This window comes from Paenibacillus lentus, from assembly GCF_042714055.1.
Lineage (GTDB): Bacteria > Bacillota > Bacilli > Paenibacillales > Paenibacillaceae > Fontibacillus > Fontibacillus lentus_A.
The window spans coordinates 1-57,671 of sequence record NZ_JBHGVC010000006.1; the positions used below are offsets into that span (position 1 = coordinate 1).

The window sequence follows — 57,671 nt, forward strand, 5'->3', positions numbered from 1 at the left end:
TTCATGTATCTAGACCACGTTTTTTTGCCTGACCAGCCTTCATATTTCATTTTTAAGTGCAAGAATGCAGCTAGTTGCATTTTTAACGATAAACGGCAGCTTTTAAATACAACAAATCCAGTTAGTGTGAGATAACAAGTGAAACAGGTAGATCATGTACAAAGCATAGCTACGCAAGGTAAACTCCCAGGCGCCATGGGAACTTACTTCAGCAGTCTGCTGAGAATAGTACCGAGCGTCCCGATATCGATCGGATCGGTTGCTTTCCATTCCGGGCTGATCTCGGCATGCGAAATGAGCCATTCACGGCCGTTTTCTTTCCAGTTCTTCGTTTTCTCAGGATCGACCGACTCCTGCGATTTACTTCCCTTTGGCTTCAAGCTCAAAAATTGGGCGATACCGCTCACATGTCCTTTTACGATGGATTCTATAACCTTCTGCTGCTTTAGCTTGTTCGCATCGCCAGCTGCATCGATAAACAAATTCTCCGTCAGCACCGCGGGCATTTTGCTTTCTCTAACCATGTGGAGGTTCTTCGACTTCTTCCCCCTGTCGGTAACGCCATACGGCTTAAGCTCCGTCATAATTGCATTATGCAAAACGTCCTGCAGGGATTTGGAAGCCAGAGATGCTGAGGTGTAGCGGTAAGATTCGAATCCTCCCGCGCCGCCCCCGGCGTTGCAGTGAACAGAAATGAGGATATTAGCGCCCGCCTGATTGGCTTTGTCAGTGCGTTCTTTTAATGTCATATCTGCATCTGTACTGCGTGAGAGCAGCACCTTTGCATCCGTGTACTGAGATTCAAGACGTTGCTTCATGGCAAGAGATATTTGGAGGGTAATGTCCTTTTCCTTCAATCCATTGGCAGTTGCCCCTGGATCTTTCCCGCCGTGGCCTGCGTCAATCCATATCATTTTCATTAATCATCCGCTCCTTTCAACGCTTGCTTCACAAATTGATTGCCATACACCGCAAAAGCGCCCGTAAGAATGCCCTGAATCAGCGATTCCGGCCCCCAGCCGAGCAGCCATATCGTCAGCAGCATAGCAACTACGGTAACCACATAGATGATACTCCAGTCAGGCACCTTAGGCGTTTTTTTAAGAATATAGCCAATCACCCAACATGCCGCTACGACACCGAATAAAATGGGATGAATCAGCTCAAAAATGACGTTCCAGTCCATCTTGATCTTCCTTTCCTGGTTTGATATAGTTTATTCTTCCAAGCGGTCTATCCGTTTGTGTGCTTGCTTAGTAGATTCCTCTACTCGTGTCACTCGTTCTGATATTCCATCCACACGCTGGCTTTGGATTCGCATGTCCACCCTGATATCATCGACGCCGCGCTTGATGTATTCCACGTCTGTCTGCAGGGTAGCTCCCGCCTTCGCGTCTTTCGCTGTATCCTGGCGTATGGCCCGCGTGCGCCCCAACCAGCCAAGCAAAATCCCACTAACGGCTGTAGCAATGGAGATAATAATCGTAATTTCCATCCTGCTCCCTCCGTTTCAAAAAGATTAGCCCCCGGGGTCGGGGGCATGAAAGTATATTTTTCAATGTGATTACTGTTTTTTAACACCATGCCACCCTTGCATGAAACTTTTCAAGTTTAACAATGTAGTTGTATGTCGTGGTGCCGTAAGCGTAAAACTCCAAAGTTATGGGCCCATTTAAATTCATACTAGAAGGTACAGGAATTTCTAAATTTGATGTGTTTGTATTATGCGCCGTTCTCCTTAATATTCTACTAGGTTTATCTAGATAAAACGGCACTCCCCCTACTGAGGTGTCGCTTAAGGAAATATTAAAAATCGGTTCAGTCCTGACGCCATTATTGTCCCTAAATCTAATTGAAATAGGGGCAGCGAAAGATCCATGGCCAATTATACTAGAATTGCTCTTAGGAACGAACATTATCACTTGATTGAATGAAGGTATAGTAATTATATCTTGAGTATTCGATGTAGAGTTATTAACAGTAACACTCCCCGATGAAAAATCAACCCAAGCGGCAGAACCCGTCGCAATCTGCCCAATCTTCTGGACTAACACCGTATTTGTATCTGATGTGGTAGCAGCCACACCCTTCCCCGTTATTGCCGCAGCAATAGCCTGTTTCTCGGCTGTGGTCATACGCTCCAATGCGCCGACTATCCCGAAAAAACTCTTATCCTTCGGTAGATTACCCGCCACTAGATTAGGTTCGCCTTTAATTGTTATCGCGCTTGTATAGCGCCCAGCCGCTTTCGTCTGATCCACAGTGCCAGGAGTAACTATTCCCCCTGCGCCTCTATCCGGAATATTACCTGTGATTTTTGCACCCTTAATATAGGCGGTTTTCCCACTAATAATATCCCCTACTACTGCTGTTGCGTCACTAGTATCAATACCTACAGGTATGCTGCGTATACCCGTGTCCAGTTCAGCAAAGGTTGCAACCGTTCCTTGCTTGGAAACCGTGCCTTCCTTGGCGATGACGGCGGCTTCCAAGCGGTTTTTTCCGTCAACGCCAGATTGAAAAAGCTCCGTGATCGCGCCTGCCGCATCCTTAGCCTTCGTAGGAATAGAAGATATATCCCCCACTGCCGCATCAATCTTATCCCAATTCTCGTTCAGCATCGTCTCAATATTAAATGTCTCATTCCCATCCGCTACTGGATCCTTCTTCAGCAAATTCAAGTGTTCTGTGTTACTTGCCAACTGAACCACCTCCTGCAAATTTTGATAATGGCACCTGTTGCAGTTCGTCAAGCGTCATTACGGCATGGATGTCCTGAATCAGCAAATAGCTGAATTCATATTCGACTGCCAGATGTGCCGGTTTAAGCTCCTCGATGACTGCTTTCAGGTCATCCAGATTCGGTGGAACACCAATGGTATCGATAAACTTAATCGTAAAGCTCCATTCCGCCGGCTGAAAAGATACATCGACTGTGCCCCCGTCATACGCTTCGGCTACATTTTTGACCAAACGGCCCGTGAATTGCCCGGCACCCCTCAGCTTCGATTCCACCACAGCTCGCCGCTGTTCTAGCGGCTTGGCCAGGTCTGTTTCAATCCCCAGCTCATGCTCCCAGCGATCCAGTCCCCAAGTGGCCGTCTTTACGAAAAACTGCTCCAACGTTTCATCCAGCGTCTGATACAGCAAATCCAGTTCCGTGCCCTTTGCGTTCATGTCCCCTTGCATCACTCGGGAAGTTTCATAATACCCCGGTAGGTACGAAAAAAGCTCACGCCCTTTCGGACTCGTCATCATCTGAGTACTCATAGACAACCACCCATTTCAGCACTTATCATCGCATTAAAATTCATGGGCTCTCACCATCCTCAACAACAATCGTCGCCTCCTGCTTATGTCATCCCAAAAAGCTTCCATAACTACACTACTCATACACTTCCACCGTCCCCAGTACAGCAACCTGACCAGGCTGAATTTGGATGTTCGTATCCGTGCTGCCATTCACGGTTAGCATCGAGTAATCGATGATTGGGGGAATATCAAGCAAGACCGAAGCAATGCGGGTTACTCGAACGAGCGGATCAACAAAAGCAAGCTGTTTCAAATAAGCCCGTACCCCCTTGTCGATCAACGATCTCACCTCGGTTATAGTAGCGCCGTCCGCCAGTGTCAGCTTAACGCTGATGTTGATCGGTACTTCCTCGGCCGCCATCACCGTCACGATGGGCCCGGCCGGGGCCGTGCCTTCTCCTTGCCCATCCTGGGTCGGGTCGATATACTGCTGGGCAGCAGCGACGATATCATCATTAGCCGCACGTTTGTCCGTATCGAGCAAATAAATGCCGACCGTTCCCGCTCCGTTCCATAACGGACGAACCTGCACGCCGCCAACGCCCGGCACCTCTCCGGCCCACTTCATATACTGAGCCTTATTGCCGCTCGTCCCCTGGCTCCGTACCTGATTCAAAAACCTCTCCAGCAGTGATTCATCCGACTCCACGTCCGTACCGCCCCGGGTCTCCTCGAGGTTCGTTACTGCCGCTATCCCATTTACTGAAGCCGACATCACCGTAATCACACCCGCAGGCACCGTCCCATTTCGGCCCGGCTCTACGGCACGAATGCCCGCTAATGCCACACCTTTGTCATCCAGTGTTACAGCAGCCGTCGTCGCATATCCAATCGAAGCTTCTCCTGTAATTTCGTCTGCCGGAGTAGCTACAAGTGTTCCCGCAGGCACCGTCGTACCGGGCGTCCCGGTAAACTGAACCTGTCCGGTTGCCGCCGTCGCCGCACGCCGCACAACGCCATGCTCTCCCGCCCGCATATCCAGGTATGGCCCGTAAGACGAGCTGGCAAAGCCCCATTCCAGCACCTGCCTGGCCCAAAGCGCCGCTTCCGACAGCATAAATGCCACCGGAGCCTGCGCATCCCAAATAAAAGAGCCCTCCGATTTATCAATATCGTCAGGCACCCGGTTCAGCATCCGCTGCATAATCTGTTCTTCCGTCTGTTCTTGCAAATATATTGGCATTCCTGCCATTACACGCTCACGCTCCCTTCCAAAACCGCCGTCTCTTCCCTTGCATTCATCACACGGCAGGAGAACAAGCAGGCATCCCCCGACCAGCTAAAAGAAAACTGATCCACCCGCTCCGTACGCGGATCTGCCATCAATGCCTCCGTCGTCATGCGCTGAATCTCCGATTCAAGCGCCCCGCGGCTCATCCCCCTGCCGATCAAGCCGTCATATTCCTGACCGTAATTACGGGAATAAATGACATGATGATATCTTGCGGTTCGCACCGCCTTCTCGCACCACATAATCCATGCTGCAGTCTCGTCGGCAAGCACTATTTTTCGCGTAGGGGTCATGAGGAACTCTCCTGCTTCAAAATCAAACATCCAGCTGCGCCCAAACGCTCTCCCATCTCCCGCGTTCTGCCTCTCCAGCACGTCGTCCAGCTCATCCAGCCCAGCCGCGCCCGCACCAGAGCCCCATTCTTTTTCCTCCGGAAATAAATTAGCCACCTTGGCTCACCACCCTGCACATGACAACCACTTCATGGCCGCCATTCATATTCACCGCTACGACGCGATCTCCCGGCTGAAGGCCGTCCGCCAAATTAGCACGAACCTCTTTGATCTCGGCAGCCTCAAACTCAAAGCGCGTACGCGGGCCCGGCACTCCGAGCGGATACCCTTCCTGATCGACGGGCGACATCATCGTTCCAACCATATGAAAAGCCGGCACCTCCAAGGTTACCGGGAAGTCGGCGACAAGGTAACTTTTGATTTCATGCTTGAAGTTGTCGAGCTTTAGCCCCGAAGCCGTTATCGTCCCGAGCTCTGTGGACATGCCGGACAGCATATCTTTGGCATACCCCGTCATCTGCTCCCGGAACGCAGCTGCCAACGATTTATAAGGATCAGCCATGGTTGAGATAATACCTCCTTTTCACGTGTTCATACGTCCCCAGTTCCAGCGACATGCGCCCTGGCTCCCCCAGCTCATGGGAAATCGACATGACGATTAGCTCCATACCATTTAGCTCTACCTTATCCCCGGCTCGGAGGGTGTTAATGTCGAGTCCATTCACGGTGAAGGTTTCCTGGAGACCGGTCAGCATGCTTTTCGCCAATTTTTTGGCATCCGCCGGGGTCTTTACATCCTCATCCTGTACGATGCGCTGCAAAGTTCCAAATTTACTCACTTCCCCCGTCTCAACCGCCAGGAATTGCGAAGGAGGATCGGCTTTGTTTTTATCGTTGCTAGTTCTCGAATTTGACGGCTTGCTGCTATCCGTGCTGCCAATCACTTTGACTTTGGTTACCGTCCCCTCCAGCGTCCTGTGCTGATCGATGCCCTCCAGGGCTTCAAGCTTCCATACGGTTTTGTTGCTGCCGATTTTGAACAACTCGAGGCCTGTGGGCGTCATCCGCGGCATGTATGCATCCCCGCCAAGCTTCACCGTCTCCCTTAAGTCTGTCACGATCATGTTATAAATCGCTTGGGAGCGGTAGGTCGCCTTGCTCAACGCCTTCCCTGTGTCCGGGATAGAAGCGAGCTTGATTTGCCAATCCTGCGCATACTTTTTGAGCCGCTGACTGGCCGTTCCTCCCGAAGAGAACAAATACTCATCCTCGGATTTCGCAAGATAAATCGTCCGATCGTACACGACGAGGCTGAGGCTCTTGCTGCCACGATTGCTGCTAATACACTCCCACACCACGCCGGGGTTCAAAAGATAAACCATTTCCTTCCCTCCATGGGGCACCCCGCTTACGCGAATCGTCTGCCCCGGCGCAATGGCCAGTCCGGATGGAGGCACACGCAGCTTTATGCGAGCCTCATACGAGATTTGATCGAGCGAATCCGTTAAGGAAACACTCTCAATCAGCTCCCGTAAATAATGCTTATCCTCTAAAACCACCTCGTAACTCATGACGGCATCACCAGCTTTTGCCCGGGCTTGATTAAATTGGAGTTAGGGCCTATCGTTTTCTTGTTCAGATTATAAATAGCCGACCATTTGGAGCTGTCGCCAAGCTCCAGCTTGGCGATTTTGGAGAGGCTATCGCCGGATTTAACGGTGTAGGTTTTCGGCGTTTTTTTCAAATCAGGACGACTTGTGCTCCCGCCAGCATTCCCACCGCCTGCAGCACTTCCCGCTTTCGTATGAATCTTAGGCTGTCTCCACGCCCGGGCCGTCAGATCGAAATAAATATCGTCGGGCTCACCGCCCTTAAACGTAGTGTCATGCACCGTGATAAAGACGAGCAAATTCACCAGATTCTCGATCATCAACCGAACTGGCCGCTTGCTGTTCATGATTTCCGTCAGCCGATGCATGGCTTCCTTTGGAGCGGGCTTTGCCTCAGTATCTCCCCACCATGTGGGGAAAAAAGAAGAGAAGGTGATCTCTCTCACCCTCTCTGCCGTCGCGATATCAAATTCCCCGTAGGATAGAATATTAACGGTCTCGTAGCCTTTGCCCCGAGTAATCCTCACCTCTTCCGGGTTGACGGGGAACACGAAATCGGTGCCTGCGGCTTCATCTCTTAACCTGATTTCCACTTTTGCAGCCCCCTATATCATATTTCTCATACTTCTGCCTAATTGTTCCGCTACTGCTGTACTTACCTGAATAGTCAAGGATTCAATATCAATTTCCTGATGCTGATGTATTTGAATCATGCCTGGAGGCATATTTATTGTAATCTCAGTGGTTGGCTGAGGTGCAGCTACTTCGGGACAGGGGGAAATAGAAACAGGGAGCGGCTTTAATGAGTTGAAATATTCGATCTTACTCAAAATTTCCTCATCTGTTAACGGGGTTCCAGAAAGCTTATTACCAGTACCGAAAAAGATCTCGTGCTTTCGTTGTTCTATATCGATAGTCTGACCAAATTTACCGCGACTACTCGAATAGGCATGACCTTTAGGCGTTCTCATAGGATAATTTGAATCAAATGGGTGTGATTCTTTTTTATAGAACCAATCGAAGATGGCTCCGCCAATATTCCCGCCATAATGATCACCAGTCATTCCTCCAGCAACTGAACCAAGAAAACCTATTCCTGGACCACCAATAAGAGTGCCAACATATCCGCCAACCCCTCCTAATACCGTACTGCCTACAAGAGAACCGAAGGCTTCGGCTCTTGCTCTGCCTGGTTCGGCTCTAATAACATCAATAGCACCAAGAATTGTTCCAATAATAGGCGCTTTCTTCCAAGCATTCTTAGCTAGCCAGCCGATAGGAGCATTCTTTACCTTCTTTACCCATGGTTTATTTGATAAATCCCACTTTTTATTCTCTTCAAAAGTACTATGAAGTTCACCAACGTTTTTCTTAATGAATTCGTCACCTTTATCAAAAACGTACTCTTTAAGAGCTTCTGAACGAAACTCATTTAAAAGCTCCGGGTCGAATAGATCTAATCCTGGGTCACCTACGCCATAAAAACCCATTCCCGTATTCCCACTATCACACTTCAAATTACATAACTTCCCTGAAATTTGCTCTAAATCAAAGGCGCCTAGAAACGCTTGAAAAAACTCATCACCAGCCTTCCGTCCAGCTTCCGCATAAAGCGATTCTTCTACAACCGGATTATTTTCCAAGTAGTCTACGACGCGCTCATACCTTACCTCTTTGGATTCACCAAGCCCAAGCGCATCTAATATAAATCCCCTTAATCCACTTCCAAGCGCCTCCCCTAACGTCGCCGAAATGCGCTGCAGTGTACTCTGCCCTTCCGCACCCACCCATTCATCAAATGAGTCGCCAATTACCGCCCCCCAGGCCGTTCCTTCCACCTCAACCCGCCACCGGGTACGGCTCAGCTCCTGCAACGCCCCTCTGATCTCGGCGATCTTCGGTGTCGCCAGATCGATCAGCTCGGCCACCGGACGAGCCGCGGCCTGATTAAGCCGTTTCATCGTTGCGCTCAGCCGGATGGCCGTTTCCGTGAAACGATCCTCCAGCGTGATGCTCGGCCTCATTCTCGTCTTGCCGAGAGCGATGGCGCGCCGCTGGGTTTGTTCCAGTATCCGATCCAGGCTCCGTATCTTCTTTTCCGCGGCATCAATATCCCGGGAATCTATTGCTAAATCCAATGAACGCAGTTCATGATTCGCCACGTCTTACCTCCTTTCTGCCATAATCCATCCGTCTTCATCCAGAATGCTTCCGTCCGGAGCCGGGCGGCGAGGCTGAAGATGATACCATCTCCAGCTCCATCTCCGTAAAAGCCCGCAGCAGCATGCGCTCTCCCTTCGGGAGAGACCAGAACACCCCGGGGCGAAGACTATGCCTGCTCCACATATGGAACAGCAAAGTCGTCATGCCGCCGGAGTTCGTTAGTTTTTTAGGTCGGCAATATCCACCCCAAAGCCAGACAGCTCCAGCACCTTGTCGCCTACGGCGTCAAGTTCCCCGGCGAGCAGCATGCGGCGCACCGCTTCGTCTCCGCCGGACAGCTTGAGACGGCTCGTAATGCGCTCATCTCCCCAGCCGCTCAGCTTCACGGTGTGCTCCTGGCCGTCGTCCTGCTTTCGCACGACCTCCAATGAAGAGGTCGCTTCCTTAATCAATGTCGCATTGAACAGCTCGCTGTCGATCTTTTCCGTGACTTGGCCTTTCGTCGTTTTACGGATCGTGCAGCGCTCGCGGATCGAATCGACCTTGCTGGAAGTCAAACCGCGCAGCGTAATTCGCAGGCTCAGCCGCGAAATAAAAACGGTCTCTTCCGGCAGATTGGCTGCCGTCTCGAAGAGACCGTCAAGGATATCCTGTTCATTCCACTCTTTTACATTACTCATGCTAGTGTTCTCCCTTCCATTCAAAATTCAATTATGGTGCGTGAATCGGGTCAAGCAGGGTATAGCCTTCAAAAGTAAACGGCGTCTCCTCCACCACTTCTTCGCCGGCCGTCCAGTTGGCCAACTGGATTCTGTCGACCATGCAGTTCAAAAGCTCGATCGACTCAAAACCGTACGCCTCCGGATCATCCAGCTTCTGAATGATGTTGAACTTCTGAAAGCCTCTCTCGATCATATCGGAGGTGACCTTGTAGCCGCTCATTGTACCGGTGCCTTTTTTGCGCCCTAGCTTAAATACGGTATATTCCGTGCCCACCAGGTTGAGCTCTCTTTTATCGGCCTCGACATTGGCCTCTAAATGATTCAAGTTCGACTGCCATACTCCATTGATAAAAATCTGTCCGAACGTCCCCATAATGACGCGGCTAGGATCCAAATATTGTGCCATCGTATTTATTCCCCCTCTAAATTATTGCACGTAGAACGTGCCGAAAATTTGCTCCATCACATCGGTGTCATCCGCTCTCCAGGTTAGGAAGACTTGATCATTCTCTGGCTGCATAATCGCGCTGTCCCCATAAAACCTCGCATCCAGCGTCACATCGTAACCGGTCGCTTCGATAACGCTCTCTGCCGCCAAAGTCTGAAGGTACTGCTTCCCTGCGCTAATTAAAGCCTGACGCCCTTCCGCTGTGTTGTTAACTTTGCCGATATAATGATCCTCTGCCTGACGCTGCAGATCGGCATTAATTTGATCGATCACGCGAATTTTACGGATTTTTTTCCAGCCCTTGTTCTGGCCCTGCTGCAAAGTAATCAAGCTGTTCACCCCGCGAAGCACCTTAACCCGGCGACCATCGTGTACAAGCAGGAATACGCCGTTTTGCACCGCCTGCTCCTGCTCCGAGCGCGTCCAGCGGCGAGTCACATCATCAAAAGGTGACGCGGCATACGTTGTAGATTCTTTCAACGCTTGTCCAGCAATCAGCCCGGCAACCCAGGAAGCCACCTGTGCAGAGGAATACGATTTGCCATTCAATACAGCCCCTGTACCCACGTTGATGATTCCTTCAAAATCGGCAGCTGCGCTTCGAGCAATCGCCTTATTCACCGCATCCGCACCTGTGTCCTCCGCCATCGACCCGCCGAGCGTAGCCATAATGCCTTTCCCCTCGCTGCGAACCCGCTTGACCCAGGCAACAAGACTCGTACGAAGCGCGGCATCCGTCACCCCATCGAGCGTCAGCACATGGAAATCCTGCGTCTCAAAAGCTTCCGTAGCCGCGATATAATCCGCGTTCGTAATCCCGGAAATACCGCTGGCTCCTCCTTCTAAAGCCACACCTGACACGTCGGCAAGCACGCCTTCGGCAAGCTTCTCTGCCACGATCCACTTGTTTCCCGAATCCTCATTGATCGCGGCGACAGCGGCATCCACATCGCCATTCCCAAGTGTAATCGTACGAAGCAGCGTATTGCCTTCATACAGCTTGAGCTCCTTCACGTCCGGCACAGCAAGGCTCGGCTGAATCGTCACCTTGAATGCATTGCCGCGTTCGCCCGCATATTTGGCACTCACCTTCAATGCGTCCGCCGGGCTCGCTTCGCTGTTCTTCAGCACAATCTCGGCCGCTGCCGCCGAACTGTCCGCCATCCGGTAAGCCAGCAGCTTCTTCGCTCCGCCCAGCAAGGACAAGAACAGCGTCGTATAAGCAGTAGCCCCGCCGGATTCATCATTCGAAAACAGCTCCTTAATGGCATTCTCGCTCGTCACCTCTACAAACTGCCCGATTGGCCCCCAGTGCGCCTTCACGGGTGCAACTACTACTCCGCGGGCACCCGGCACGATCGCCGCTCCCGCCGCACTTACAAAGTTCATGAACAGCCCTGGCAATACCGGCTGACTCGTCAAATTCCAATTTCCTGCTGCCATAATTACTTCACCTTCCTATTCAAAAATAGTTGTACCTGCTTTTTTGCTTCCTGTACCGTTAGACTGGCGCTGGACATGTCGCCGGGCAATTGATGGAATGCGCCAGCCAATACCTCCGGCTTCACGCTCATGAGCACCTCCGATTGCTGCATAATTTCACCAAGCGGATATACTGGCTCGGCAGCCTCAGATACTGCGGTTCTTTTGACAACTCTGGCTGCTTCACCCGTTGATTTGCCAGCCCCGGTTGCCTTGGCCGCACTAGCGTTGGCTGCGTTAACTACACTAGCTGCTTTAGCTGCTTTAGCTGCTTCAGTCGTTTGAACAGCTTTATCTGGCTGCTTTTTTTGTGCCATAGCTTTTCTCACCTCAAATTTAAATTCGTGTGTGTTGAATGAACTGCATTAGCGAACCTCCATCAAGAGAGCCCGTGATGCGCCGGCTAAACGTTACTGATAGTTGTCCTTCCGTTACTCCATTCGCGTTCATATTCACCTTCGGTTCAAGAATGGTTAAATACGACTTGTCCTCCGGCCGCAAAGGAATTTTAACGATTCGACCCAAGCTCTCTACCAGGGTAAGAATGGCCTGATGCTCCTGATCAGCATCCCTTCCGGCTATAAAAGCCGTGAATTGTTTTTGCAATTCATAGACCCCCCTGCCTTGCGGAGATACCTCCATATCGACAATCCTCAACATCACAGCAGGAGCCTCATAGCCTAACGGCCAGCTGCAGTTATAGACCCGCCAAGCCTCGCCCAGTATGCGTCGCGTCCAATCTTGGACGGCATTCAACCATGGATCGCTGCTGATTTGCACCGACGAACTCATCTGCTGTGGAACGATCAACGCGAACCGCAAGCCGCGCTTCACGGCATCCCGTGGCTCGTCCAGCGCATCCGCTCCTGTAGTTCCCTCATATAAACAGAGGAACCTCTCCCCCGTCTCTGCGGCCAGAAGCTCCTTGTCCAACGCATAAATCATCTGCTGGCTAAGCACATCTAGTTCAGCCGGGTTAGATCGGGAAACATGAGGCCAAAGCTCAAAGAGTTGCCTGAAGCCAGACCAGGTGCCGCTTGTTTCTTCCCCTCCCTGCACATATAAGGCATAAGGTTTTATCGCCTCGTCCCCGATTTCGAAAGTGGAGCTATATACATCCCGCAGCTCAGGCACGGTCTCCAGCAATTTGGCTATAACCGCGCTCTTCATAAAGCGCACCATTTCAGCAGCATACATTTAACTGTTCCGACGCAGTGCAATGGTAATCACCTCCCTTCCAAGCCTGCTCAGCTTCCATAGCATTTTCCGAGACGACAAAAAACCGCTGATTCACTCAGCGGCCTTCGGCCCTTTCTCGGATTCATTTCCACAATACAAATTTAACACGTCTAAAGTACAGTGCACGGACATACCCTGGTCATTAGCCGGACATCCGGCGGACAAACCCTCAGTAGGATAAGTTCAATCTGTAATACAACTATAATGGTAACCCTTTGATGACGAATCAGATTTTGCTTCATTATGGAATAAGCCGACTAAGAATCCCGCTTCGCCAGTGCGGAAATAATGGAGGCCTGTTTTTCAGAGAATGCAAGCGTCGCCATCATCGGCTGCTTAAGAAATACATACTTAAACCTGCGAATGTGGATTTGCAGCGATGCGCTGTAGGAAGCACGCAAACAAGGAAAAAACGCTAGCCTCCGGCCTTGATCCGGTTAGGCTAACGCTTTTTTGGGATGTAACAAAGCATGCTTTCCAAGAAGCCGCCTCTGATTACTTCAAAATGTTTTTAAAAGCTTCCGCTTGCTGCTTAATGCCAACCTCCGTCGCAAAACGTTCGATGCTGGATGCCCCGAAGAAACCCTCAACGTTTTTCGTTCTCGACAGCACATATTCCGCATCTTCCGGCTCGGCAATCGGTCCGCCATGGCACAGCACCATAATGTCGGAATTCACCGCTTTGCCCGCATCGCAAATCGCCTGGATTTTTTCTACGCAGTCATCGAGGGAAAGTGCCGTTTTCGCGCCGATGGTTCCTTTTGTCGTCAAGCCCATATGCGCGACCAATATGTCCGCGCCGGCTTCGGCCATCTTCTTCGCTTGCTCCGTATCAAATACGTAAGGCGTCGTCAACAGATCGAGTTCATGCGCTTTCCGGATCATATCGACTTCCAAATCATATCCCATGCCGGTTTCTTCAAGGTTCGCTCTAAACACGCCGTCAATCAGGCCTACCGTTGGGAAGTTCTGAACGCCGGCGAAGCCTTGATCCTTGAGCTGTTTCAGGAAAATATCCATGATGCGGAACGGATCGGTACCGCAGACACCAGCCATTACCGGGGTGTTCTTCACGACAGGCAGCACTTCATTGCCCATATCCACCACGATTTGGTTCGCGTCTCCATAAGCCATCAATCCGGCAAGCGAACCTCGTCCGGCCATGCGGTAACGGCCCGAGTTATAAATGATAATCAGATCAACTCCGCCCGCTTCCGCGCTTTTGGCTGATATGCCGGTTCCTGCCCCTGCGCCCAATAATACGTTGCCTGCAGCTACCTCCGCTTTTAATTGCGCCAAAATCTCTTGTCTTGTTTTCATCGTATGCTCCTCCTCTGAATGGATTCGTTCATGCTGTGTTCGGTCAAGGCTTCCGGTTCATCAGTTCAATCAATTTCTTGGCCGCCGCGACAGCAAATGTTTGGTCATTGATGTCGGTATCCATTTCAATCAGTTCAACCGTTTGGCGGTTAATGTTCTGTCTCAATGCCGCAAACAGCACCGCATCCTCTTCAGCCCCATAGAATGGCTGTCCCTCCACATCAAGCATGGAGACCCCTTTTAACGGAAGCATTAATGCAGTCGGGCCCTGCGCCTGATTCAATTTATCCGCAATGATTTCGCCCAGCTTCTGGTTCTCCGCGAGCGTCGTCCGCATAAGAGTCACCGAAGGATTATGCTTGTACAGATTCCGGCCCTTGAAGGCCTCCGGTACAGAATCATACGGTCCGAAATTGACCATGTCCAGCGCACCGGTTGAAACAACCTGCGGAACTTTGCAGCGTCCGGCTGCTTCAAGCCGGTGCGGCCCGGCAGCCAGCACTCCGCCGACCAACTCATCGCACCATTCGGTTGTCGTAAGATCCAGCACTCCGTCAATGAATCCGCCTTCAATCAGGCTTTCCATCGTTTTTCCGCCTGTGCCTGTTGCGTGGAATACCAGCACCTCGTATCCTTGTTCCTCCAAATATTCTCTGGCATAATTGACGCATGGTGTTGTCACGCCAAACATCGTTGCCGCGATTAGCGGTTTTTTGTCCTGAGGCGGCGCCGACTCGAATTGCACCATACCGGCTATGGCATGAGCGGCATTGGTAAATATTTTCGTCGAAAACGAATTTAGGCCCGATACGTCCACGATAGACGGAAACATGAGGATATCGCTTGTCCCCACGTACGGTTCGGTGTTGCCTGAAGCTACGGTGGAGACCATCAATTTGGGAACTCCGATCGGCAGCTTTCGCATACCGGCGGTAACAATCGATGTTCCGCCTGTTCCGCCGAAAGATATAATGCCGTCGAATTTCCCTTCGGCATACAATTTCGGAACGATCTTCTCCATCCCCCTGGCCAGTATTTCTGTTCCGGCGGATCGGTCTTTGCGGGCGGCAATCTCCCGGATATCGGCATTTGCGGCATTTGCGATCTCGATATTGGAGACATCCGGCGCAAACATGGGTTCGAATACGCCGCAGTGAATCGTAAAAGTTTGGAGCCCAAGACCTTCAATCACGGATTTTACATATAAAAACTCCGTACCTTTTGAATCAAATGTTCCTGCAATAGCAATCGTTTTCACCCGTACAACCTCCTTTGTTGTTATGGTTGTCTCGCCAACCCGAGAGGGCTAGTTTATGTTTTCTCTCTACACCTCATATGATACAGCGCTTCCATAAAAATAGGATCGTACCCTTGTACGATCTTTATGTATATTTGTCTTATGTTGTTTATATTTGTCGGCGAAAGGATTGCGGTGTCATTCCCGTATACTTTTTAAAGTTTTTGCTGAAATGGACGTAATCCGGATACCCGACCATTTCCGCGATGCGCGCCAATGGCAGCCTAGTATGCTTTATGACGTCCTGCGCTTTATGAATACGGTATTTCGCAATATATTCCGGGAAGCTGCAGCCTACTTCTTTGTTAAATAAAGCGCTCAGATGCGTACGGGAGACATGAATCCGCTCCGCGAGCTCGGTTAACGAAATGTTGTTCATATAATTTTCCGCAATGTATTCTTTGACAAAAGCCACATAATCATAGGGTTCATCCGCTAGGGCCAATTTGTCCATCAGCAGCTTGTCCTGCTCCAACTGGCCGGTAAGCTTGAATCGATAGGTCGTCTCCACAATCGCTTCCTCCGTCGGAATCCGCTCAAAGCTGGAACCGCCGACGTATCCCATGGCCGATGTATTGTCATACATATACTGCACGTCAACCGGGCTGTGAACAGGCCCTCCGTATACAAGCTTGATCGGCTGTTTACCGGATGCATCGCATACCGCAAAGATGTGACGGGCGATTTCAGCCCCCTTCTCCAGGGAAAGCACTTTTTTGGTTCCCATCAAGCCGCCTGCAGTAACGCCCAGGTGAGCGCAAATGACATCGGCGCCCGCTTCCAGCATAAGCCCCGCCTGCTCCGGGTTAAACACAAAAGCCATCGTAAACAGATCCAGCTCATGCGCCAGCCGGACGGCTTCCACCTCCTGCAAATAGGACATCCCCTCTTCCTCCAGCGCTTCGCGGAATTGCCCGCCGATAAGCCCGAGCGTCGGGTAATTGATGATGCCTGCGAAACCGCTGTTATGAATCCGGTGCAGATAAACGGGAAGCTCCAGTCCGGGATCGGTGCCGCATAATCCGAAAATGACAGGCGTATCCCCTACCACGGACAAAATTTCCCGCGAACCGAAATCCATCACCATGTCATTGTTGTTGGCAAAAGGCAAATAACCGGCAATCGAGCCGAGTCCCATCTGTCTGAATCGTCCCGAGTTCAGCACCAATATGAGATCCGCTCCGCCTTTTACAGCATATTTGGCGGAAATTCCCGCTCCGGCAGCCACGCCGATAATATGCTCTTCCGCCCTGATTTGTCCGCGCAGTCGGTTCAATATCAGCTGTCTTTGAGTTCCCAAGTCGACAATCCCCTTCGCTTCGATCAACCGCCTATCCGATTTATTATTAGCGGTGTTTACTTATATTATAAGGGATCGCAGCCTGATTAGGTAATGATCGCCCGTAAAGTCTAAAAGCCGGCGATTAGCCGACTCCATGCACAGATTGGGAAAGTTTCATATCCTCCGGCTCAAGAACTACCTCCAGCTTCATGGCTATTGCAAGCAGCCTGAGCGCACTAGCCTTGATACGGCGATACGTCCGGTCGCTAATGCCCATTTCGCCGCAGCTAATGAAGTCATACTCGCGCTCATCATCGAGATAGCTGCGTTCGATGACTTCCCGCTGCATGCTGGTCAGCCCCTTCAAAGCCTGATCCAGCAGCTCCGACTTCCTCTGCAGCTCCGCTTCTTTGTCGATATTGCGAATCGCGACCTCCTCAGTCGGCTTATGAACAGCATGGGTTACTCCATGGTATCTCGTAGAATAGCTATGTGTTACATTCGCCATTTGGCGAATATAACCGATTTGCCGATACTGCCTCACTTCTTCCAAAAGCTGAATCACCGCGGCTCGAGTTGCAGCCTCATCCACCGGTAAACTATGAAAAATCGTAAATGAATTGATTTGTCTTTTCCCCATTGCAAATCCCTCCATGAAGATAATGATAATGTCTCTGGATTACCAATACGGCAACTATCTTTTGTCTTACGATTGAGGAAAAATAACTATCCTCTTAAACTAACTCTTATGAAAGGTGTTGATTTGCCATCCCAAACAAGGTAAAATAAATATATAAAGATTCACCACAGTGCCTTCGTTACCATTTCGGCAATCATATTGGCATTATATATTACCGAATTGGTAATGTCAACATCTTACACTTTAGCCATCTCAAGATGCTGTCATACCAGTATGGTAATGATGTGTTTTATATTTTAAGAGTAAAATCAAAAGAGGGAGTGTCTATGCATACACTGGGCGATCGGATCAAGCATCTTCGAGAACTGAAAAACTTAACCCAAAAAGACCTCGCATCAAGAGCAGACTTAACGACAGTTCAGTTGTCGAGATATGAGACGAACGACCGGAAACCGGATCCCGAGTCGTTGAGAAGGATCGTCGATGCGCTGGATACGAACGGGGATTATTTGCTGGGACGGACTTCCGACCCTTCGCCAACGGAGGAAATGCAGGCAAGCATGTCTTTTTACGGCGGGCCTGAAGCATATACCGCGGACGAAATCGCTATGATGGAAGCTGCTTTGAAGGCTTACCGGGAACAGAAAAAGAAGCTGCTGGACAACCAGTCCAATAAATGAATATAATGAAGGCAACGCAATACAATTTTATGTATTAAATTCAGGTCCTTTCTTCCGGGACCTTTATTTACACCTTTAAACCGAACATACATTCCCACAAGAGGTGATATCCATGTTATTTTCCTATTATCAAGAGACCCATTTAGAGGAGTGGATCAACTCTAAATATCAAAGCAGCGGCCTGCTTGATGCGGAGCAGCATGATATTGAGCGGATTGCCGAAGCTTTTGACATAGAACTGGTATATGCAGCCTGTCCTTCCTTCTCGGATAACGAAGATCGGGTCATATTCCTGAATAAATATACCGATGACGCGATGGCCAGGGTCATTTTCTTTCATGAATTATGCCATGTCCTCAGGCATGCAGGAGACCAGCGCGTCATGCCGAGTCTATTCAAGCATGCCCAGGAGGCGGAGGCGGATCAATTCGTGCTGTATGCAGCGGTTCCTTTCTACATGTTCGTTAAATTACCTATACCGGATCAGCGGAGCGAGGCTATCCCTTATATCGCTGAAGCATTCCACATCCCGCTCGCATTGGCCGAGCAGCGGCTCGATCAAATTCAACGCCGTGTCCTGCAGGGCAGCCTCATCGCAGCCGCTCAGGAGGCCGAAAGAAAGCAACCGGAGCCCGAGGTTAAATGGTCTTTGGAAACGCAGCGGATTCTTTCCCAACTGGAAAAGCAGTTATCGGACAAGGAGTGAAGCGACGTGCGGATTAGAGCATATTGCGATTTCTACCACGAAGCCTACAGGCCACTGCAGCTTGTGATCAAGACGGAGCCCGGAGAGCTTGATTGGTCCAAGACATTATACATATCTCTGCCCGCTCCTCTTGAGCCCTTGGAGGCCGAGGATTACGGCGATGAACGAGGCGTGTCTGTTTTATTGGAAGATTTGGTGAGCCAGACGGATGAGGAGAACTGCCTTGGAATTCTGCTCTCGCAAATTTATGCCCGCCATGGAGAGCAGTTTGAGCTATTGATCATACAGATGGACGATGTGGAAGAGATTCTTTACCTGGACAGATACTACTGACAAGGCACGAGATACCGTAATATACTAGTTACTGTGATTGCAATGAATGCAAAAAGCTCCGGTTTCCCGGAGCTGAAGCTGTTTTTTATCCTTGCCAAGCTGATGATAGTATATTTTTACTTAAAGTCGTATCCCTTATCACAAGGCTAACCCATTCCCTGTTTCCCCTTAATAGACATCTACAATTGCTGTTGCTTCCAATCCATCATAAGTGACTGTTAATGTAACCCTTCCTCGCTGCAAACCGATAATATTTCCCTCTAAATCTACGTAGGCAATGGAGGGGTCGCTGCTGCTATAACTACTGATATTCGTAACCTGGGTAAAGTGATTGCCTAGTCGATAAGTAACCGCAATGTCCAGCGGCTCGCCGATATTGACACTGTACTCATCGGAATCGAATTTCAGATTTTCAAGCGAGGGTGATTCGTGATTATCACTAGTTCCAAATTTAAGCAAACTCTCCTTGGCAATAACAAGTACACCTCCATCCGATTCGACGATAACCTGTTCTAAATTGTTTACTACATGGAACCAAAGTACATCACCATTGGAATTTGTCTTATACAGCCCTTGCGTAGTGCCAAATAAAAATCCGTCAGGGATCGTTTCTAGTGAGATTACTTTCCCTCGCACCGCTAGCGTTTTACGCTGCTCTTCTTGATTGTTGGCATCATTTTTAATGAATACAACTTCATCATCTACATTTGCAGCTGCAATCATATATCCGCCATCAGCATTTGCGGCTACTTCCCCGCCAGTGAGTCCGCTATAAGTATTTGTCCAAACTACATCACCCTTGGAGTCTAACATCCAAATTCGGACAGTTCCTTCGATATGCCCTTCCGCAATATAACTACCATTTTCCAGTTCATGGATTTTATTGATGTAAAAATGCGGGCCTTCCCTCCCTCCAGCACCTAGTGATTTCCTAAGAATTACATCTCCAGTCGAGGATAACTTTCCTACATTATTAGATATAAATATAGATTTTGTACTTTCTATAAATTCAGCAAACACGAATCCACCGTCCTTAGATGAACGGATATCACTAAATTTGCCAAAAGCCCCGGAATTAAATGTGTTGCTCCACTGGATTAACCCGTTTTCGTCCAATTTTAGAAGATAATAATCGTTAAAATAAACTCCTCCAAACGTGCCTCCTAATAAATACCCACCATCCTGCGTAGAAACCGCCTTTTCAAAACTCACAATTTTTCCATTGTCGCTTCGCACTTCAAAGCTCTTCTCCCAGTATAGAGTACCCACTGAATCCGTCTTCGCGAAGTATACATTGTAATTCCTCTTATTTACGCCAATTACTGCATATCCGTCCCTTATCGGTTTTACGTGAAGTAATTCGACATTACTCCAGTAGCTTTGCTCCCATTCCAATAGGACGTCCCCTTCTGATGCGGAAGCCCAGCCTGTTGGTAGTGCTAACAATAATGCGATTGCTAATAACGCCGTGATTACCCGCTGCTTCAAAAGTACATAAAATTTGTTCATAATCTCTCCTCCAATAGTTAAGAATGTATGACTGCATTAGAGATTCATATGCTACATTTCATCTACATATCTTTAGACTATTTAAAAAATGAAAAAGAGAATTACTCGAAGTAACTGCTCCAAGTAATTCTCCTTCTATTGGGTTATTACTTCACTAAACAGACCGTTTTCTATTCAATTTAAGAACGGTCTGTTTGTTTATTTTCTCTAATTATGTATTTTTTGGTTCAATTTTCAAGTTTGTGATTCCAATCACCAGGCAGCTCCTATTCCTGCGTTATGCTTCTAATTGATTGGGTAAGGTTCATGATTGCATAACCGTTATTATGAAATTTGGGAGGTTAAATAAATGGATCAAGCTACGTTAAATGATTCTGCTCGTCAGATGCCCATGTTTTGTTTTCAATGCCAGGAGGCATCTAAAGGTACCGGATGCACGATCGTAGGGGTGTGCGGGAAGCCGCATGATGTCGCCAACCTTCAAGATTTGCTGATTTTCGTACTGAAAGGCATTTCGTTCTTCTGCATCGACACGGAGCTGCCTGAAGCGCTGGAGCAACGAACATCCGTCTTTATTATGGATTCGTTGTTCGCCACAATTACGAACGCTAACTTTGACCGGGACGTGTTCGTCGCAAAAATCCAGGAAGCGCTCGCTCTCCGCACCCAGGTCCGACAGCATTGGGATGAGCAGCACCCGGATAGTAAGACGCTGCTTCCGGATGCGGCCGTTTGGCATGGCGACAATGAACGAGCATTTGATGCCAAGGCGCAGCAAGTCGGTGTACTCGCCACAGAAAATATCGATATCCGTTCCCTGCGTGAACTGCTCACTTACGGACTCAAAGGAATGGCTGCCTATACGTATCATGCCCTCCAGCTAAATCATACCAGCCGTGAAGTGGATCAGTTCATGCGTCGGGCTCTGGCTGCCACTTTGGACGACTCGATGACGGTAGACCAGCTTGTCGCGCTGGTTATGGAGACGGGAAAATTCGGCGTAGATGCCATGTCCTTGCTGGATCAAGCAAATACAAGCACTTACGGTCATCCCGAGGTTACGAAAGTCAATATCGGCGTCCGTAACCGTCCAGGCATTTTAATCAGCGGGCACGACCTGAAGGATCTTGAGGAGCTGCTCCAGCAAACCGAAGGTACTGGCGTGGATGTGTATACGCACAGTGAGATGCTTCCGGCACACTACTATCCGGCCTTTAAGAAATACGAGCATTTTGTCGGTAATTACGGCAATGCCTGGTGGAAGCAAGCCAGTGAATTCGAAGACTTTAACGGGCCTATTCTGATGACGACCAACTGTATCGTACCGCCGAAGCCAGGTTACATGAATCGCATCTTTACGACGGGCAACACTGGCTATCCTGGCTTACAGCATATTCCGGATGGTGTAGACGGTCAGCCTAAAGACTTTTCCGAATTGATTGCCCTCGCCAAGCAATGCCAGCCTCCAACCGAGCTGGAGAACGGAGAAATCATCGGCGGATTTGCCCATAACACCGTAACGAGCATCGCTGATCAGGTGGTAGATGCCGTTAAAGGAGGGGATATTCGGCGTTTCTTCGTCATGGCCGGATGCGATGGTCGGATGAAATCCCGCAATTATTATACCGAGTTTGCTCAGCAGCTTCCCCGGGACACAGTCATTCTCACTGCAGGCTGCGCGAAATACAAATACAACAAGCTTGATCTCGGCGATATTGGAGGAATTCCACGCGTCCTGGACGCTGGTCAATGCAACGATTCCTACTCGTTAGCCATCATTGCGTTGAAATTGAAAGAAATATTGGGCCTCGAGGACATCAACGAGCTTCCGATCTCGTATAATATCGCCTGGTATGAGCAAAAGGCGGTCATCGTTCTGCTGGCTCTGCTCTATCTCGGGGTCAAAAATATCCATCTTGGGCCGACGCTCCCTGCCTTTCTCTCTCCGAACGTGGCTAAAGTGCTGGTGGATCAATTCGGCATCGGCGGCATCACGAATGTCGAGGATGACATGGAGATGTTCCTTGGGGCTTACGCGAATTAATTAAGGAGCCGTGCTGGAACACGACTCCCTGTACACTTGCCGCTTTAAAGAGCGGTCGGCTATAGGAAAAGTATTGCGAATCGGAGTAGACCGCTTCCTTTATCTAGAGGGCGGTCTACTTCTTTGTGTTTTGATTAACACTGGTTTCACAGATTTCTTCTATAATATAATGGCGCGTTGCCCGTGACCTCCTTGAACACCCGGCCAAAGTGCGTCACACTTCCAAATCCTACCCTCTTGGCGATCAAGTGAACCTTCATGGAAGAGTACTCCAGCAGCTTCTTGGCTTCCTTAATCCGGACGCTGTTCACATACTCTACGTATGTAAAGCCCGTCGCTTTTTTAAAGTACCGGCTCAAATAATAGGGGCTGATATAGAACTTGTCCGCCAGCAAATGCAGCGATAGTTCCTCCGTATAATGTTCGTTAATATAGCGAACGATCTCCGATATTCTTTCGTGCATGGAACTTGGCGAGGCTAGCAACTCCATAGTGTTCTGCTTAAAATGCCTGCAGCAGGTAATAAGCAGCTGTACGGCAAGCTTCTGCGCAAACAATTCAAATCCGCTCTCCTGTTCCTTCATTTCCTGAATAATAGCCCGAGACAGCGGCTCGATCGACAGTTGGTTACGCAAGGAACCGCTCACGATCAGATAATCTTGTTCCAGCAAAGGCCGAAGCGCTTCCTTATGGGAACCATCCGGCGAAAAATACTGCTCGTGTATATTAACAATGAGCCGCTCATGCTTCGGCTGGGCCGCATTGATCGTACGATGCAGAATATTCGGCGCAATAATGACCACATCACCCTCGTTGATCGCTATCGTTCGATCCTGAATAAAGATATTCCGCTGGCCGGACATCAAATAATAGATTTCGTACGTGCTGTGAAAGTGGCTGACCGGCATATGGTGACTTAACGCTTCCCGGTGGGACACCAGGAAATTTCCTGTGCTATTTTCAAAATAAAGATCGCCCAAACTGCTCCGCTCTCCTTCCCTAGCCGTTGTTGATGATGTTGATCTTAATATTTCATTATACCGCAAGAAATAAGAAGAAAGGGGATAAACCTGCAAAACATGTACATATTACGATGCTAGAATAGAGGTATAAACAAGAAGGAGGAAGGATATCCATGCCATCATCCACATCCCTTAAGACCCCGATTCAATGGGCGCAGCAAGCCTGCGAAGCGTTAATGGCCAAATTCGAGCCGGAGGATCTTCCGCCGGACCGGTTCCACTATCACCAAGGTGTCTTTCTGTCCGGCATGGAAAAATGCTGGCGGCAGACTGGAGAACAGAAGCTGTATGATTATATGAAACGGTGGGTAGACAGCCAGATTCTCAAGGACGGCAGCATCAAGAAATTCATGTCCGACGAGCTCGACGACATTCAACCCGGCGTGCTTCTCTTCACCCTCTATGAGCAGACAGGAAATGAACGATACAAAAAAGCGCTGCACAAGCTAGTGCCTCTGCTGAAGTCATGGCCGACGAATCCATCGGGCGGCTTCTGGCACAAAGGACATTATCCGAATCAAATGTGGCTGGACGGCTTGTATATGGCCGGCCCGATTGCCGTGCAATTTGCCAAGACGTTCGGCGACAGCGAATATTACTCCATGATGACCTTCCAGGCTCTCCTCATGGAGAAGCATACGAAGGATCCGGCCACCGGCTTGCTGTACCACGGCTGGGACGAAACCAAAGAGGCTGAATGGGCCGACCCTGTCACGGGTGTTGCGCCGGAGTTCTGGGGCCGCGCCATTGGCTGGTATCCCGTCGCTTTGCTGGAAATGTTCGAATATCTGCCGAACGACCATCCGGATAAAGCTGAGCTCGTGACTATTCTCCAGGATCTGCTTATCGCTCTGACGAACTATCAGGATCCCGCCACCGGATTATGGTATCAAGTCGTCGATAAAGGAGACCGCCCGGATAATTGGCTGGAAAACTCCTGTACAGCGCTGTATGTGCATGCCATTGCCAAAGCGGTCCGGTTCGGCTATTTGGACGCTAAATACATGGACTATGCCTGGAAAGGGTACCAAGGCGTAATCGATACGCTGAAGTTCGACGAGAACGGCAACGTCGTAATCGGCAACATTTGCATCGGCACCGGAATCGGCGACTACGCCCACTACATTGCCCGCCCTACCAGCGAAAACGATCTGCATGGAGCCGGCGCCTTCATTCTTATGTGCGTAGAGATGAGCCTGGCGGCAACATAATACCGGGTTCTACCACAGCTAAAAAGAGCCGGCATCCGCCGGCTCTCCATAAATCAGTTTTATACCTTAACTATTGATTTATTCCACGCTTTTTAACGATTCAATCATATTGATTCGGGATACCTTTCTCCGAAGCAGCAAGTTAGATAGAGTGGTGAGCAAGAATGCAAGAATGACTGAGATTAGCATAACAAACATATTTATTTGATCTGGGATTTGCTGATGGGTGCTCGACAGCGCCTCTATAATAATGGAATACATGTAGCCGCTGATCGGCAGTGCGATAATGACTGCAAAGGTGGTGAGTATCATGTTCTCAAAGAAGATAAGCCGGTTTATTTTGCTTTTTTGATAACCCAATACCTTAAGAGTGGCCAGCTCGCGATTCCTTTCATAAATATTTATGGAGGATATCGTGTAGATGGCACCAAACGAAAGAATGACGGCACTAATGATAAACATGATGAAGATAAAACTGTTTTGCTTCAGAATATATTGTGCGGATTCCTTCAAATCATCCTTGTCCGCGATTGTATCTACCTGATTGTCTTGTTCGAAGAACTGACGGACGTAAGTAAGGTCTGCGGCGCTGCTGGCTTTCACTAGAAGCGAGGTTGGGTTGTAGTCGATGCCAAAGCTATTGAGATACGCTGCCGTGCAATAGAACGACGGATTCGAATACTGATTGGATATTTGCGCAACCTTCATTTCGACCGCTTTATTCGCAAACGACGGATCGGTGAATTGGATTCGGATCGTATCCCCTACGGCAACCTTATAGTGATCCGCATACGATTTGGGTACCAGCACGCCGCTGTCCATAAGCGTAATTGGATTGTCGTTCTCGTCGAAAAATTGAATGAGAGCGTTGTCCTGCTCCGTAACGATCAACGTGGCGTTCTCATGATCATCGCCTTTGACGAATTCCACGGGAAAGGCCGATAGATAGTAGCTGCTCTCAATCCCAGCGGGCAGCTGTACCTTCTGAAGCTCTGCTTCCCTCGCATATTCGACCTTCAGATCATAGGTATTTACCTCTTCGATCTGGTCAGCCACCCTTTGCAAGGACGTTTGAGTCCCAAAAGCCGTGATCAATAACACCGTGCTCACCACAACGCCAACGGAGCTCGCTATCGCCTTGTGCTTATTAAGAAAAATGTTTCTCAAAATAAGCTTATAGCTATAGGAAATGCGTCTCCAGATTCCCGGAAACCGTTCGATGAGCAGCTTCTTCATCTTCTTCGGCGGTTTAGGCCTCATCGCCTGCGCTGCCCGTTCTCGCAGAATGCCTATGCCGCTCAGGTAACAAGCCAGCATGCCGAATGCGCTTGAGAACAGGATCGGCGGAATGACCGAGAAGGAGGATAGGGAGAAGGTGATGCCTGGTAGCGAGTAGGATCTGGCATTCGACGCCTCAATCATGGGAACGAATAGGATCGCCGAAACGACGCAGCCAAGAATGGAGCCTATGATGCCGACAAGCACCGGGAATCCCATGTAATGGAGCATGATGCTGCTGTTCTTCACTCCTAACGCTTTCATAATGCCTACTTGGTTCCTTTGCGAATCGATGATCCGAGACATGGTAAGGAAGAGAATGATCGCTTCGATCATAAAGAGAACCAACGGAATAACCTTGCTCATCAATTTATTGTTATAGATCGTTTGCTCTAGCTGCGAATAACTGAATGTCCGCTCTTTGCTGATTTGGCTTACATAGGAAAGATTCTTGGATTGTGCTTCAATGTTTTGGCTTAACTGGTTTACATCGTACCCTTCTTCCGCATCGATCAAAACTTCATTATAGTAAAGGCTACCGGCGATTCGAGGAACTCCCGCTTCAGCCACATATGCGAATCCAGACGTTTTATGGTTCTGGGTTTCGTTCTTTTTCGCATATTCCACATTCTCGCCCAAGGCGCTAATGGTGAACGCCACATTCTGATCGTTGACGCTTAACTGTATTTGATCCCCGACTTTGTACTGATGTTCCCTAGCGTAATGGGAATCCAGCAAGATTTGATCCTTGCGAGACGGAATGCTCCCCTCGATGATCGCAGGCGTATTAATGATATTGTTGGCAGGGATCGAATGGATCTTTAAGGTCGCTTTCGCATTGTCAAAAGATTGCGTCGCATCAAAGGTGTACCGTCCTTCAATTTTGTTTATCCCTTCGATTTTGCCTAACTCCTCCGTGTCCTGCTTGGAAATTCGGTCGTAGTAGACGTTCAAGTCGCTTAAATTATGCGCTTGAAAGTAGTCCTTCGAATAAGCGCTAAGATTATCGCTTAACGTAACTAGCCCCGTGTAGAAAAAAGCACCTACGGCAATAACAAGCACAAAGGCAAGAAACTGGCCGATCGATTGCTTGATATCCCTTAACAATTTCTTGAATAATTTCATCACCACTCAATCCCTTCAACGCTTTGTTTGTGCTCATTGACCGTTACGCTTTCGATTCTTCCGCTTTTCACCCGAATGATTTTATCCGCCATCGGGGCAATCGCGGAGTTATGCGTGACCAGCACAACGCACTTTTTCGTTTCACTGTTCAAATCCTGAAGAAGCTTCAATACGGACTTGCCGGTCACATAATCCAACGCGCCGGTTGGTTCATCACAGAGCAATAGCGAAGGGTTTTTGGCAACGGCGCGAGCTATGGCAACTCGCTGCTGTTCTCCTCCGGAGAGCTGGGACGGGAAGTTCTTTATCCGGTTCTTTAACCCGACTTTATTTAATATCTCTTTGGCATCCAAATGGTTTTTACATACTTCAGTGGCAAATTCAACGTTTTCTAAAGCGTTCAAATTGGGGATTAAGTTATAGAATTGAAAGACAAAGCCTACCTTCTCGGCGCGATATCCCGTGAGCTTCTTTTCGTTGAAGCTAGTTATATCCTGACTGCCGACAGTCACTTTACCCGAGGAAGCCGTATCCATGCCGCCAAGTATATTCAGAATTGTGCTTTTGCCGGCGCCGCTTGCCCCCAGAATAACGACGAACTCGCCCTCGTTAATAGAAAAGTCTACCCCGTTCAGCGCCTTGATTGGCACTTCGCCTATTTTGTATTCTTTCGTTACGTTTTTGAATTCGATTAATGTTTTCATAAATCTTATCTCCCCGTTATATATTTTTTACACTTCTAAAGCTCTCCCCTTAGCCATGAGCCTTGTGTATTTTCACGTATGCCAGTATACTACTCATGTAGCATACTATAATACAACAATTATATTGTCAATAATTGGACCTTGTGCAAAAAGCCCCCCTTTCTCTCTTCAGGCGATTTGCTATTGACATCTGTTTACGCATAAGTTATGGTTTGCTGCTAGATAGGTAACAAACTACGATATTAAGTGGTGAGGCAATGAACGTCACTTTCGACGATAAGCAGCCGATTTTTCAACAAGTAGCTCATATCATTGAGGACGATATCCTGAACGGAACCTACCGAGAGGATGAACAGATTCTTTCCGTGGCTCAGTTTTCTCAGCTATTTCAAATCAATCCGGCTACCGTAGTGAAGGGGATCGGCCTGCTCGTAAATGAAGGTATTTTGTATAAAAAAAGAGGGCTTGGCATGTATGTCTCAACGGATGCCAAACAAAAGATTCAGAATCAGCGAAGAGATCGATTCTACAAGGAGCTGCTGTCCAATCTGCTTTGCGAAGCCGATAAACTCGAGCTGACGACCGAAGATATCATTAACATGATCAAACAATTACGGAAGGAATGAATCTATTGTGAGCATCGTATTGAGCTGCGATAACTTAAACAAAAAATACGGTCGAACCTATGCATTACGGGATCTGGATATGCAGCTGGAGGAAAACGTTATTTACGGCTTGCTCGGGCGAAACGGTGCAGGCAAAACGACCTTGCTAAACATCATAGCAGGCGGAATCTTGGCGAACGACGGCTCCATTGAGATCAGAGGGAACAAGCTTAAAAAGGGAGAACTTCCTGAGGATTTCTGTTTCGTTCGGGAGAATAACAAGCACTTCGGAGGAGCACGAGTGATCGAGGCTTTGCAGCTTGCTGCGAATTTTCATCCCCATTGGGACTGGCCGTTTGCTCATAAGCTGCTTCAGACGTTTCAGCTCGATCCAAACAAAAAAATCAAACAGCTCTCAAGAGGCACGGAATCGCTAGTAGGAATTATCATCGGTCTGGCCAGCCGGGCGGCGTTGACATTATTCGACGAACCGGTGCTTGGACTTGATGTCTTGATGCGAGAAAAGTTTTATAAGGAGCTGTTAGAGGATTACGCCAATTACCCCCGTACGATTTTGCTTTCTACACATTTGATTGACGAAATCGCCCCAGTCGCAGAGCGGGTTTATATCATTGATCAGGGCTCTCTCCTGCTTCATGACGAGATTAATCGGTTACGCATGGCAGCTTATTTGATTCGCGGAAATTCGGATGCCGTGGCTTCGTTTACGGAAGGAAAGCGAGTTTTACATACGGAATCTTACGGCCACGGGAAGCTTGCCGCCATTTTCGAAATGTTGAACGATGGGGACAGGCTGCTGGCACGCCAACTAGACATTACGATTGAACATTTGACGCTTCAAAAGTTTTTCTCGTATTTGATCGAAGGGGGTCACTAAATTGAGTGCATTGGCCGTTCATTTAAAGGCGACCTATTTGCAATTGAGGATTTACATTTGGATGGTCATTATTTTCATCCTCCTTGGCAGGTTGGCGGAATTCATTGTTGGTCTCTTTATAGACATCAGCCAAAGCAAAGTACTTGCGGATGGCAACCTGCTGCTTCTCATTTTGCTCCTTATCGCAATCGTGCTTCCGCTTAGTTATTACCAACGCATCGTACATTTAGGCGCAAGCCGAAAACAATATTTTTTGGGCCTTCAATTCGTTTATGCCGTCTGGGCAGCAGCCATCGCTTTATTCAATTGTTTATGGCCAATGATTGAAGTGAATGTGCTCCATAAGAACACCGTTAATCTTATCGAAGCGTTCCGTTGGAATGAATTTGGCCTGGCAGGTTCTTTTATCTACCAAACCATTTTTTATTTGATGGTTATGGCGCTCCTTAGTATGCTGGTCTCCGGTTACTACCACTTTGCCGGTTGGCTGGTGTGGGCGCTGTTCATCGTGGCGATCCCGACTGGAACGGCGATTCCTTCGTTACGCGTTCATGTTGTTTCTTTTTTCGAAGCATTGTTATTCAACGGCTCGCTGCTCGCAGGCGTCGGATTTAATCTTGTGCTTTTCTTCTTATTCGTAGCCGGCGGTTGGTTTTTTACCAGGGAGAGAACACACTAAATATACTCGAAGGGTCCCTCTAAAATAGATTTAGAGAGACCCGTCTAGCTGGTTTTCTGTTGCCGTGAAATTATGCTCTATACATTGGCGTTCCTCGAACCGTTCAAGTAAATAGCAATTTATTAATGGAATTCATATCGTTTTTGGAGTCACTTCCTGCCAACTCTCGTGAACTTCAACTTTGAATACATCGCCATGGGGCCTGTGCGCCTTTGCGATGTATTTTTTATTGTCCGAAGTCAACACGGAGTCAACGCTTCGCTTCAATATTTTCAGCGCAGGATGAATCGAGCGTTCGATCATACTTGTCCCGATCAAAATTTTTGCCACCCGAATACCGGCCTCAACATCTTGCGCATCCAATAAGCGAGTACCGTCCCTGCGGCCCATGAACTGGGATTCTGCAAGTACTCCTTGTATTGATCGTTGATGGTATAAGTCCAAGTGGAAGTAGGGTTCTTCAGCCCGGACTTCTCCCACTTTGCCGGATCATTTGAACCTCCGAGCTTTGCGAGCATATTTGTAGACTCTCTATTTATTTTAGCTGGAATTTGCTCGTAGGCTTGGATGATTTGCATATGAAATTCGTCAATCGGGTTGCGGTTAGTAAGGCTCGTCAAATGGATGCTTTCGCGAATGTAAGAAACATATGCCAGATGGTCAGCCCAGAACTTGTCGATATAATAAAGCCGTACCCGCTGCTCCGAAGGACTCATCGGCGTCTCACCTTTCAAAATTCCAAGCCGCTCCTCGTATAGCATACGCCTCTGTTCCTCCACCATATCCGAATAGCGGTTCAATTCCTGATGGATATCAAAGTTTTGGCCCATAATAACGCGCTGAATATGCACAATTTTTCTGTGGAGCACCGACTCTCCGAGGGCTTCATCCTGCCTAAGTTTGCGTATTGCTTTATTAATTCCGAACCTAAGCATCAACTCGTCTTCCAAGCATATGAAAAATGCGGAAGCTCCCGGGTCGCCTTGGCGGCCGGATCGCCCGCGCAGTTGGTTGTCGATCCGCACGCTTTGGTGCATATGCGTACCAATCACGTACAACCCGCCCAGCTTGGCGACAACTTCTGCTTGCGTAGGGTTGCCGCCGCCGAGCCGAATGTCGACGCCGCGTCCCGCCATATTCGTAGACACCGTCACGGCGCCGATTTCTCCCGCTTTGGCGATGATCTCGGCTTCTTTTGCGTCGTTTTTCGCATTCAGAACATCGCAAGGCACGTGGGCAACCGCTAGCGCCTCCGCCAGTACGTCAGACTCCTCGACGCTTGAAGTACCGATGAGAATCGGACGTCCCGTAGTACGGACGGACAAGATTTCTTGTACAATCGCCTTAAGCTTGGCTTCTTTATGGGTATAAATCCGGAACGGATGGTCGATCCGTATGTTTGGCCGATTCGGCGGAATTTGCACGACCTGCAGCGCATAAATTGCTTCGAATTCCATTGCGGAAGCGTGCGCGGTCGCCGTCATTCCGCAAATCTTCGGATATAGGCTAAGAAAGTGTTGGAGAGTGATCGTACCAAGTATTTTCCCGCCGGCTAAGAGCTGCAGCCCTTCTTTGGCCGAAAGCGCAGCTTGCAGCCCATCCGGCAAATACCTGTTCTCCGCCACGCGGCCGGTATATTCGTCGATCAGCTCGACTTTACCGTCCCGGACGATGTAATCGACGTCTTTTTTCAATAACAATTCCGCATGCAGCGCACAATTTAACGACATTAGCAAATGACTATTATGGCTTTCGTACAAATTGCCGCATCCCAGCAGCGATTCCGCTTTCGCTGAGCCCGCTTCATTTAAATAAACGTTCCGCTTGAACTCATCGAAGTCGCAATGCTCATCTTGATCGAACTGCCTAGCCAATGCTGCGAAACGAATGCCGTCGTTGCTTGAAGAAGCCGGCTTGCCAGCAATGACTAGCGGCACCCGCGCTTCGTCGAGAAGCAGTGAATCCGCTTCGTCAACGATGACGTAGTGAAAAGGGCGATGCACGGTATCGGCTTCGTCTAGTGCGATCGTATCGCGCAAATAATCGAATCCCGCCTCTTTGGCCGTCACATAGGTTATATCCGCCGCGTACGCTTCCCGCTTCTCGGACAAGCTCATGCCCGCTTGAACCGCGTTTACCGTTAACCCGAGGAAGCGATAGATCGGGCCCATCCACTCCGCATCTCGATTTGCCAAATAATCGTTAAAAGTCAGCACATGAACGCCTTCCCCGGTCAGCGCATTTAGATAAGCAGGCATAACCGCAGAGAGCGTTTTTCCTTCGCCGGTATGCTGCTCGATCAAAAATCCCTCGTGCAGAGCGATGGCAGCCATGATCTGGACATCGTAGGGCTGTAATCCGAGCGTTCTCTTCGCTGCCTCACAAACTAGCGCATAGGCATCGGCAAGCAGCTCGTCCAAAGGCGTGCCCGATTTTGCTTCCTTTTTCAGCCGGAGAGATTCCGCTTGCAGCCGCTTTTCGTCCCAAGCCTCCAAATTCCGTTTCCTGATGACCTCCGCTTTGTTCCGATAGCCTTTCAACCTCTGTCGGTTATCGCGGTCTTTGAATTCTTGCATCAACCTGACAGCTAAATTCATCGGAATTGAATCCCTCCTTCCTACTCATCCTTTAACCGACGTTGATACAAAACAACAGACACAATCGTTAATACAACCGTCCAAACCAAAATAACGAGGAGAGGTTTTAATACATCTCCCGTCGTAAAGCCTATATTGGGTATACCTAGCAAATGCACAAGTTGACTGCTTGGCGCATACTCCAGCACTTTGAAGACCGGATAATCCTTTACTAGAAACGCTCCCCATGGTGCTGCAGTGAATACGAACGCCACAGGAAGTATAGATAATGATGCTTCAAGCAACGTCTTGGAGAATAAACCGCATATCGTCCCGGCTGCTATGTATAGAATAATCGAAAGAATGATTGCTGCCGCAAACGCCCATATACTAGCTGGCTCGTAGCCCATTATATACGTCGCAATAGCCAGAACAACAGCAGACGCTACAAAGACTAAAGTACTTTTACCGACTAAAACATCCATGGTCGTGGCCGGAGTCATCATTAATGACCGTAAAGTGTTACGCTCCTTTTCTTCCGCAAACAAGCTTACTTGTACTAAACACGTTAGTAACACAAATGAAGTATTAAGAACAAGACCGAAAGCGAAAGCTCCATTCGCAGATGGGCCTATACCCAAAATCGGGCCTGCACCTCGAAAAAGAAGTGCTAACATAATTGGGAAAATCAAACTAATGGAGATCGCATAATTGCGGGAAAATTCTTTGTAATCCTTCACAAATATCGCTCGCGCACGTTTTAATGAGATACTCATAGTAACTCACTTCCTGTCATTTTAATAAAGATATCACCTAGACTTGGCTCTTTCGTTTCCAAAGGATCAATGAATCCTCGTTTCATCCAATCGGCGATTTGATCGGCCGTCCCCTCGTCGATCGGGAGCTCGTAGGCTTCCCCATTGATTAAGTCAACACAAACTACGTTTTCCCGATGCTGTTTTTTAAGTTCCTTAGGGGAGCCGATGGTTTGGATTTGTCCCTGATACAAAATCGCTACACGGTGACATATCAATTCTGCCTCAGCCATATCATGCGTAGTTAAAAAAATCGTTGTCCCTTTCTCATTTAAATAGCGTAAGCCTTTATAAATATGTGCTGAGTTGACTGGATCTAAAGCCGAAGTAGGTTCATCCAAAAATAATAATTCCGGCTCATGGATCACCGCGCATGCCAACATGACACGCTGACGCATCCCTTTCGATAAGCGATGGACTTTCTTTTTGCGCTCTCCGCTTAAGTTAACAAACTGCAGCACCTTATCGATCGAAGATCTGGGAAGATCATATAACTTACGAACAGCTCCAAATTTTCCTCAACCGATAATCTTTCATATAGACCGCTGTTATCCGTCAAAATGCCAAAGCGCATCTTCTGTGCAGGCTGATGCATCATCTCCGCCGGCTGGCTAAATACACTTGCCTGTCCGCTTGTCGGATTTAACTGCGCCGTTAAAATTTTAATTAATGTCGTTTTTCCCGAACCACTCGAACCCAGGAAACCAAATATTTCCCCTTTCGGAATGGAAAAGGACACGTCCAATAACGCATCCTTATTTCCAAATCGCTTTCGAATATGCTCTACTTGGATCACATCCATGAACACCACTTCCTTGGAGTTGATGCCTTTAGCATATAAAGATTGCATGCTTCCAGCCATCAAAACCCGCCGAAATGTAGCTGTGATCGACTGAATGGTACCATGGAATGCTTGATTGGTTCGATATTTCCCCGGAAATGGCATATGCTTACGAAGTTATGTTTGCTTCGCAAATATTTCAAATGTTAAGAAGTGCTTTTAATTCATGCAATTTTGAACGAGACAACGGAACCACGTCATCTTTACCCGTATTTAATCGCAAGCTGTAGCTATTCTTCGTCCATGTAATAATCTCTCTTACTTTTTGCAGATTAACGATGTAGGATCGATGGCACCTAAAAAATCCGAAATTGTTCAACCTCTGCTCCAGCTCGGTTAGCGTCAAAGCACAGACATAATTTTCTCCACCCACATGAACAAGGATCGAACCATCCATACTTTCTATGTAATCGACTTCAGGCGGATCAAATAAAATCACCTTGTCATTTCTTTTCGTATAAATCTTCTGCAAGGTGATATTGGCCCGATCTTGTTCCTGCCCTTCCTGCTTATCCTCTTCCGTGTCCCGAATATCCAATGGATGAAAACCCAATTCATTCAATCGATAAATCGCATCACAGGAAATAAGGGCATCCTCTAAATTCGAAGTTAAAATTAAAATGTGCTTTTCTTTCGAAAGGTCATCCAACATCCGCTTAAAGTGACGGCGATCTTCTTCTTCCAAGTAAAAATAAGGTTCCTCCAGTACAAGTGTAGGCTGATGCGCAAAAAAGACGCGCAGCAATGTCACATACATCCTTTTCGATGAGCTTAGATCCTTGATTTTTACCTTCCGTTCTTCTTTTAAAGCAAAATAATCCATTAAGGGAGCGACACGCTCATCCCTCTCCGTTACATGGATTAGAAAAGTGATCAGCTCTTCCACCGTTAAACGCATATACTCGCTTTGCCCAGCTCGAAATAAATAATATCGGGAATGATCCTCTAATTGATTCATTAAAAGCTGCTTTCGCTTCAAGTCCGTAATAATGCCAATCGATTGGTTCGATGTCATATTTAATTCGATCTTCGGTAGAAATAATTTCCCATTATAATAGATTGGTTGAAATTGCATGCCGTCCTCCAGGTCAGTGCTACATAGGATATATATAACAATTATAAGGTCGGGTTACTTTTTTGTCAGTTTTTATTGAACCTTGGTACACTATGAAAGTGGTCGCGACCAAAGTCAAACTTTATTCAACCGTTTAAACCAAAACTTAAAGCAGCAGGCCTCAAAATCAGACCCGCTGCTTTAAGTTTAAAGTGTCAAAATATTTCATTCAAATTTTGGACTAGTTTAAGGGATTCTCTAAAAGACCGCCTCTCTCCTTCCCTTACTTCTTCTTATAAAACTCATGATAAAGCTTCATGAGTGCTCTTTTCTCAATCCGCGAGACATAGCTTCGGCTAATGCCTAGCTCCTTGGCGATCTCACGCTGCGTCCGCTCCTCGCCCCCGTGCTCAAGACCGAAGCGGCCCTTAATGACCTCCTGCTCCCTGGCCTCAAGAATATCTAGGTTTTGATAGATTTTGCTCTTCTCCATTTTCAGTTGAACCCGGTCGACCACATCGTCGGCTTCCGTTCCCAAAATATCTATAAGCGTGATTTCATTGCCCTCTTTATCCGTTCCGATCGGATCGTGCAGCGACACGTCTTTACGCGTCTTCTTCAGCGACCGGAGATGCATCAGTATCTCGTTCTCGATGCAGCGGGCCGCAAACGTCGCCAGCTTCGTCCCTTTGTTTGGACGAAAGCTCTCGATTGCCTTGATCAAGCCGATCGTCCCGATCGAGATCAAATCCTCCAGGTCTTCGCCCGTGTTATCGAATTTCTTGACGATATGAGCCACCAGCCGCAGGTTATGCTCAATCAGCATATTGCGTGACACGGCATCTCCCTCAGCCATGCGCTGAAGATGCTTCGCCTCCTCCTCCTCCGTCAATGGCTGGGGAAACGCATTGTTTTTCACATAAGACACAAGCAAGGTCAGCTGTTTCACGAACAAGGCAATCGCAGAAAATAATTCCATGTACAAAGCACCCCCACGTCGATTGGCCGAAGGGGAACACCCCGCTCCAGCTCACAATGAAGTTCAGTTCTACATTGTATGTGGGCACTGGCCTAGATGTGCATGTACGGGGAAAGTATCTCGGTTCAATTAAGCAGCTCCTCTAACTCCGTGCACAGCTGTTCTATTTCTGCTCTTGTGCCGATGGATATGCGGAGTTTATTCTTAAGCCGGGGTTGATCAAAGTACCGCACGTAGATATGTTTTACAAGCAGCCGCTCGTATAGTTCCTTTGCATGCATCTGTTCGGGGGGAGTGCATAGGACAAAGTTAGTCTGTGACGGAATAACTGAAAAACCCATGGCTTCAAGCTTTACCGTAAAATCATCCCGTGTTCTTCTAATAGCAGAGGTCTTTTCTGCTAAATCATTTTGATCGCATAATGCAGCTAAGGCAATTTTTTGACTGAGCCAGTTCACATTATAAACCGTCTTTACCTTGAGCAAGGCACCGATCATCTCTTCATCCGCTAAGCAATAGCCGACTCTTGCCCCACATAGCGAATAAGATTTTGAAAATGTCCTCACGACAATGACATTTTTACAGCTTGAAATTAGCGAGATCGCTGAAGCCGCCCCATCTGCAAAATCAATGTACGCTTCATCAATGATGACCAATCCTGAAAATCCTCGCACCAGCCTCTCTACCTCTGAATATGGCAGACAACGTCCTGTAGGCGCATTGGGGTTAACGAGCACCGCCACGTCAGCGCCGCTATTCATCATTGAATCAATGTCGATCGAGAAGTCTTCTCTTGTTGGAACATCAACCACTTGCGCTTGTCTTACCGCAGCCGCCGCATGATAAAAAGCAAACGAGGGATAAGGAATCGCAATCTTGAAATCGGCACCGATACAGGCTTGAAAAATAAGTGTAATAATTTCGCTTGAACCATTTCCACACAATATCTGCTCCGGTTTAACTTGGTATCTTTTCGCCAGTTCATTTCTAAGCTCTTCGCAAAGTGTATCGGGATAAAAACGTAGATTTTCTTCTCCAATCCTACGGAGTACTTTCCTTACTTCATTTGAAGGCGGATATGGATTTTCATTTAAGTTCAGTTTAATCGCCCCGCTGTTTTCTGAAGGCTGTTTGGCTGAAACATACGGCTTCATTCGTTCAATATGATCCAAAATCATCGACATTTTCCCACTCCTTATCTTCGACAAAATAAATTCAACAACTATGTACATCAGTTTTAAGAGAGATTATGATAACAATATCTGGATAAGGAAAAATGTTAAATAGTCAGATCCCGTTATTTTTAGATGTCAGTTTAATGAAATGGAAAAGGAGTAAGCTCATTGATTCAATTCATGCCTAAGCTTGAGGAACGATCAAAAGAACCTCTATATATACAGCTCTATCAATACATACGCGATGAAATTGTATCTGGAAGAATTAAAGAGAACTCGAGGCTGCCATCGGTGAGAAAACTATCAGCTTATTTAGATATAAGCAGAACGCCTGTTGCAGATTGCTACGAACTACTGCTTGCAGAAGGGTACATCACGAGCAAGCCCCGAAGCGGTTTTTACGTCGTTCCATTTAAAGAACTTTTGACATTAACACACAAAACGGAAACCACATTTATAAAAAACACACCCCAAAACAACATTTTGGACTTTCATTATGACAAGGTAGATCTAATTCATTTTCCTTACAAAAAGTGGAACAAACTAAACAACTCGTGCTTAACGCCTGAAAATCTTCAGCTGCTTCAGTATGGTGATCTGCAAGGAGAGCCTGGATTACGAAGAGAAATCGCGTCGTATTTGCATCAAATGCGCGGTGTCCGTTGTACGCCAGATCAAATTATTATCGGTGCCGGCACATACCATTCACTGGGCCTATTATTTCAACTTTTGAAGGATGAAGTCACTGTTGTAGGCACAGAGGAGGCAGTTAATGTAGGAGTAAAAGACATTTTTGATCAATTTTCGTCCATCTCCTTTAGCCCACTCACGCTTGAAAAGGACGGCATCAGTATAGATGAATTATATAAAAGCAATGCACAAGCAATTTATGTAACGCCTTCACACCAGTTTCCTTTCGGCATGACTTTGCCCATGGAAAAACGAATAAAGCTGCTGCAATGGGCCCAGGAACATCATGCTTATATTATAGAAAACGATTATGACGGAGAATTCCGCTACAGCAGCCGGCCTCTCCCTTCATTACAAAGTCTCGATAAGCACGAAAAGGTAATTTACATAGGGACTTTTTCGAGAGTTCTGACTCCTCATATCAGAATTAGCTACCTGGTCTTGCCATATCCTTTAATGCAGCAATTTCAGCATAAAAAACATAGCTATAACCAGCTCTCATCACCTATCCTTCAAATGACATTGCAACTGTTTATGGAATCGCAAGATTTTGCAAGTCATATACGAAAAATGCGTTCTTTATATCAAAAGAAATACGAGGTCTTATTACATTCTATAAAGTCAACCTTCGGACAAAACACTGAGATGATCGGACAAGGATCGGGCCTCCACATATTGTTAAAAATTGGGAATGGAATGAGTGAAGAACAATTAATTTTTACCGCTAAAGAAGAAGGAGTCAAAGTCTATCCGACCTCCATTTATTGGCTAGATTCTAAAAAGGCGATGACTTCTACTGTTTTAATGGGGTTTGGGGGGCTGTCGGAAGAAGATTTACAAGCAGGAATTGCAAAGCTAGGAAATGCCTGGGGAAAACACGCTCGATAAAGAGGAAAAATGTTTTGCTATATTAAGCCTCCGAGAAACATCACTGCAAAACCCGCCTATATCCGATATAATGAATAATCCTGCATACATTCCGTTATCGGGGGAATGAAGCAAAATATCATCTTGTGGAGGCTTTTACGAAACTATGCAAACTGCAAATTCTACTCATGTAAAAATCATGACGGCTGATCCCAGCGGAATCGGCCTGTTCGGACTGGCCATCGTTACCTTGGTCGCTTCCTCGCAAAAGCTGGGTCTGACGGACGGTTTAAGCTATGTCCTTCCCTGGGCGATATTTCTGGGAGCATTCGCCCAGCTGTTTGCCAGCATCCAGGATGCCAAGCATAACAACACTTTTGGAATGACCGCCTTCGGAGCCTATGCCTTCTTCTGGTTCGGCATGGGTGCCAGCTGGCTGATCAAGCTGGGCACATTCGGCCCGGAGCTCGCTGCAGGCATTGACGGCAAGCAGCTCGGCTTTGCATTCGCCGGGTACCTCATCTTCACCCTATTTATGACCATCGGTGCTATGGAGACACATAAGGTACTGTTTTTCATATTCGTTCTGATTGATGTTCTTTTTCTCGGCCTTGCTTTGGATGCGTTTGGTGTCGCTCCGGAAGTATTTCATGCTCTGGCCGCTTACGCGGAAATGGGCATTGCTCTTCTCTCGCTGTATGGCGCTGGGGCAGCGGTGCTTAATGTTCATTTTGGCCGGGCATTCCTGCCTGTTGGCCGTCCGTTCGGCATCTTCAAATCCCGAACCTAAGCCTGAAATCAACAAAACAAGGAAAGCCGCCCACTGCGCTCCGATACGCATAATAGGCGGCTTTTTCTCATGTTTTGGCATTCCTCGTTTGCTTATGAATAAAGATCAAAATCTTTAATCGTTTCTCCGGTTCGCCCAGCCTCAAAAATGGCCTCGATCAAATTCATCACCCGCAAAACTTCATCATTCTTGACGATAGGCTCGGCCGAACCTTCCAGAACCGCAGCGAAATTGTCATAAAAACTGCTGGGTTGGCGATAAGGCTCTGGCAATGCTCCCGTAATGGTCGCCGTTTCCGATGGAGGAGCCATTGTCTTGGTCAGCCCAGCCCCTGCCTGAATCGGTGTAGGCTCCACCCGTTCCGCCTCGTGGTTTCGGGTAACGATCCGGCCGGTCATCGACCAGTCCTCAATAACTCCTGTTCCTTCCGTTCCCTTGACATACCAGCGCGGCAGCGTAATGAAATTGGTAGTCCCTACCTCGACTAGTGCAGAAACACCGTTTTCGAATTGCAGCAAAGCTTCAAAACCGTCATCCACCTCATCGCCCAAAATAAAGCTCAAGCGGCTGCTCAGGCTAGTGATCTTGCTGTCAATCATAAAAATCAGCTGATCCAGCAAATGAACGCCCCAATCGAGCAGCATTCCGCCGCCGTGAGCTTCAAGATGGCGCCAGTCTCCAGGTATTCCGTTCGCGCCGTGAACCCTCGATTCGATCCGGAACAAATCACCGATCGTTCTTTGATCGTACATTTGTTTGATGATCAGGAAATCCTCGTCCCAGCGACGATTCTGATGCACGATCAGGACTCTTTGCGCCTGATCGGCCGCAGCCGTCATTTCTTTAAAGTCCTTCACGGACATCGTTACCGGTTTTTCGCAAATCACATGCTTCCCCGCGGCAAAGGCGCGTATAGCAAGATCCTTGTGCACATCATTCGGAGTTGCGATCAGAACGACTTCTACTGCCGCATCGCCAAGCACCTCCTCATAGCTTCCATAAGCCCGGTAGCCGTCCTGTTCGGAAGCCGTCCCGCGTGCCGCGTCGGTATCATACGTGCCGATAACTTCAAACTTTCCATTGTCCTTGATCAGTTTGGCATGATAGCTGCCCATGCCTCCATAGCCAACAATAACTACGGCATGTTTGTCATAATGCTTCATGATTGTTCTCCTCCACATTCCTGCTTCACCTGCAAAAATCAGTTCATATATACAGCCTTGCCGGTGCGCGCCGATTCGTAGATCGCCTCTAGAATTTCAGATACGACACAAGCCTGTTCGGGTGTGACCACTGGCTCCAGGTCTTGATCGATCGCTTCAATCCAGCTTCTCATTTCAATATCGGCTGCGTTCTCGGCTTGACCGTCATAGAAGGCTACGCCGCCTGCACTAAGTTCAATTTCTTTCGTGTACAAGCGGCTGAATTCCTCGCCGTTAATCCGAAGCCCGTTCTTCATATCCGCTCCGGCCTTCGTACCACTGAGGCTGCACTTTGCTTCATCCACCTCAAGCGAGTTGAGTGCCCAACTGGATTCTAGCATAATTGTTGCCCCGTCCTCCATGACAATCATCCCAAACGCCGAATCCTCAACCGTAAACTGCTTCGGATCCCATGGCCCCCAGGCATTTGCCGCGTTTTCCCTTTGAGAGAGCTCATGATATTTGGTGCCCAAAACTACTTTTGGTTTATAATTGTCCATCATCCAGAGTGTAAGGTCAAGCGCATGTGTCCCGATATCGATGAGCGGCCCGCCGCCCTGCTTCTCTTCATCCAAGAATACCCCCCAGGTTGGAACGGCCCTCCTGCGGATGGCATGGGCTTTCGCAAAATAAATATGTCCCAGCTTTCCTTCCTGGCACATTTTCTTCAAGTACATGCTGTCTTCGCGGAAACGGTTGTTGTAGCCGATCGTCAGCTTTTTCCCCGTCCGTTTAGCCGCTTCAACCATTCTTCTGGCATCGGCCGCTGTCTTGGCCATCGGTTTCTCGCACATGACATGCTTTCCGGCTTCCAGCGCAGCTATGGAAATATCAGCATGGGAATCATTTGGAGTTAGCACATGCACGATATCAAGCGAGCCATCCTTCAACAATTCACGATAATCCGTGTAAATCTTGGCACCCTCTATGCCGTATTGGGCTGCAGCTTCTTCTGCGCGTTCAGGAACAATGTCGCAAAAGGCGGTTAATTGAATATTTTCTAATTTGCTCAGACTAGGCAAATGCTTTCCGTTTGCGATTCCGCCACAGCCAATAATTCCGATCCGATATATTTTATTCATTTAGTTCACCTCAATCATTGATTTGAATTCCTAAGCTTTCCGGTAAGCCGAGGGAGTCATTCCGAAGCGTTTGCGGAACACCGTATGCAAATAAGTCGCATTTGAAAATCCTTCAGCCTCAGCAATTTGTTCAATCGACCAGGTACTCTCCTTGAGTCTGCGGCAAACAGCCTGCAATCTAATATCTTCCAGCACCTTGCTGAAGGGCATTTCGGCATTCATATTTCTGAAAATTCTTTGCAGCTGTCTAGGACTGATGTTCAGTTTTTCAGCCACATTTTCCAGCGTCAGACTCGCCGCACGATTGGCTTCCATGTACTGGACAGCATAATGATAGCGGGAAACAAGCATGTCCCTGATCGGCGCTTCGGCGCTTATTTCACCAGAATCGTAAGCCCTCACCGCTTTTAACAAAATGCTGATGACCTGCTGTTTAATCGAAGTATAGTATCCCCGGTACTTCCCGTCGCAAGCTTCATACGCCTCCAGAAAGCAGTTCATTGCCCCATGGCTGTCTAGCGCCGGCTTTAGAGGCAGATCCAGCAGCTTTTCCACGCACTCCTCAGCCTCTGCCGCTTCCCAGGGATCGGCATCAGGTTTATGCTTGCGGACGATGTCCACATGCAGACAAAGCTCATCCATAGCCTCCTCGGAAGAGGCCTCCTGGTAATGCATCACACCTGGGCCGGTCAAATAGAACATTCCTTCAGATAAGGCAAATGTACGATCTTCTAAAATAACTTTGCCTTTCCCTCTCGGAATGAAATGAAATTCAAACTCGGCGTGATTATGGAAATCGACAATTCTTCCCGGTTCAAACGAGATCAAATGAAATCTCAGTACAGAAATTTCATAGTGGCCCCAGGAAATAACAATATCCAGCCTCTCAAGCAAATCATGCTTCTCGAACATGGCTTCAAAAGGAAATTCCTTTATATTCAAGCTGCTATCCATAGCTTACCAGCTTAGCTCTTTCGGCTGGATTACGCGCCCTTCTTGGGCTGAGCGGTTTGCCGCCTCCATTAAACGCGTGAGCTCAACCGCTGCTTGAACATTGGCTGTAGCAAAAGTATCGTTCTGGATATGGTGCACCCATTGCTCGAATGCACTTTCGCAATTGTCTGGGCAAGGTAATTCAGTCCAGGACTTGCCGGTATCCGCCGCTAAATTTGATTTAAGCAGCAATTTGTCTTCCGGCGTACCGAATAATATCGTTCCTTCCGTACCATGAACCTCCACCGTAAACGGAGAGTGGCTGTTGACAAATCCCGCCTCAACTACGCCAATCGCTCCAGATTCCGTATATAAGGTTACCACAGCGTTGTCTTCGACTTCTTTTCCAGTCATGTAGCCGAAATTTGCGCTTACTCCCGTCACTTCCTGCCCTAGGAACAATCGGGTTAGATACATCGGATGGCAGCCAAGGTCGATCAGCGCTCCCCCTCCGCATTGCTCCAGATTATAGAAGTGTTCCGGAAGCCAGTTTGCAATGGCGCCGTTATGGGATAGCCGCACTCTGACGTAAGTAATTTTGCCCAGCAGCCCCTGGCCCAAAACATCTTGAATAGCTAGCGTGTAGCCATCATTTAGCCGTGGCAAAGAAACCGCGAATTTCACTCTGCTTTTGGCGACTTCGTCCATAATTTCTTGAACTTCCTGAAGAGTTGGAGCAACTACTTTTTCCGTAAAAATATGTTTACCGGCTTTGGCCGCCGCGATAATAACTTCCTTATGCAGATTCGTTGGCGCATCCACAATAACCGCGTCCAGCCCCTCTTGGGCGAGCATGTCTGCCAGGCGCTCATAATACGGCACCCCCAGCTCACCCGCCGCTTTCCTTCCGCGATCGGGATTCTCATCCCACACAGCAGCAATTTCAGTGCTCTGATGCTCTTGAGCCTGACGGGTATAATCCCAAGCATGGACATGCCAAAAGCTCGCCTTGCCTATACGAATACTCAATTTCGAAACCTCCTACCTTTATATATAATTTCCTGACATCTGTTTATAACTTATCATAAAAGAATGCACTTTTTTAGTAGAACTATGCGACAAAAATATATAAAATTACGACATCATATCCTTCCCACCCCCTCCTTCACCTCGGTTTTTAGTTTTCACGAACAGTTTAATATGCACCTGACACGAATTTGATCCAAAAGCGGGGTTTGCAGTATGATGATTTTATACATAAATCTATAAACTTTTTTACGACAATCATGATTATAATCCGATCGGAGGATTTGCAATGGGAAAATTTCAGCATTTGGACGCATTGCTAACCGACTTCACGAACACGAACCTGGCCGGCTGCGCCTGCGCCGTAGCTAGGCACGGAGAGATTTTGTACGAAGGCTATCATGGTTACGCCAATCTCGATAAGGAAATTCCGGTTTCCCCTGAGACGGTATTCCGGTTATTCTCTATGACGAAGGTGGTGGTATGCACCGCTGCCATGATGCTATTCGAAAGAGGACGTTTTTTGCTCAATGAGCCGCTCCATGAATATATTCCGGAATTTAAAAACCCGCAGGTCGTCAAGACCAAGCCCAATGGCGAAGTTCACATTGAAGCCGCGAAAAGTCCGATCCTGATCAAGGATGCATTTTGCATGACAGCAGGCCTTCCCTATCACTTCGTAGAATCCGAATCGGCACGGAAGCTTAGAGACGTGATTCAAGAGTTGAAGCATAAGCATGGAAAATACGGCCTGCTCACCGAAGTTAAAGCCGTAGCCCAGGTTCCGCTGGCCTTTGAGCCGGGGACACAATGGCTTTACGGATATGGTCACGACATGGTCGGGGCATTGATTGAGGTTGTTTCCGGCAAGCCGCTAGGCCAATTTTTACAAGAGGAGCTGTTCGACCCGCTGGGAATGACCAGCACCGGATACCGCTTCCGTGATAACATTCAAGAACGGATGGCAGCCTGCTATACTCGAACGGCCGACGGAAGCCTGGAGGAAATTCCCGGTTTCTTGGATGAGCATCATCAAGCGGACTCCCTGTATGAAAGCGGAGGAGTCGGCCTCTATTCGACCCTGGGAGACTATTTAACCTTCACGCAAATGCTGGCAAATGGCGGAGCTTGGAAAGGGGAACAAATCATCGGCCGCAAGACGATTGACCTGATGCGCAGAAATCATTTGAATGAGACCCAGCTAGCCGATTTCCGCAATTCCTATCAAGCAGGCTACGGATACGGGCTCGGCGTAAGAACAATGATGGATCCGGCGGCAGGCCATTCCAACAGCTCTATCGGGGAATTCGGATGGACCGGAGCCTTAGGCACCTGGACTTCCATCGATCCGAGCGAGGGCTTCTCGGTAGTCTACCTGCATCAATTGTTTCCTAACATGGAGGAATATCATCATCTCCGCGTACGTGCGGCGGCTTATGGCTGTTTATAATTGAAACGATTGTCCTTAAACATATTGCTCATCCTGCAAGGTTATACGGGACAGGGCAGGCTTGCGGAGCCTGCCCTGTCCCTTTTTGATTTGCGGCCGCTTCCAGCATACGGGATAACAGGTCGTACAGCCGCATTTACAACTCGATAATATCTTCATAATAGAATGAAGGCGACACAAAGGAAGGTGACCGTTTATGGCATTGATTTTAATCGTCGAAGACGAACAGCCGATTAACGAATTGGTTAGAAGAAATCTGGAGCTGGTTGGACACCGCTGTGTTTCGGTTTATGACGGCGAAACGGCGATATCGGAAATCCAGAATCAGTCCTATGACCTGATCGTTTTGGATGTAATGCTTCCTCAAGCGGACGGGTTTGAAGTGCTTCGGGAAGCGAAGGAGGTTCCCACTATATTTTTGACGGCGCGGGACAGCTTGCCGGATCGAATCAAAGGGCTGTCGCTAGGAGCGGACGACTATCTGACCAAGCCGTTTGAGATGATGGAGCTATTGGCCCGAGTGGAGGCGGTACTGCGCAGAACGCAGAAGGGGTTAAGCGTCTTTGAAGCGGGCAACGTGAAGATCGATTGGGACGGTCGTCAAGTTTTTTACAAAGGACAGGCCGTCGAATGCACCCCCAAGGAATATGAGCTGCTGGAGGTGCTGGTTCGCAACCGAAACATCGCCTTATCCAGGGAGAGGCTTCTCGAGCTAGTATGGGGCTATGATTTTGAGGGCGATACCCGGACGATTGATGTGCACATTCAGAAGCTGCGGAAAAAGCTGGGCTGGGAGCATGTGATCAAAACCGTCTATAAGCTGGGCTACCGATTGGAGCTGCGTCCATGAAATACCGGACTTTTCTGACTACATTAACGCTGTTTCTTTTTTTCTTTCATTTAGGAATATGGATCATCTCGGTCTCGACATTCAAAGATACCGTGCGGCGCGCAGAAGAACGCAGCCTGTCCGAGCATTACTTTATCACCTCCGCTCTAATTGGAGATTTTCGCGCAGTGGAAGAACGGGGCATAGAGATGGGGAATTCCGCCGGCACCTTGCTTCAACCGTACAGCTATCTGTCCGGAGAAAGAGAAGTCATCCTCGCGCTTTACAAGAACGCGCAGCTGATTTACTCCAGCGGGGACAGCATGAGGCCGCAGAGCCAATTCCTCCAGCCCCCCGTGGATGGAAGTCGTCTGGTCTCTATGCAAAAGTCAGACAGCCGCACCCATGTCATCGTGTCGGGGAAGCTTCCAGCACCGTATGACGCTTACACTATGGTCTATCTCTACGATACCAGCGAGGAGATTGCTGCATGGAAAAGAATGAAGAACATGCTGTTTGTCACCGGATCGGTTCTCTCCGGCGCACTCGCTCTTGTCCTTCACCTGCTGCTGAACCGGATATTCCGGCCTCTTTCGCAAATCTCCCAAATTTCGCGAGAGATCGCTACCGGTGCATATGACAGGAGGCTGCCAGCAGCCGGGCACGATGAGCTCGCCGAGATGGCAAGAAGCTTCAATCATATGGCAGAGGAGATTCAGCGGCAGATGCGCGAGCTTATCGAGGCAGCTGACGCGAAGCAGCGGTTCATCGATAATTTCGCCCATGAGCTTCGAACGCCTCTCACCGCAATTTACGGGTATGCGGAATACTTGCAGAAAGCCGCTCTGACAGAGGAGGACAGGCTGTCCGCCGTCGGCTATATTATGTCGGAAAGCCGGCGGATGCAGAATTTGGCTAACCAACTGCTTGAGTTGGCCAAGCTGGAGCATGACCGGGTTCCGGCCGAGCCGCAGCAAGTTCACGCACTCTTTCAATCGGTTCGACGGACGCTGTATAACAAAATCATGGAGAAGGATATTCAAATCAAATACGTCTGCGAGACGAATGAGATTCAAGGGGATGCTTATTTGCTGGAAAGCCTGCTGATCAATCTCGTCGACAACGCGATCAAGGCATGCGACAAAGGTGGACGGATTCTGGTGCACGCCGCCGCAGAGAACGGGAGGAAAACGATCAGCATCCGGGATAACGGCCGAGGAATGAAGCCTGAAGTCCTCCGGCATATTACAGAACCGTTCTATCGTGGAGAGAAATCGCGAAGCCGCAAGGACGGCGGCGCAGGACTGGGGCTGGCCATCTGCCAGCAAATCGCCCGGCGCCACGGGGCGGAGCTGGAATTTGACAGCTGTCCGGGGGGAGGAACAACTGCGAAAGTATATTTTACAACTTCATAACCGATTGATGACAATTCTATAATTGGGTTCTATTAATCTTCTTGGTGTAAGCACAAAAAAACTAAAGGAGAGATGTTCAATGAAGAAAACGATATTGACAGCCGCAGCGGTTATCGGAGCCGGCGCGCTGTTGTTCCAGGGACTGACGCAAGCCGCTACGGCCGCGGAAATCAGGAAGGTAATTACGGTCAATACAGACTACTCCAACGTGACAAGCAGCGCTTCGCAAGCGGAGCGCAGCGGTTTGCCGGATCTGCCGGAAGGCTACATCAAAGCGAATTACAAGGTAGACGATATCAAGAGTGAATACTATCGCGATCAGAAGCCGGCAAGCATGGATCTGACCAAGGAGGAAGCGGCGGAAATCGGCGCACAGGCTCTTTGGGCCATATTTGGACAAAGCCTGGAAGGCCAAGCAATTGAACTCGGATACCAAAAGCCGACAGTACAGGTTCCCCGTTCCTACTGGAACGCCGACGTGCTGATTGATGGCAAGCTGGTGTACACCTTCTCTTTGGATTCCGTTACAGGTGAATTGTTCACGATTACCAAGAGCAGAACGCTAAAAGAAAAAGTTGACCTAAGCTTCGATACGGAGCTCGATAAAAATCCGAAACAATACGAAGAACTGGCCAAGAAGCTGGCCAAGGAATTCAATGTCGTTCATGGCGAGATCAAATCAGTAAAATACAACAGCCAGGGCTACGGCAATAACGATCCCACTATTTCCGTCGATATCTTCGGCGAGAACGGAGAAATTGCGCTCATGGATTTTTCGCGCTACGACCAGGCGCTAACAGGCATCGTGTTTAACGGGCTTTACAAGCCTTCGATGGAGTACCACGCACGATCGGTTAAGGAAATGCAGGAGAAGCTTGAGGAAATGGAAGATTCCGCAAATCCGGAAGGCAAGCCTGCGCTGAAAATCTGGAGCGAATGATTGCAGAAGCGCGGATGGGGCTTGGGTGTCGGTTTCGACGCCCTGCCCCATTTTTGCCTTCCGGTCTTTTCCTCGCTCATGTTCAGCTATCGATACGTCGGCATAATGCCATGATGTTATTCCTGTATTAAATTTAAATCCTTGCACATATCGCCCCATCCATTAAGATAGAAGTAGACGAAACGTAATTAAGCTGATTAAAAGGACGTTATCAAACATGCTGCACTCTATAAATCGTTGGCTGAACCGAATGATGCCTTTAATCACCCCGGTCAGCATCATCATTGGCGTCATTTTTGCCAGCCGCCTGTCTTCACTGACCTATCTGACCCCCTGGCTGTTCGCCTTTATGACATTTGTCGGAAGCATTGGCCTAGGGTTCAAGGATTTTATGAATGTACTCAAAAAACCCCTTCCGTTGCTCGTATGTCTGTTCATCCTGCATCTGGCGATGCCTCTGATTGCTATGGCCTTCGGTTATTTTTTCTATGCTGGAGACATTCATATGATCACCGGCCTTATACTTGCTGCCACCATTCCGACGGGAATCAGCAGCTTTGTTTGGGTCAGCATATACAAAGGCAATATAGCTCTGACGCTGTCGATTATTCTCATCGACACCATGCTGGCTCCTTTTATTGTTCCCGGCGTTCTATCCTGGCTGATCGGAGCTGATGTGCAGCTAGATGTGGCCGCTATGATGAGCAGCCTATTCTGGATGATTGTCGTTCCCTCACTGATTGGCATGGCTCTCAATGAATGGAGCAAAGGAGCAATCGCCCCGGCATGGGGATCAAAGCTGAACCCGTTCTCCAAGCTGATGATGGCCAGCATTGTTGCCATTAACGGCTCGGTCGTTGCCCCATATCTCAAGAATATCAGCCTGCGTTTGGCGGGACTCGCAGTTATCATTATCGTAATTGCTTCGATAGGTTATCTGCTAGGCCTCGGCTTCTCCAGACTGATGGGTTGGAATTACGCCGACAAAGTCGCGCTCATTTTCAATGGCGGCATGCGTAATATTAGTGCCGGAGCCGTGCTCGCCGTAACCTACTTTCCTGCCCCGGTTGCCGTTCCGGTTGTACTAGGCATGCTATTTCAACAAACGCTGGCCTCCCTGGTCGGCTTCTTATTGGGACGCCACGCCCAAACACATAAGCATTCACACATAGCTTCAGCCTCCTAATCGCGTTAAACAAAGCCAAGCCTGACATACAGGCCCTACATAAAAAAATTAAAGAACCCGTGCATTTTGCACGGGTTCTTAGTATTTATGCGCTTTCTCAAACTATCGGTTCGTGTTCAGCTATCGATACGCCGGCATAACGATGCCGATGTCGCTTATCGTCTCGAAGCCGCTGCCCATGAATGCTTGCTGCTCATTCCCTCTCACGGAAATCGGATAAGCCCTGCCTTCGATTTGCACCGATCCCTCCACCGGGCTCACGCTCATTCCGATGATCTTCTTCAACTCCCCTTGGCGATCCGTCACCACTCTCATTCCATGCGGGAATTGAATATAGACTTCTCCGTCCCGGTAAATCGCCGAACCCTGGCGCGTATTTACCAGTTCGAACCTCGTACCATCTATGCTCCGCGCATAAGCCGTCTCGTTCGAAACTTCTTCTCCATGATCCATCGGATAAGGAACAAGTCCCGTAAACCACAGCTCACCGTCCGGCGTCGGCAGTATCCCGCACATGCGCTCCACGAAATCAAGCATGCATAAAATGGACGGAGAGTAAGTATCCGTGTAGCCCTCCGCGCCCGTCCACGGGCTTAAAGTCTGCGGGAAGCGCGTCATTCTGGCCATCGCGGACATAATAGGCTGCATCAGCCACGTCAATTCCACATACCGTTCGTGGTGCTCGAATGCATGCGGCGTACGAATCAGCGTCAGGAAATTCGTCGTACCCGCCCAACTGTTATATGCAGAGGACGGGTCGAAACGAGGATCGTCCATTGCTATAGAGGTTAAAGGATATTTGGCGAAAAATTTGCTGCTATTCAGTAAATAGCGCCTCAGCGCTCTGTCAAATAGCGCGCGATCCCCTGCCTCGCAGGCCAGAACCCTTAGCAAAACATCGGATTGTACGCGGACGAACTCTCCACTTCGATCCACGTCATAGAAGAACTCGTCGGATTCATCGAAGCAATGCCTGAACAGGCTCTGCTCGCTCAGTTCGGCCTTCGCGATCCATTCCGAGCTTTCCGCTTCCGCTCCCCATTGCTGCGCCATCCTGGCCAAATATTTGCGCTGACAATATACATTGGCCGTCAAATCCGGGGCCAGAAACGGAAGAATGGGCGAATCCGGGTTATAAAGCCGCGCATCGTCCAAATGCGCCGAGTCGGGGACATGCCAGAAGCGCGGCGACAGATCATGCCCGGTATCAAACGTGCAAAACGCCTCTACGCAGCCGGAGCCCCGGGTATTTCGATACCGTGCCAGCCAGTCGTCAAACCGTGCCATAGCGGTGTACATCGTTCGCAGGAATGCTTCGTTTTGTCCATTCAGCATATAGTGATTCCATACACTTCTGGCCAGCGGAGTCACCATCTGAATTTGTCTGTAGGCCGGCCCCTGCCCCGTTATTTTATAGGGCATCTGGCCATCTTCTCTTTGGTAGTCGGCAAACAAACGGAAGGTGGCTTCCGCCACGCTAGGCACGAATCGCGACAGCAGCTCGGCATTGATCGTCCCCGTGCTCTCCAGCCAGCTGCCCGGGTACGCCCCTCCTTCATGCAAGACGGGCGCGCCCCCGCGAGCCGCTACGATGCAATCCAGCAGCTTGCGGGCTGCGGAATAATAGACGTCATCGAAGCGTTCCGAGGAGGAAACGAACTTGACGCCCGAACGCTGCCACTCCGTCAGCACTGCCCCATGGGTACCTTGCTTGGCCTCCCCAATACGAGTTACCGCGTCCATACCGCGGAGCCTGGTCAATAAGCTTTCATTCACTCTCATCAGCCTCTTTGCGAAATAATTAGCGGGATTAGGTATGGATTGGCATTTGCCAACCCTTACTCCAACGGGCCATCATGCTCGTAGCGGAACCCGTGAAAATCCGCGCAGCCGCCTTCCTCTTCGGTCGTATAATTAAACAATCCGACACGAGCTCCCTTCCAGAAGCCAGCGCTCATGCGACACTCGCCTCCTAGCGGAATATACGTTATCCCATCCAGACTGAAGCAGAAGCGAGCCTCTCCCAATAAATCGATATGGCTCTTCAACCAGACCGTCTCACCGGCAAGCCTCGGGCCATGGAATACTGTTCCGCCCGTAACGGCCCGAAGGAAGCTGCCCCCTTCCTCCGTCACGACGCCGATCCAGTTCTCTTCCCGGGCGCAGAGGAAGGCCAATCCCGCCCTTTGCCCCGCCTTCATATGCGTAAAGCTAAGCTCGGTACAGACGATCCCTTTGCTTCCGATCAGCTTCTGAGTCAAGGTGTTCCTGGCCTGCAGCAGCTCTGGCGCCCGCATCGCCTTCAGCCGCAAATACCCCGGCCTTTCGCCCAAAGACCAGCCTTCCCCTACCGGGTTGTGGTTCCACTGCCACTGCAGGCCGAGCTCGGGCCCCGCAAATGCATCCGAGGTTTGCGGCAGCCGAACCGGGTGATTCTCTGCGACGGTGGGCTTGGCGTACACGGTCACGGGTTCTCCCCCCGCACCGATGACAGGCCAGTCGTCCACCCACTCCACCGGCTGAAGGTGGCATACCCTTCCGATCACGCCGGCGCTTTGGAAGTGCATGAACCACGATTCCCCACTGTCCAGCTCTACCAATGCCCCCTGGTGCGGGCCATTGATATCGGTAGCCCCCTTTTGGAGGACGACCCGGCGTTCATACGGCCCATATATATCCCTCGAGCGAAGCACGGTTTGCCAGCCCGTCTCTACGCCGCCCTCTGGAATAACCAAATAATAATACCCGTTTCTTTTGTATATTTTCGTTCCTTCCGCAATTTTGCCTACATAGACAATGACGCCGTCATCCAGCAGCGTCTTGCCGTCCGCACTCATGCGGCGGATAATAATCGGGCCCGCTCCGACCGTACTATGGCCGAGATAGGCATTGCCGTCCTCATCCCAGAACGGGCAGGGATCCTCCCATCCGGCAACGCGCTTCACTTCATGGAGCGGACTCCAGGGCCCGGCCGGATCCTTGGCCGTGCTCATGTAAAGCCCCTCATCCGGCGTACAGAAATAAACATAGAATAACCCCTCATGGTAGCGGAGCGCGGGCGCCCAGCTTCCTTTGGCATAGGCCCGCATCTCGTCATACGCCGGATCGATGTCCAGCCGCTCATATACCTTGCCGATGATCGACCAGTTGACCAAATCCCTGGAATGCAGCACCGGCATGCCCATGAAGTGAAAGTCCGAGCATACCATATAGAAATCATCGCCCACGCGGATAACGTCAGGATCGGAGAAATCCGCATTCAGCACGGGATTGCGATAATAGCCGTTGCCGAGATCTCCCCAAGCAGGCATTGTCATCATTTGGTTCATATCCACCCTTTTTCCACTCCTTTATCTTTAAAAGCCTCATCCTTTAACGCTTCCAAACACAAGTCCCTTCATAAAATACTTCTGCAGGAACGGATACACGATCAAAATCGGGAAGGCCGCCAAAAACACCTGAGCCGATTTAAACGTCCGGTTCGATATTTCCGACATATCCAGCAGCTCATTTGAGCTGACGATGCTGGGATCCACCTCGATGATGATCGTCTGCAAATAACTCTGCAGCGGGTAATTGGCAGGCGAGTTCATGTAGATCAAGCCGTCGAACCAGGAGTTCCAGTGTCCTACGAGAACAAACAGCGAAATGGTCGCCAAAGCCGGCTTCGAGAGCGGACAATAAATGCTCCACAGCACGCGCCAATGCCCGGCCCCGTCGATATAAGCCGCTTCCTCGATCTCTTTAGGCAGGTTGCGGAAAAAATTCATTAGCAAAATGACATTGAAGACCGGCACGGCCCCTGGCAGCACAAGCGCCCATATCGTATCCAGCAGACCTACGGATTTGATCGTCATGTAAGTCGGAATCAGCCCGCCGTGGAACAGCATCGTGATGATGAAAAACCAGGCATACACATTTCGCATGCCCAGCGCCTTCTTCTCCTTGGAAAGCGGATAGGCGATCGAAATGGTAATGAGCATATTGACGATGTAGCCAAGCAGCACTCTTTTGCCTGAAACGAAAAAGCCGGTCAGAAATTCATTTTTGGTCAGCGCATATTTATATGAAGCGATTGTAAAATCCACGGGCCACAGCTTGACGAACCCGGCGGCCGCAGCGCTGCTGGAGCTGAATGAGATGGCGAGCACGTTAATTAACGGCAGTATACATACAATGGCCGTAAGGCTTAGCAGGATGTAGTTGAACGTTAGAAATAATTTTCGACTGATTGAAGTTTTGTGCATTCCTTCTCCCCCTTAAAAAACCCTGTATCCGGCATACTTATTGGCCAGCTTATTGGACAGGACGATCAAGACGAAGGAGATGAGCGATTTGAACAAACCAACCGCCGTCGCCACGCCGTATTGCGCATCCACCAGACCGATCCGGTACACTAGCGTATCGATGATGTCCCCCGTACTGTAAACCATAGGGCTGTACAGGTTGAACACCTGCTCGAAGCCCGCATTCAGCACATTCCCCAAGCTAAGCACGGTCATTAGCGTGATGATCGGCAGCATGCCGGGCAGCGTGATGTGAATCATTTGCTTCCAGCGATTCGCTCCGTCCATGGTAGCCGCTTCATACAAGCTCTGGTCAATTCCCGTCAAGGCGGCCAAATACACGATCGTGCCGTAGCCGAAGGTTTTCCAGGTATCGGTTAATACCAGGGTATAAGGGAACCATTTGTCATCCCCCAGGAAAAAGATCGGCTCGATGCCGAGCACGCCTAAAAACTGATTCACGATCCCGCTCGAGGGAGACAAAATATCGATCAGGATCCCGCCCAGAATAACCCAGGACAGGAAGTAAGGAAAATAAATGATCGTTTGAATCGTCCGTTTGAAAAAGGCTCCCGCCAGCTCATTGAGCAGCAGCGCAAATATAATCGGGACAATTAGTCCTGCGATAATTTTTAATACGGCGATAAAGATCGTATTCCACAACACGCTCGTAAAATTCGGCATGTCCAGCATGTAACGGAAATTGTCGAGTCCGATCCATTTGGAATTGAAAATCCCTTTGGAGGGAACAAATTTTTGAAAGGCGATCACCGACCCCATAATGGGGATATAACTAAAGATCACTGTTAAAATAATGCCGGGCAAAATCATAAGATGCAGAGGAAGTTCCTGCAATTTCTTTTTCATTCTCATAACGGTTCCTCCAATTCATAACCATGCTGACAATAAAAAGGGAAAATAGAGTTGCCCCTTTCTTCCCTTTTCATCGCCCTCTTATCCAACCGTTTCCAGCCTTCTATTTGTTTTTCTCAGCCCATTCGTTGACTTCCTTCGTAATCTGCTCTCCGCCAAGCTTCTTCCAGTCCTCCACGAACTTGTCGAAGTTATCCAGCGATTGCCCCATAATGATTTTGGTGAATACCTCTTCTTCCATCTTCTCCAGCGTGGCGAGCTTCTCGACCATCGTTGGGGTTGGCGCCCCGTAGAAAGCGTCGAAGATATAATTGTCTTCCTGCACGTAATGATCGATCACATCGAAGCTGCTCGGCGAGCCGAATACGCGCTCCGTTCCCCAGTTGGCTCTGTTGCCTCCGCGGTAGTCGACGATTCTATCGTAGTAGCCCTTCTCCTCGACGGACAGCTGGGATGGATCATTCGACTCCAGAGCCTTCATCGTATTGAGATGAGCGTTCAGGTTTTTCTTAGCCGGATCGGCACTAATCAAACTATACAGATATACCGGAATGTTCGTGTCGGTAATCCCGAATTTGCTGTTCTCCTGAGCTGCTTCCGGGTCATAACCCTGCATGCTGAAATTCAGCAGCTTGATGATCGCTTCCGGATGCTTGCTATCCTTGCTCACCCCGTAGTATCTTGTAATCGGCATTTTACCTATAGGGGTAGCCTTCTTATCGTCCACGGACACGAGCGGTATAGCTTTCCACTCGGCATTCGGGTCATTGTCGACATTCTGCTGGATGATGGACAGTGGAGCCGACATGGAGCCATAGAACATGCCTACTTTGCCGCTGGCCACGGATTCGGTGACCTTCGCCCGATCCTTAACGCCGAACTCCCGATCCAGCATGCCCTGGGCATACAAATCCTGAAGCTGTTTCAGCGCATCCTTTACGCCCGGTTGAATGCTGCCATACACGAGCTGACCGGATTCATCCTTGACCCATTTGCCAGGATTCACATGATAACCGGAAAAGAATCCCGACGTCCCGAAATGGGCATCCGTCAAAAACGTTTTGGTGAGAGCCAGGCCGAACGTATCGTCCTTGCCGTTGTCGTCCGGGTCGTTCTTTGTAAATGCTTCCGCAATAGCCAGCGCATCCTGCATCGTTTGCGGTTCAGGTAGGCCGAGCTTCTCTAACCAATCGGTACGGACATACAATATCGGCAACCCGTCAACCGCAGAAGACGTATGCGGAATCGCCATCAGTTTGCCGCCGATCTTCGCCGTATTGAAGCTGGCCTCATCCTGCAGCATGATTTCCTTCGTAATCGGTGAAGCGTACTTTTCGAACAAATCCGTCAAATCGTAAAGCATGTCGTTCTCGGCCAAGTCCGTAAGCTGCTTGTTCTTCAGCCACATAATATCGGGCAAATCTCCCGAGGCAATCGATACGTTCATTTTCTGATCGAACTGCTCGACGGGAACGGTCCAGACATATTTCAAATTGATGCCGAGATCGCTTAAGTAAGTACGGGTATAAATATTGTCTTCGATCGTATCGTTGTTCTCGTACTTATACGTTGATTCCGTATAGCGCCAAGCCGTAATGTCTACGGGCGGCTCGTATTTCGCCATCAAATCCACATTGGAGCTGGCCGGATCCGGCGCAGCCGCTGGCGAATTCCCATCCTTCGCGCCTCCCGATCCGCATGCCGTCAATAGCATCAACCCTGCCAAGCATAGAACTGCCGACTTTTTCATTTTCCCTCTTTTTTTCATATGAACCTCCCTGAAAGCTGTAAGATGTATAGGGCCCTTGTATATTTAATGGTAGTTCTGCAACCGCTCTCATTCAATATTCATCTCTTGACATTTGAATCAGCAATTTACTTGTTGAGCATGGAAGCCCGATATTCCTGAGGTGTCATATGAGTTGCCTTGCGGAAGGATCGCGTAAAGTTCGTTGCCGTTCCGTAACCGACGAGCTCCGCGACGTCCTGAATTTTGGCATCGGAATTTTCAAGAAGCCTCTTGGCTCTCGTCATGCGGGACGAAGAGATATATTCAGATAAATTCGTTCCGGTCACCTGCTTGAACAGTCGGGAAAGATAGGACGGATTAAAGTAGACGAGCTCCGCCAATCGGACGAGCGAAATCTCGTCGGGATCATGCAGATGCTCCTGAACATGCTTCTGGATGACGGTAATGACATGTCTTGCCCTTCTCTCTTCCTCCTGACTCTGCAGGCTGAACAGCATGTCCCCGACATGGATCAGATAGTCAAAAGCGAGCTTCCAGGACTCATGCTCTCCCGGCTGCATCAGCTTGTGCAGGCCAATCCTTGCCGCTACCGTCTCTACCAGGTTCCAGCGATTCATATAGGACATAAATACCAACCCTATGGAATAGTACAGCTCCTGGGCGGGGATATGGTGCATACTGTCGATATCCGCAAGTGCCGCCGCGCATTCGAGCAGTGCTGCCCTGAATTCCGCCCGCTGCCCGTACTCCAATTGATCGGCAAGCAGGCCCAGCTTGGCATGACGCACGAGCGACTTCTCGCGCTGTCCGTCGCCTGATGGCTGAAGCTCCTGCTCGATCATGTGCTTATCGAGAAGCAGCATGCCGCAGCCTTGCCCGATCCGGTAATTCATCAGCATATTCAGCATGGAAAAGCGCTCCGCGACACCTGTCCAGACCACCGGACTATCGTCAAGAACAAAAGACAGCACCTCGCCTAGCGATTCGCGGCACGCCGATTGGATCAGTTCCAGGCTCCCCTTCATGAACGTCATGGTTCGATGCCAGCCTTCTTCTCCGGAGCTTCCTTGAAGAGGCTG

General features: G+C 48.9%; 56 protein-coding genes and 1 pseudogene (1 of these 57 running past the window's edge). 15 read left to right on the top strand and 42 right to left on the bottom strand.

What is annotated here, in order from left to right; translation table 11 throughout:
* Positions 1-203: 203 nt before the first annotated feature.
* The 21 genes from ACE3MQ_RS15240 to ACE3MQ_RS15340 form a co-directional block, all read right to left on the bottom strand.
* Positions 204-920 (bottom strand): N-acetylmuramoyl-L-alanine amidase, encoded by a 717-nt coding sequence (locus tag ACE3MQ_RS15240; RefSeq protein WP_379394112.1) that lies wholly within the window; start codon positions 918-920, stop codon positions 204-206.
* Positions 920-1,186 (bottom strand): phage holin family protein, encoded by a 267-nt coding sequence (locus tag ACE3MQ_RS15245; protein WP_379394114.1) that lies wholly within the window; start codon positions 1,184-1,186, stop codon positions 920-922. Before ACE3MQ_RS15245 ends, ACE3MQ_RS15240 begins: the two co-directional genes overlap by 1 nt.
* A 30-nt stretch (positions 1,187-1,216) precedes the next feature.
* A complete protein-coding gene (locus ACE3MQ_RS15250; protein WP_379394116.1) occupies positions 1,217-1,495 on the bottom strand; it encodes a hypothetical protein in 279 nt (92 codons plus the stop codon).
* Positions 1,496-1,574: 79 nt separating this feature from the next.
* Positions 1,575-2,702 (bottom strand): hypothetical protein, encoded by a 1,128-nt coding sequence (locus ACE3MQ_RS15255; protein WP_379394118.1) that lies wholly within the window; start codon positions 2,700-2,702, stop codon positions 1,575-1,577.
* A complete protein-coding gene (locus ACE3MQ_RS15260; protein ID WP_379394120.1) occupies positions 2,692-3,270 on the bottom strand; it encodes a YmfQ family protein in 579 nt (192 codons plus the stop codon). The genes ACE3MQ_RS15255 and ACE3MQ_RS15260 overlap by 11 nt, the downstream gene beginning before the upstream one ends.
* Before the next feature lie 115 nt (positions 3,271-3,385).
* The gene (locus tag ACE3MQ_RS15265) at positions 3,386-4,504 is read right to left on the bottom strand and encodes a baseplate J/gp47 family protein (protein WP_379394122.1); all 1,119 of its coding nucleotides are present in this window, start codon (positions 4,502-4,504) and stop codon (positions 3,386-3,388) included.
* On the bottom strand, positions 4,504-4,992 hold the full coding sequence (locus ACE3MQ_RS15270; RefSeq protein ID WP_379394124.1) for a DUF2634 domain-containing protein: 489 nt from the start codon (positions 4,990-4,992) through the stop codon (positions 4,504-4,506). The genes ACE3MQ_RS15265 and ACE3MQ_RS15270 overlap by 1 nt, the downstream gene beginning before the upstream one ends.
* Positions 4,985-5,398, bottom strand: a complete 414-nt coding sequence (locus ACE3MQ_RS15275; protein WP_379394126.1) for a hypothetical protein — start codon at positions 5,396-5,398, stop codon at positions 4,985-4,987. The genes ACE3MQ_RS15270 and ACE3MQ_RS15275 overlap by 8 nt, the downstream gene beginning before the upstream one ends.
* On the bottom strand, positions 5,391-6,407 hold the full coding sequence (locus ACE3MQ_RS15280) for an XkdQ/YqbQ family protein (RefSeq protein ID WP_379394128.1): 1,017 nt from the start codon (positions 6,405-6,407) through the stop codon (positions 5,391-5,393). Before ACE3MQ_RS15280 ends, ACE3MQ_RS15275 begins: the two co-directional genes overlap by 8 nt.
* Entirely contained in the window at positions 6,404-7,039 is a 636-nt protein-coding gene (locus ACE3MQ_RS15285) for a LysM peptidoglycan-binding domain-containing protein (RefSeq protein ID WP_379394130.1), read from the bottom strand. Before ACE3MQ_RS15285 ends, ACE3MQ_RS15280 begins: the two co-directional genes overlap by 4 nt.
* Positions 7,040-7,051: 12 nt before the next feature.
* Entirely contained in the window at positions 7,052-8,608 is a 1,557-nt protein-coding gene (locus tag ACE3MQ_RS15290; protein ID WP_379394132.1) for a hypothetical protein, read from the bottom strand.
* Between the two features lie 34 nt (positions 8,609-8,642).
* Positions 8,643-8,813, bottom strand: a complete 171-nt coding sequence (locus ACE3MQ_RS15295) for a cupin domain-containing protein (RefSeq protein WP_379394134.1) — start codon at positions 8,811-8,813, stop codon at positions 8,643-8,645.
* Between the two features lie 14 nt (positions 8,814-8,827).
* Positions 8,828-9,289, bottom strand: a complete 462-nt coding sequence (locus ACE3MQ_RS15300) for a phage tail assembly chaperone (protein ID WP_110931946.1) — start codon at positions 9,287-9,289, stop codon at positions 8,828-8,830.
* A 31-nt stretch (positions 9,290-9,320) separates the two neighbouring features.
* A complete protein-coding gene (locus tag ACE3MQ_RS15305) occupies positions 9,321-9,737 on the bottom strand; it encodes a phage tail tube protein (RefSeq protein ID WP_379394136.1) in 417 nt (138 codons plus the stop codon).
* A 21-nt stretch (positions 9,738-9,758) separates the two neighbouring features.
* The gene (locus ACE3MQ_RS15310) at positions 9,759-11,222 is read right to left on the bottom strand and encodes a phage tail sheath family protein (RefSeq protein WP_379394138.1); all 1,464 of its coding nucleotides are present in this window, start codon (positions 11,220-11,222) and stop codon (positions 9,759-9,761) included.
* A gap of 2 nt (positions 11,223-11,224) precedes the next feature.
* A complete protein-coding gene (locus ACE3MQ_RS15315; RefSeq protein WP_379394140.1) occupies positions 11,225-11,578 on the bottom strand; it encodes a hypothetical protein in 354 nt (117 codons plus the stop codon).
* Positions 11,579-11,597: 19 nt separating this feature from the next.
* Positions 11,598-12,431 (bottom strand): hypothetical protein, encoded by an 834-nt coding sequence (locus tag ACE3MQ_RS15320; protein WP_379394142.1) that lies wholly within the window; start codon positions 12,429-12,431, stop codon positions 11,598-11,600.
* A 564-nt stretch (positions 12,432-12,995) separates the two neighbouring features.
* Positions 12,996-13,820 carry a phosphoenolpyruvate hydrolase family protein gene (locus ACE3MQ_RS15325; RefSeq protein WP_379394144.1) on the bottom strand — a complete coding sequence of 275 codons (825 nt, stop codon included), beginning with the start codon at positions 13,818-13,820 and terminating at the stop codon, positions 12,996-12,998.
* Positions 13,821-13,863: 43 nt separating this feature from the next.
* Positions 13,864-15,078 (bottom strand): Tm-1-like ATP-binding domain-containing protein, encoded by a 1,215-nt coding sequence (locus ACE3MQ_RS15330; protein ID WP_379394146.1) that lies wholly within the window; start codon positions 15,076-15,078, stop codon positions 13,864-13,866.
* Positions 15,079-15,226: 148 nt separating this feature from the next.
* Positions 15,227-16,417: a phosphoenolpyruvate hydrolase family protein gene (locus tag ACE3MQ_RS15335; RefSeq protein ID WP_379394148.1), complete on the bottom strand. Its 1,191-nt coding sequence runs from the start codon at positions 16,415-16,417 to the stop codon at positions 15,227-15,229.
* A gap of 124 nt (positions 16,418-16,541) precedes the next feature.
* On the bottom strand, positions 16,542-17,039 hold the full coding sequence (locus tag ACE3MQ_RS15340; protein WP_379394150.1) for an ArpU family phage packaging/lysis transcriptional regulator: 498 nt from the start codon (positions 17,037-17,039) through the stop codon (positions 16,542-16,544).
* A 326-nt stretch (positions 17,040-17,365) separates the two neighbouring features.
* Between ACE3MQ_RS15340 and ACE3MQ_RS15345 the strand changes: the two genes are divergently transcribed.
* The 3 genes from ACE3MQ_RS15345 to ACE3MQ_RS15355 all read left to right on the top strand — a co-directional run bounded on the left by ACE3MQ_RS15345 (position 17,366) and on the right by ACE3MQ_RS15355 (position 18,758).
* Complete coding sequence (locus tag ACE3MQ_RS15345; protein ID WP_379394152.1) at positions 17,366-17,719, top strand: helix-turn-helix domain-containing protein; 354 nt, start codon at positions 17,366-17,368, stop codon at positions 17,717-17,719.
* Between the two features lie 112 nt (positions 17,720-17,831).
* A complete protein-coding gene (locus ACE3MQ_RS15350; protein WP_379394154.1) occupies positions 17,832-18,425 on the top strand; it encodes an ImmA/IrrE family metallo-endopeptidase in 594 nt (197 codons plus the stop codon).
* Between the two features lie 6 nt (positions 18,426-18,431).
* The gene (locus ACE3MQ_RS15355) at positions 18,432-18,758 is read left to right on the top strand and encodes a hypothetical protein (RefSeq protein ID WP_379394156.1); all 327 of its coding nucleotides are present in this window, start codon (positions 18,432-18,434) and stop codon (positions 18,756-18,758) included.
* A gap of 168 nt (positions 18,759-18,926) precedes the next feature.
* Here the strand turns inward: ACE3MQ_RS15355 and ACE3MQ_RS15360 are convergent, their stop codons facing one another.
* A complete protein-coding gene (locus ACE3MQ_RS15360) occupies positions 18,927-20,267 on the bottom strand; it encodes a hypothetical protein (protein WP_379394158.1) in 1,341 nt (446 codons plus the stop codon).
* Positions 20,268-20,616: 349 nt separating this feature from the next.
* Between ACE3MQ_RS15360 and hcp the strand changes: the two genes are divergently transcribed.
* Positions 20,617-22,311, top strand: coding sequence for a hydroxylamine reductase (gene hcp, locus ACE3MQ_RS15365; protein WP_379394160.1), 1,695 nt, complete (start codon positions 20,617-20,619; stop codon positions 22,309-22,311).
* A 146-nt stretch (positions 22,312-22,457) separates the two neighbouring features.
* Here the strand turns inward: hcp and ACE3MQ_RS15370 are convergent, their stop codons facing one another.
* Entirely contained in the window at positions 22,458-23,291 is an 834-nt protein-coding gene (locus ACE3MQ_RS15370; protein ID WP_379394161.1) for an AraC family transcriptional regulator, read from the bottom strand.
* A 155-nt stretch (positions 23,292-23,446) separates the two neighbouring features.
* Between ACE3MQ_RS15370 and ACE3MQ_RS15375 the strand changes: the two genes are divergently transcribed.
* Positions 23,447-24,544: a glycoside hydrolase family 88/105 protein gene (locus ACE3MQ_RS15375; RefSeq protein WP_379394163.1), complete on the top strand. Its 1,098-nt coding sequence runs from the start codon at positions 23,447-23,449 to the stop codon at positions 24,542-24,544.
* A gap of 78 nt (positions 24,545-24,622) precedes the next feature.
* On the opposite strand, the gene ACE3MQ_RS15380 is transcribed toward ACE3MQ_RS15375, so the two are convergent.
* Positions 24,623-26,947, bottom strand: a complete 2,325-nt coding sequence (locus ACE3MQ_RS15380; protein ID WP_379394165.1) for an ABC transporter permease — start codon at positions 26,945-26,947, stop codon at positions 24,623-24,625.
* Positions 26,947-27,651, bottom strand: coding sequence for an ABC transporter ATP-binding protein (locus ACE3MQ_RS15385; protein WP_379394167.1), 705 nt, complete (start codon positions 27,649-27,651; stop codon positions 26,947-26,949). Before ACE3MQ_RS15385 ends, ACE3MQ_RS15380 begins: the two co-directional genes overlap by 1 nt.
* Before the next feature lie 257 nt (positions 27,652-27,908).
* Between ACE3MQ_RS15385 and ACE3MQ_RS15390 the strand changes: the two genes are divergently transcribed.
* Genes ACE3MQ_RS15390 through ACE3MQ_RS15400 form a run of 3 tightly spaced genes read left to right on the top strand, consistent with a single transcriptional unit; the run spans position 27,909 to position 29,833 of the window.
* Positions 27,909-28,277: a GntR family transcriptional regulator gene (locus ACE3MQ_RS15390; protein WP_240479991.1), complete on the top strand. Its 369-nt coding sequence runs from the start codon at positions 27,909-27,911 to the stop codon at positions 28,275-28,277.
* Between the two features lie 7 nt (positions 28,278-28,284).
* Positions 28,285-29,154, top strand: coding sequence for an ATP-binding cassette domain-containing protein (locus tag ACE3MQ_RS15395; RefSeq protein ID WP_379394169.1), 870 nt, complete (start codon positions 28,285-28,287; stop codon positions 29,152-29,154).
* Between the two features lies 1 nt (position 29,155).
* Positions 29,156-29,833 (top strand): hypothetical protein, encoded by a 678-nt coding sequence (locus ACE3MQ_RS15400; protein ID WP_379394171.1) that lies wholly within the window; start codon positions 29,156-29,158, stop codon positions 29,831-29,833.
* Positions 29,834-29,965: 132 nt separating this feature from the next.
* Here ACE3MQ_RS15400 and ACE3MQ_RS15405 read toward each other — a convergent pair whose 3' ends face one another.
* From ACE3MQ_RS15405 to hisC, 7 genes and pseudogenes are all read right to left on the bottom strand, one after another.
* The gene (locus ACE3MQ_RS15405) at positions 29,966-30,151 is read right to left on the bottom strand and encodes a hypothetical protein (protein WP_379394173.1); all 186 of its coding nucleotides are present in this window, start codon (positions 30,149-30,151) and stop codon (positions 29,966-29,968) included.
* Positions 30,148-32,430 carry a preprotein translocase subunit SecA gene (locus ACE3MQ_RS15410; protein WP_379394175.1) on the bottom strand — a complete coding sequence of 761 codons (2,283 nt, stop codon included), beginning with the start codon at positions 32,428-32,430 and terminating at the stop codon, positions 30,148-30,150. The genes ACE3MQ_RS15405 and ACE3MQ_RS15410 overlap by 4 nt, the downstream gene beginning before the upstream one ends.
* Before the next feature lie 20 nt (positions 32,431-32,450).
* Complete coding sequence (locus ACE3MQ_RS15415; protein WP_379394177.1) at positions 32,451-33,185, bottom strand: ABC transporter permease; 735 nt, start codon at positions 33,183-33,185, stop codon at positions 32,451-32,453.
* Positions 33,182-34,026, bottom strand: a pseudogene (locus ACE3MQ_RS15420) (ABC transporter ATP-binding protein). Before ACE3MQ_RS15420 ends, ACE3MQ_RS15415 begins: the two are co-directional and overlap by 4 nt.
* Positions 34,027-34,204: 178 nt before the next feature.
* Positions 34,205-35,140, bottom strand: a complete 936-nt coding sequence (locus ACE3MQ_RS15425) for a LytTR family transcriptional regulator DNA-binding domain-containing protein (RefSeq protein WP_379394179.1) — start codon at positions 35,138-35,140, stop codon at positions 34,205-34,207.
* A 262-nt stretch (positions 35,141-35,402) separates the two neighbouring features.
* Positions 35,403-36,098 (bottom strand): RNA polymerase sporulation sigma factor SigK, encoded by a 696-nt coding sequence (gene sigK / locus ACE3MQ_RS15430; RefSeq protein ID WP_110931899.1) that lies wholly within the window; start codon positions 36,096-36,098, stop codon positions 35,403-35,405.
* A gap of 125 nt (positions 36,099-36,223) precedes the next feature.
* Positions 36,224-37,282, bottom strand: a complete 1,059-nt coding sequence (hisC, locus tag ACE3MQ_RS15435) for a histidinol-phosphate transaminase (RefSeq protein ID WP_379394181.1) — start codon at positions 37,280-37,282, stop codon at positions 36,224-36,226.
* Positions 37,283-37,441: 159 nt separating this feature from the next.
* On the opposite strand from hisC, the gene pdxR reads away from it, so the two are divergent.
* Both pdxR and ACE3MQ_RS15445 read left to right on the top strand, forming a co-directional pair.
* Positions 37,442-38,851 (top strand): MocR-like pyridoxine biosynthesis transcription factor PdxR, encoded by a 1,410-nt coding sequence (pdxR, locus tag ACE3MQ_RS15440; protein ID WP_379394183.1) that lies wholly within the window; start codon positions 37,442-37,444, stop codon positions 38,849-38,851.
* Positions 38,852-38,996: 145 nt separating this feature from the next.
* Positions 38,997-39,620 (top strand): acetate uptake transporter, encoded by a 624-nt coding sequence (locus ACE3MQ_RS15445; RefSeq protein ID WP_379394185.1) that lies wholly within the window; start codon positions 38,997-38,999, stop codon positions 39,618-39,620.
* A 92-nt stretch (positions 39,621-39,712) separates the two neighbouring features.
* On the opposite strand, the gene ACE3MQ_RS15450 is transcribed toward ACE3MQ_RS15445, so the two are convergent.
* Genes ACE3MQ_RS15450 through ACE3MQ_RS15465 form a run of 4 tightly spaced genes read right to left on the bottom strand, consistent with a single transcriptional unit; the run spans position 39,713 to position 43,866 of the window.
* Complete coding sequence (locus ACE3MQ_RS15450; RefSeq protein WP_379394187.1) at positions 39,713-40,783, bottom strand: Gfo/Idh/MocA family protein; 1,071 nt, start codon at positions 40,781-40,783, stop codon at positions 39,713-39,715.
* 38 nt (positions 40,784-40,821) lie between these two features.
* Complete coding sequence (locus tag ACE3MQ_RS15455; protein ID WP_379394189.1) at positions 40,822-41,904, bottom strand: Gfo/Idh/MocA family protein; 1,083 nt, start codon at positions 41,902-41,904, stop codon at positions 40,822-40,824.
* A gap of 30 nt (positions 41,905-41,934) precedes the next feature.
* Positions 41,935-42,858: a helix-turn-helix domain-containing protein gene (locus tag ACE3MQ_RS15460; RefSeq protein WP_379394191.1), complete on the bottom strand. Its 924-nt coding sequence runs from the start codon at positions 42,856-42,858 to the stop codon at positions 41,935-41,937.
* Between the two features lie 3 nt (positions 42,859-42,861).
* The gene (locus tag ACE3MQ_RS15465; protein ID WP_379394193.1) at positions 42,862-43,866 is read right to left on the bottom strand and encodes a Gfo/Idh/MocA family protein; all 1,005 of its coding nucleotides are present in this window, start codon (positions 43,864-43,866) and stop codon (positions 42,862-42,864) included.
* A 286-nt stretch (positions 43,867-44,152) separates the two neighbouring features.
* Here ACE3MQ_RS15465 and ACE3MQ_RS15470 point away from each other — a divergent pair, with 286 nt between their 5' ends.
* The 5 genes from ACE3MQ_RS15470 (at position 44,153) to ACE3MQ_RS15490 (ending at position 49,683) form a co-directional block, all read left to right on the top strand.
* Complete coding sequence (locus ACE3MQ_RS15470; RefSeq protein WP_379394195.1) at positions 44,153-45,313, top strand: serine hydrolase domain-containing protein; 1,161 nt, start codon at positions 44,153-44,155, stop codon at positions 45,311-45,313.
* A gap of 196 nt (positions 45,314-45,509) precedes the next feature.
* Positions 45,510-46,163 (top strand): response regulator transcription factor, encoded by a 654-nt coding sequence (locus ACE3MQ_RS15475; protein ID WP_379394197.1) that lies wholly within the window; start codon positions 45,510-45,512, stop codon positions 46,161-46,163.
* Positions 46,160-47,557 carry a sensor histidine kinase gene (locus ACE3MQ_RS15480; protein WP_379394199.1) on the top strand — a complete coding sequence of 466 codons (1,398 nt, stop codon included), beginning with the start codon at positions 46,160-46,162 and terminating at the stop codon, positions 47,555-47,557. Before ACE3MQ_RS15475 ends, ACE3MQ_RS15480 begins: the two co-directional genes overlap by 4 nt.
* Before the next feature lie 79 nt (positions 47,558-47,636).
* The gene (locus tag ACE3MQ_RS15485) at positions 47,637-48,497 is read left to right on the top strand and encodes a hypothetical protein (protein WP_379394201.1); all 861 of its coding nucleotides are present in this window, start codon (positions 47,637-47,639) and stop codon (positions 48,495-48,497) included.
* Positions 48,498-48,714: 217 nt separating this feature from the next.
* Positions 48,715-49,683: a bile acid:sodium symporter family protein gene (locus tag ACE3MQ_RS15490; protein ID WP_379394203.1), complete on the top strand. Its 969-nt coding sequence runs from the start codon at positions 48,715-48,717 to the stop codon at positions 49,681-49,683.
* 120 nt (positions 49,684-49,803) lie between these two features.
* Here ACE3MQ_RS15490 and ACE3MQ_RS15495 read toward each other — a convergent pair whose 3' ends face one another.
* The 6 genes from ACE3MQ_RS15495 to ACE3MQ_RS15520 all read right to left on the bottom strand — a co-directional run.
* Entirely contained in the window at positions 49,804-51,459 is a 1,656-nt protein-coding gene (locus ACE3MQ_RS15495; protein WP_379394205.1) for an MGH1-like glycoside hydrolase domain-containing protein, read from the bottom strand.
* A gap of 62 nt (positions 51,460-51,521) precedes the next feature.
* Entirely contained in the window at positions 51,522-53,012 is a 1,491-nt protein-coding gene (locus ACE3MQ_RS15500) for a glycoside hydrolase family 43 protein (RefSeq protein ID WP_379394577.1), read from the bottom strand.
* Between the two features lie 36 nt (positions 53,013-53,048).
* Positions 53,049-53,930, bottom strand: coding sequence for a carbohydrate ABC transporter permease (locus ACE3MQ_RS15505; protein WP_379394207.1), 882 nt, complete (start codon positions 53,928-53,930; stop codon positions 53,049-53,051).
* A gap of 12 nt (positions 53,931-53,942) precedes the next feature.
* Positions 53,943-54,842 (bottom strand): ABC transporter permease, encoded by a 900-nt coding sequence (locus ACE3MQ_RS15510; RefSeq protein WP_379394209.1) that lies wholly within the window; start codon positions 54,840-54,842, stop codon positions 53,943-53,945.
* Between the two features lie 103 nt (positions 54,843-54,945).
* A complete protein-coding gene (locus ACE3MQ_RS15515) occupies positions 54,946-56,610 on the bottom strand; it encodes an extracellular solute-binding protein (RefSeq protein WP_379394211.1) in 1,665 nt (554 codons plus the stop codon).
* 107 nt (positions 56,611-56,717) lie between these two features.
* On the bottom strand, positions 56,718-57,671 hold the 3' portion of the coding sequence (locus tag ACE3MQ_RS15520; RefSeq protein WP_379394213.1) for a response regulator. Its footprint extends 711 nt past the window's final position; 954 of the gene's 1,665 nt are visible here — the last part of the coding sequence; its start codon lies off the right edge, out of view; its stop codon occupies positions 56,718-56,720.

What these genes read in the sequence shown, in the direction of transcription:
- ACE3MQ_RS15455 (WP_379394189.1), bottom strand. Translation starts at nt 41,904, where the DNA reads ATGAATAAAATATATCGGATCGGAATTATTGGCTGTGGCGGAATCGCA.
- ACE3MQ_RS15305 (WP_379394136.1), bottom strand. Translation starts at nt 9,737, where the DNA reads ATGGCACAATATTTGGATCCTAGCCGCGTCATTATGGGGACGTTCGGA.
- ACE3MQ_RS15385 (WP_379394167.1), bottom strand. Translation starts at nt 27,651, where the DNA reads ATGAAAACATTAATCGAATTCAAAAACGTAACGAAAGAATACAAAATA.
- ACE3MQ_RS15450 (WP_379394187.1), bottom strand. Translation starts at nt 40,783, where the DNA reads ATGAAGCATTATGACAAACATGCCGTAGTTATTGTTGGCTATGGAGGC.
- ACE3MQ_RS15415 (WP_379394177.1), bottom strand. Translation starts at nt 33,185, where the DNA reads ATGAGTATCTCATTAAAACGTGCGCGAGCGATATTTGTGAAGGATTAC.
- ACE3MQ_RS15350 (WP_379394154.1), top strand. Translation starts at nt 17,832, where the DNA reads ATGTTATTTTCCTATTATCAAGAGACCCATTTAGAGGAGTGGATCAAC.
- ACE3MQ_RS15360 (WP_379394158.1), bottom strand. Translation starts at nt 20,267, where the DNA reads ATGAACAAATTTTATGTACTTTTGAAGCAGCGGGTAATCACGGCGTTA.
- ACE3MQ_RS15460 (WP_379394191.1), bottom strand. Translation starts at nt 42,858, where the DNA reads ATGGATAGCAGCTTGAATATAAAGGAATTTCCTTTTGAAGCCATGTTC.
- sigK (WP_110931899.1), bottom strand. Translation starts at nt 36,098, where the DNA reads ATGGAATTATTTTCTGCGATTGCCTTGTTCGTGAAACAGCTGACCTTG.
- ACE3MQ_RS15245 (WP_379394114.1), bottom strand. Translation starts at nt 1,186, where the DNA reads ATGGACTGGAACGTCATTTTTGAGCTGATTCATCCCATTTTATTCGGT.
- ACE3MQ_RS15310 (WP_379394138.1), bottom strand. Translation starts at nt 11,222, where the DNA reads ATGGCAGCAGGAAATTGGAATTTGACGAGTCAGCCGGTATTGCCAGGG.
- ACE3MQ_RS15345 (WP_379394152.1), top strand. Translation starts at nt 17,366, where the DNA reads ATGCATACACTGGGCGATCGGATCAAGCATCTTCGAGAACTGAAAAAC.
- hcp (WP_379394160.1), top strand. Translation starts at nt 20,617, where the DNA reads ATGGATCAAGCTACGTTAAATGATTCTGCTCGTCAGATGCCCATGTTT.
- ACE3MQ_RS15470 (WP_379394195.1), top strand. Translation starts at nt 44,153, where the DNA reads ATGGGAAAATTTCAGCATTTGGACGCATTGCTAACCGACTTCACGAAC.
- ACE3MQ_RS15315 (WP_379394140.1), bottom strand. Translation starts at nt 11,578, where the DNA reads ATGGCACAAAAAAAGCAGCCAGATAAAGCTGTTCAAACGACTGAAGCA.
- ACE3MQ_RS15505 (WP_379394207.1), bottom strand. Translation starts at nt 53,930, where the DNA reads ATGCACAAAACTTCAATCAGTCGAAAATTATTTCTAACGTTCAACTAC.
- ACE3MQ_RS15475 (WP_379394197.1), top strand. Translation starts at nt 45,510, where the DNA reads ATGGCATTGATTTTAATCGTCGAAGACGAACAGCCGATTAACGAATTG.
- ACE3MQ_RS15380 (WP_379394165.1), bottom strand. Translation starts at nt 26,947, where the DNA reads ATGAAATTATTCAAGAAATTGTTAAGGGATATCAAGCAATCGATCGGC.
- ACE3MQ_RS15375 (WP_379394163.1), top strand. Translation starts at nt 23,447, where the DNA reads ATGCCATCATCCACATCCCTTAAGACCCCGATTCAATGGGCGCAGCAA.
- ACE3MQ_RS15295 (WP_379394134.1), bottom strand. Translation starts at nt 8,813, where the DNA reads ATGACGACTTTGCTGTTCCATATGTGGAGCAGGCATAGTCTTCGCCCC.
- ACE3MQ_RS15250 (WP_379394116.1), bottom strand. Translation starts at nt 1,495, where the DNA reads ATGGAAATTACGATTATTATCTCCATTGCTACAGCCGTTAGTGGGATT.
- ACE3MQ_RS15510 (WP_379394209.1), bottom strand. Translation starts at nt 54,842, where the DNA reads ATGAGAATGAAAAAGAAATTGCAGGAACTTCCTCTGCATCTTATGATT.
- ACE3MQ_RS15240 (WP_379394112.1), bottom strand. Translation starts at nt 920, where the DNA reads ATGAAAATGATATGGATTGACGCAGGCCACGGCGGGAAAGATCCAGGG.
- ACE3MQ_RS15425 (WP_379394179.1), bottom strand. Translation starts at nt 35,140, where the DNA reads ATGCAATTTCAACCAATCTATTATAATGGGAAATTATTTCTACCGAAG.
- ACE3MQ_RS15265 (WP_379394122.1), bottom strand. Translation starts at nt 4,504, where the DNA reads ATGGCAGGAATGCCAATATATTTGCAAGAACAGACGGAAGAACAGATT.
- hisC (WP_379394181.1), bottom strand. Translation starts at nt 37,282, where the DNA reads ATGTCGATGATTTTGGATCATATTGAACGAATGAAGCCGTATGTTTCA.
- ACE3MQ_RS15445 (WP_379394185.1), top strand. Translation starts at nt 38,997, where the DNA reads ATGCAAACTGCAAATTCTACTCATGTAAAAATCATGACGGCTGATCCC.
- ACE3MQ_RS15480 (WP_379394199.1), top strand. Translation starts at nt 46,160, where the DNA reads ATGAAATACCGGACTTTTCTGACTACATTAACGCTGTTTCTTTTTTTC.
- ACE3MQ_RS15340 (WP_379394150.1), bottom strand. Translation starts at nt 17,039, where the DNA reads ATGGGGAAAAGACAAATCAATTCATTTACGATTTTTCATAGTTTACCG.
- ACE3MQ_RS15390 (WP_240479991.1), top strand. Translation starts at nt 27,909, where the DNA reads ATGAACGTCACTTTCGACGATAAGCAGCCGATTTTTCAACAAGTAGCT.
- ACE3MQ_RS15280 (WP_379394128.1), bottom strand. Translation starts at nt 6,407, where the DNA reads ATGAGTTACGAGGTGGTTTTAGAGGATAAGCATTATTTACGGGAGCTG.
- ACE3MQ_RS15275 (WP_379394126.1), bottom strand. Translation starts at nt 5,398, where the DNA reads ATGGCTGATCCTTATAAATCGTTGGCAGCTGCGTTCCGGGAGCAGATG.
- ACE3MQ_RS15300 (WP_110931946.1), bottom strand. Translation starts at nt 9,289, where the DNA reads ATGAGTAATGTAAAAGAGTGGAATGAACAGGATATCCTTGACGGTCTC.
- ACE3MQ_RS15325 (WP_379394144.1), bottom strand. Translation starts at nt 13,820, where the DNA reads ATGAAAACAAGACAAGAGATTTTGGCGCAATTAAAAGCGGAGGTAGCT.
- ACE3MQ_RS15515 (WP_379394211.1), bottom strand. Translation starts at nt 56,610, where the DNA reads ATGAAAAAAAGAGGGAAAATGAAAAAGTCGGCAGTTCTATGCTTGGCA.
- ACE3MQ_RS15410 (WP_379394175.1), bottom strand. Translation starts at nt 32,430, where the DNA reads ATGAATTTAGCTGTCAGGTTGATGCAAGAATTCAAAGACCGCGATAAC.
- ACE3MQ_RS15320 (WP_379394142.1), bottom strand. Translation starts at nt 12,431, where the DNA reads ATGAAGAGCGCGGTTATAGCCAAATTGCTGGAGACCGTGCCTGAGCTG.
- ACE3MQ_RS15260 (WP_379394120.1), bottom strand. Translation starts at nt 3,270, where the DNA reads ATGAGTACTCAGATGATGACGAGTCCGAAAGGGCGTGAGCTTTTTTCG.
- ACE3MQ_RS15485 (WP_379394201.1), top strand. Translation starts at nt 47,637, where the DNA reads ATGAAGAAAACGATATTGACAGCCGCAGCGGTTATCGGAGCCGGCGCG.
- ACE3MQ_RS15490 (WP_379394203.1), top strand. Translation starts at nt 48,715, where the DNA reads ATGCTGCACTCTATAAATCGTTGGCTGAACCGAATGATGCCTTTAATC.
- ACE3MQ_RS15500 (WP_379394577.1), bottom strand. Translation starts at nt 53,012, where the DNA reads ATGAACCAAATGATGACAATGCCTGCTTGGGGAGATCTCGGCAACGGC.